Source organism: Bacillus sp. m3-13 (genome assembly GCF_000175075.1).
Classification (GTDB): Bacteria; Bacillota; Bacilli; order Bacillales; family Bacillaceae_I; genus Sutcliffiella_A; species Sutcliffiella_A horikoshii_C.
Map to the genome: position 1 here is coordinate 1 of NZ_ACPC01000044.1, position 53,678 is coordinate 53,678.

General features: G+C 41.0%; 49 protein-coding genes, 17 tRNA genes, 1 rRNA gene and 1 pseudogene. 57 read left to right on the forward strand and 11 right to left on the reverse strand.

Features of this window, described 5'->3' with window-relative positions; translation table 11 throughout:
- Window positions 1-183 precede the first annotated feature (183 nt).
- The 18 genes from rrf (at window position 184) to M313_RS0117720 (ending at window position 1,961) form a co-directional block, all read left to right on the forward strand.
- A 5S ribosomal RNA gene (gene rrf, locus M313_RS0117635) occupies window positions 184-300 on the forward strand.
- A 9-nt stretch (window positions 301-309) separates the two neighbouring features.
- Window positions 310-384: transfer RNA gene (locus M313_RS0117640), tRNA-Asn, on the forward strand.
- A 6-nt stretch (window positions 385-390) separates the two neighbouring features.
- Window positions 391-482 (forward strand) — tRNA-Ser (locus tag M313_RS0117645).
- Between the two features lie 8 nt (window positions 483-490).
- Window positions 491-565, forward strand: a tRNA-Glu gene (locus M313_RS0117650).
- Window positions 566-603: 38 nt separating this feature from the next.
- Window positions 604-679, forward strand: a tRNA-Val gene (locus tag M313_RS0117655).
- A gap of 21 nt (window positions 680-700) precedes the next feature.
- Window positions 701-777, forward strand: a tRNA-Met gene (locus tag M313_RS0117660).
- Window positions 778-780: 3 nt separating this feature from the next.
- Window positions 781-856, forward strand: a tRNA-Asp gene (locus tag M313_RS0117665).
- A 21-nt stretch (window positions 857-877) separates the two neighbouring features.
- Window positions 878-953: transfer RNA gene (locus tag M313_RS0117670), tRNA-Phe, on the forward strand.
- 37 nt (window positions 954-990) lie between these two features.
- A tRNA-Thr gene (locus M313_RS0117675) sits at window positions 991-1,066 on the forward strand.
- 7 nt (window positions 1,067-1,073) lie between these two features.
- Window positions 1,074-1,157, forward strand: a tRNA-Tyr gene (locus M313_RS0117680).
- A gap of 35 nt (window positions 1,158-1,192) precedes the next feature.
- Window positions 1,193-1,266 (forward strand) — tRNA-Trp (locus M313_RS0117685).
- Between the two features lie 17 nt (window positions 1,267-1,283).
- Window positions 1,284-1,359 (forward strand) — tRNA-His (locus tag M313_RS0117690).
- A 56-nt stretch (window positions 1,360-1,415) separates the two neighbouring features.
- Window positions 1,416-1,490, forward strand: a tRNA-Gln gene (locus M313_RS0117695).
- A 4-nt stretch (window positions 1,491-1,494) separates the two neighbouring features.
- A tRNA-Gly gene (locus M313_RS0117700) sits at window positions 1,495-1,569 on the forward strand.
- 9 nt (window positions 1,570-1,578) lie between these two features.
- Window positions 1,579-1,652: transfer RNA gene (locus M313_RS0117705), tRNA-Cys, on the forward strand.
- Window positions 1,653-1,688: 36 nt separating this feature from the next.
- Window positions 1,689-1,777 (forward strand) — tRNA-Leu (locus tag M313_RS0117710).
- A gap of 23 nt (window positions 1,778-1,800) precedes the next feature.
- Window positions 1,801-1,884: transfer RNA gene (locus tag M313_RS0117715), tRNA-Leu, on the forward strand.
- A 3-nt stretch (window positions 1,885-1,887) separates the two neighbouring features.
- Window positions 1,888-1,961: transfer RNA gene (locus M313_RS0117720), tRNA-Gly, on the forward strand.
- A gap of 131 nt (window positions 1,962-2,092) precedes the next feature.
- Here the strand turns inward: M313_RS0117720 and queG are convergent.
- On the reverse strand, window positions 2,093-3,232 hold the full coding sequence (gene queG, locus M313_RS0117725) for a tRNA epoxyqueuosine(34) reductase QueG (RefSeq protein WP_010198350.1): 1,140 nt from the start codon (window positions 3,230-3,232) through the stop codon (window positions 2,093-2,095).
- Window positions 3,233-3,392: 160 nt separating this feature from the next.
- On the opposite strand from queG, the gene M313_RS0117730 reads away from it, so the two are divergent.
- From M313_RS0117730 to M313_RS0117770, 8 genes are all read left to right on the forward strand, one after another.
- The gene (locus M313_RS0117730; RefSeq protein WP_010198352.1) at window positions 3,393-4,058 is read left to right on the forward strand and encodes a B3/B4 domain-containing protein; all 666 of its coding nucleotides are present in this window, start codon (window positions 3,393-3,395) and stop codon (window positions 4,056-4,058) included.
- A 56-nt stretch (window positions 4,059-4,114) separates the two neighbouring features.
- Window positions 4,115-5,065: a nuclease-related domain-containing protein gene (locus tag M313_RS0117735; RefSeq protein ID WP_010198354.1), complete on the forward strand. Its 951-nt coding sequence runs from the start codon at window positions 4,115-4,117 to the stop codon at window positions 5,063-5,065.
- 651 nt (window positions 5,066-5,716) lie between these two features.
- Window positions 5,717-6,604: an amidase domain-containing protein gene (locus M313_RS0117740; RefSeq protein ID WP_010198356.1), complete on the forward strand. Its 888-nt coding sequence runs from the start codon at window positions 5,717-5,719 to the stop codon at window positions 6,602-6,604.
- A gap of 66 nt (window positions 6,605-6,670) precedes the next feature.
- A complete protein-coding gene (trmL, locus tag M313_RS0117745; protein ID WP_087942058.1) occupies window positions 6,671-7,171 on the forward strand; it encodes a tRNA (uridine(34)/cytosine(34)/5-carboxymethylaminomethyluridine(34)-2'-O)-methyltransferase TrmL in 501 nt (166 codons plus the stop codon).
- Window positions 7,172-7,711: 540 nt separating this feature from the next.
- The gene (locus M313_RS0117755; RefSeq protein ID WP_010198364.1) at window positions 7,712-9,607 is read left to right on the forward strand and encodes a PrkA family serine protein kinase; all 1,896 of its coding nucleotides are present in this window, start codon (window positions 7,712-7,714) and stop codon (window positions 9,605-9,607) included.
- 93 nt (window positions 9,608-9,700) lie between these two features.
- A complete protein-coding gene (locus M313_RS25930) occupies window positions 9,701-9,856 on the forward strand; it encodes a hypothetical protein (protein ID WP_010198366.1) in 156 nt (51 codons plus the stop codon).
- Window positions 9,857-10,160: 304 nt separating this feature from the next.
- Window positions 10,161-11,330, forward strand: a complete 1,170-nt coding sequence (gene yhbH / locus M313_RS0117765) for a sporulation protein YhbH (RefSeq protein ID WP_010198368.1) — start codon at window positions 10,161-10,163, stop codon at window positions 11,328-11,330.
- Window positions 11,331-11,446: 116 nt separating this feature from the next.
- Entirely contained in the window at window positions 11,447-12,706 is a 1,260-nt protein-coding gene (locus tag M313_RS0117770; RefSeq protein WP_010198370.1) for an ATP-binding protein, read from the forward strand.
- A 232-nt stretch (window positions 12,707-12,938) separates the two neighbouring features.
- Here M313_RS0117770 and M313_RS0117775 read toward each other — a convergent pair whose 3' ends face one another.
- Window positions 12,939-14,534, reverse strand: a complete 1,596-nt coding sequence (locus M313_RS0117775) for a glutathione ABC transporter substrate-binding protein (protein ID WP_010198375.1) — start codon at window positions 14,532-14,534, stop codon at window positions 12,939-12,941.
- A gap of 373 nt (window positions 14,535-14,907) precedes the next feature.
- Between M313_RS0117775 and M313_RS0117780 the strand changes: the two genes are divergently transcribed.
- The 4 genes from M313_RS0117780 to M313_RS0117795 are packed head-to-tail and all read left to right on the forward strand — an operon-like array spanning window position 14,908 to window position 18,800.
- Window positions 14,908-15,807, forward strand: a complete 900-nt coding sequence (locus M313_RS0117780) for an ABC transporter permease (protein WP_010198378.1) — start codon at window positions 14,908-14,910, stop codon at window positions 15,805-15,807.
- 21 nt (window positions 15,808-15,828) lie between these two features.
- Window positions 15,829-16,755, forward strand: coding sequence for an ABC transporter permease (locus M313_RS0117785; RefSeq protein ID WP_010198384.1), 927 nt, complete (start codon window positions 15,829-15,831; stop codon window positions 16,753-16,755).
- A gap of 16 nt (window positions 16,756-16,771) precedes the next feature.
- Window positions 16,772-17,794 carry an ABC transporter ATP-binding protein gene (locus M313_RS0117790; RefSeq protein WP_010198387.1) on the forward strand — a complete coding sequence of 341 codons (1,023 nt, stop codon included), beginning with the start codon at window positions 16,772-16,774 and terminating at the stop codon, window positions 17,792-17,794.
- Entirely contained in the window at window positions 17,787-18,800 is a 1,014-nt protein-coding gene (locus M313_RS0117795; RefSeq protein ID WP_010198388.1) for an ABC transporter ATP-binding protein, read from the forward strand. The genes M313_RS0117790 and M313_RS0117795 overlap by 8 nt, the downstream gene beginning before the upstream one ends.
- A 58-nt stretch (window positions 18,801-18,858) precedes the next feature.
- Here the strand turns inward: M313_RS0117795 and M313_RS0117800 are convergent, their stop codons facing one another.
- Window positions 18,859-19,035: a hypothetical protein gene (locus M313_RS0117800; RefSeq protein WP_157182504.1), complete on the reverse strand. Its 177-nt coding sequence runs from the start codon at window positions 19,033-19,035 to the stop codon at window positions 18,859-18,861.
- A gap of 137 nt (window positions 19,036-19,172) precedes the next feature.
- Between M313_RS0117800 and M313_RS0117805 the strand changes: the two genes are divergently transcribed.
- The 8 genes from M313_RS0117805 (at window position 19,173) to M313_RS0117840 (ending at window position 31,080) form a co-directional block, all read left to right on the forward strand.
- Window positions 19,173-20,807, forward strand: a complete 1,635-nt coding sequence (locus M313_RS0117805; protein WP_010198391.1) for a glutathione ABC transporter substrate-binding protein — start codon at window positions 19,173-19,175, stop codon at window positions 20,805-20,807.
- 65 nt (window positions 20,808-20,872) lie between these two features.
- Entirely contained in the window at window positions 20,873-21,796 is a 924-nt protein-coding gene (gene nikB, locus M313_RS0117810) for a nickel ABC transporter permease (RefSeq protein ID WP_010198392.1), read from the forward strand.
- A gap of 21 nt (window positions 21,797-21,817) precedes the next feature.
- A complete protein-coding gene (locus tag M313_RS0117815; RefSeq protein WP_010198394.1) occupies window positions 21,818-23,377 on the forward strand; it encodes an ABC transporter permease subunit in 1,560 nt (519 codons plus the stop codon).
- A gap of 15 nt (window positions 23,378-23,392) precedes the next feature.
- Window positions 23,393-24,376, forward strand: a complete 984-nt coding sequence (locus M313_RS0117820; RefSeq protein ID WP_010198395.1) for an ABC transporter ATP-binding protein — start codon at window positions 23,393-23,395, stop codon at window positions 24,374-24,376.
- Window positions 24,373-25,392, forward strand: a complete 1,020-nt coding sequence (locus M313_RS0117825; RefSeq protein ID WP_010198396.1) for an ABC transporter ATP-binding protein — start codon at window positions 24,373-24,375, stop codon at window positions 25,390-25,392. Before M313_RS0117820 ends, M313_RS0117825 begins: the two co-directional genes overlap by 4 nt.
- Complete coding sequence (locus tag M313_RS0117830) at window positions 25,365-27,746, forward strand: cyanophycinase (RefSeq protein ID WP_010198397.1); 2,382 nt, start codon at window positions 25,365-25,367, stop codon at window positions 27,744-27,746. Before M313_RS0117825 ends, M313_RS0117830 begins: the two co-directional genes overlap by 28 nt.
- A 27-nt stretch (window positions 27,747-27,773) precedes the next feature.
- Window positions 27,774-28,943, forward strand: a complete 1,170-nt coding sequence (gene iadA / locus M313_RS0117835; protein ID WP_010198398.1) for a beta-aspartyl-peptidase — start codon at window positions 27,774-27,776, stop codon at window positions 28,941-28,943.
- A 73-nt stretch (window positions 28,944-29,016) separates the two neighbouring features.
- On the forward strand, window positions 29,017-31,080 hold the full coding sequence (locus M313_RS0117840; protein WP_029326576.1) for a sigma-54 interaction domain-containing protein: 2,064 nt from the start codon (window positions 29,017-29,019) through the stop codon (window positions 31,078-31,080).
- A gap of 212 nt (window positions 31,081-31,292) precedes the next feature.
- On the opposite strand, the gene M313_RS0117845 is transcribed toward M313_RS0117840, so the two are convergent.
- Window positions 31,293-31,475, reverse strand: a complete 183-nt coding sequence (locus M313_RS0117845) for a hypothetical protein (protein WP_010198405.1) — start codon at window positions 31,473-31,475, stop codon at window positions 31,293-31,295.
- 356 nt (window positions 31,476-31,831) lie between these two features.
- On the opposite strand from M313_RS0117845, the gene M313_RS0117850 reads away from it, so the two are divergent.
- The 3 genes from M313_RS0117850 to M313_RS0117860 all read left to right on the forward strand — a co-directional run bounded on the left by M313_RS0117850 (window position 31,832) and on the right by M313_RS0117860 (window position 35,976).
- Window positions 31,832-33,253 carry an alanine/glycine:cation symporter family protein gene (locus tag M313_RS0117850; protein WP_010198408.1) on the forward strand — a complete coding sequence of 474 codons (1,422 nt, stop codon included), beginning with the start codon at window positions 31,832-31,834 and terminating at the stop codon, window positions 33,251-33,253.
- 766 nt (window positions 33,254-34,019) lie between these two features.
- Window positions 34,020-34,871 (forward strand): VOC family protein, encoded by an 852-nt coding sequence (locus M313_RS0117855; RefSeq protein WP_010198410.1) that lies wholly within the window; start codon window positions 34,020-34,022, stop codon window positions 34,869-34,871.
- A 103-nt stretch (window positions 34,872-34,974) separates the two neighbouring features.
- Window positions 34,975-35,976 (forward strand): DUF3231 family protein, encoded by a 1,002-nt coding sequence (locus M313_RS0117860; RefSeq protein WP_010198412.1) that lies wholly within the window; start codon window positions 34,975-34,977, stop codon window positions 35,974-35,976.
- A gap of 12 nt (window positions 35,977-35,988) precedes the next feature.
- Here the strand turns inward: M313_RS0117860 and M313_RS0117865 are convergent, their stop codons facing one another.
- Window positions 35,989-36,882 carry a GNAT family N-acetyltransferase gene (locus M313_RS0117865; protein ID WP_010198414.1) on the reverse strand — a complete coding sequence of 298 codons (894 nt, stop codon included), beginning with the start codon at window positions 36,880-36,882 and terminating at the stop codon, window positions 35,989-35,991.
- Between the two features lie 78 nt (window positions 36,883-36,960).
- A complete protein-coding gene (locus tag M313_RS0117870) occupies window positions 36,961-37,140 on the reverse strand; it encodes a hypothetical protein (protein WP_010198417.1) in 180 nt (59 codons plus the stop codon).
- Window positions 37,141-37,285: 145 nt separating this feature from the next.
- Between M313_RS0117870 and M313_RS26825 the strand changes: the two genes are divergently transcribed.
- From M313_RS26825 to M313_RS0117885, 5 genes are read left to right on the forward strand one after another with little or no spacing between them, the layout of a single operon-like run.
- Window positions 37,286-37,627: a DUF1538 family protein gene (locus M313_RS26825; protein WP_029326579.1), complete on the forward strand. Its 342-nt coding sequence runs from the start codon at window positions 37,286-37,288 to the stop codon at window positions 37,625-37,627.
- Window positions 37,566-37,727, forward strand: a complete 162-nt coding sequence (locus tag M313_RS26830; protein ID WP_326929615.1) for a DUF1538 family protein — start codon at window positions 37,566-37,568, stop codon at window positions 37,725-37,727. The genes M313_RS26825 and M313_RS26830 overlap by 62 nt, the downstream gene beginning before the upstream one ends.
- The gene (locus tag M313_RS26835; RefSeq protein WP_326929616.1) at window positions 37,660-37,821 is read left to right on the forward strand and encodes a DUF1538 family protein; all 162 of its coding nucleotides are present in this window, start codon (window positions 37,660-37,662) and stop codon (window positions 37,819-37,821) included. Before M313_RS26830 ends, M313_RS26835 begins: the two co-directional genes overlap by 68 nt.
- A complete protein-coding gene (locus M313_RS26840) occupies window positions 37,811-37,996 on the forward strand; it encodes a DUF1538 family protein (protein ID WP_326929617.1) in 186 nt (61 codons plus the stop codon). Before M313_RS26835 ends, M313_RS26840 begins: the two co-directional genes overlap by 11 nt.
- A complete protein-coding gene (locus M313_RS0117885) occupies window positions 37,993-38,721 on the forward strand; it encodes a DUF1538 domain-containing protein (RefSeq protein ID WP_010198419.1) in 729 nt (242 codons plus the stop codon). Before M313_RS26840 ends, M313_RS0117885 begins: the two co-directional genes overlap by 4 nt.
- Window positions 38,722-38,785: 64 nt before the next feature.
- Here M313_RS0117885 and M313_RS0117890 read toward each other — a convergent pair whose 3' ends face one another.
- Window positions 38,786-39,754, reverse strand: a complete 969-nt coding sequence (locus M313_RS0117890; protein ID WP_010198421.1) for a ring-cleaving dioxygenase — start codon at window positions 39,752-39,754, stop codon at window positions 38,786-38,788.
- Between the two features lie 202 nt (window positions 39,755-39,956).
- Between M313_RS0117890 and M313_RS0117895 the strand changes: the two genes are divergently transcribed.
- The 3 genes from M313_RS0117895 (at window position 39,957) to proC (ending at window position 43,285) form a co-directional block, all read left to right on the forward strand.
- Complete coding sequence (locus M313_RS0117895; protein ID WP_010198423.1) at window positions 39,957-41,222, forward strand: hemolysin family protein; 1,266 nt, start codon at window positions 39,957-39,959, stop codon at window positions 41,220-41,222.
- A 161-nt stretch (window positions 41,223-41,383) separates the two neighbouring features.
- The gene (locus M313_RS0117900; RefSeq protein WP_010198426.1) at window positions 41,384-42,385 is read left to right on the forward strand and encodes a sodium:calcium antiporter; all 1,002 of its coding nucleotides are present in this window, start codon (window positions 41,384-41,386) and stop codon (window positions 42,383-42,385) included.
- 84 nt (window positions 42,386-42,469) lie between these two features.
- Window positions 42,470-43,285: a pyrroline-5-carboxylate reductase gene (gene proC, locus M313_RS0117905; RefSeq protein ID WP_010198429.1), complete on the forward strand. Its 816-nt coding sequence runs from the start codon at window positions 42,470-42,472 to the stop codon at window positions 43,283-43,285.
- A gap of 292 nt (window positions 43,286-43,577) precedes the next feature.
- On the opposite strand, the gene msrA is transcribed toward proC, so the two are convergent.
- Window positions 43,578-44,705 (reverse strand): peptide-methionine (S)-S-oxide reductase MsrA, encoded by a 1,128-nt coding sequence (gene msrA, locus M313_RS0117910; RefSeq protein ID WP_010198432.1) that lies wholly within the window; start codon window positions 44,703-44,705, stop codon window positions 43,578-43,580.
- A gap of 168 nt (window positions 44,706-44,873) precedes the next feature.
- Here msrA and M313_RS0117915 point away from each other — a divergent pair, with 168 nt between their 5' ends.
- The 3 genes from M313_RS0117915 to crcB all read left to right on the forward strand — a co-directional run bounded on the left by M313_RS0117915 (window position 44,874) and on the right by crcB (window position 46,822).
- Window positions 44,874-45,938, forward strand: a complete 1,065-nt coding sequence (locus M313_RS0117915) for an SDR family oxidoreductase (RefSeq protein WP_010198433.1) — start codon at window positions 44,874-44,876, stop codon at window positions 45,936-45,938.
- A 97-nt stretch (window positions 45,939-46,035) separates the two neighbouring features.
- Window positions 46,036-46,434 (forward strand): fluoride efflux transporter FluC, encoded by a 399-nt coding sequence (locus M313_RS0117920; RefSeq protein ID WP_010198434.1) that lies wholly within the window; start codon window positions 46,036-46,038, stop codon window positions 46,432-46,434.
- A gap of 10 nt (window positions 46,435-46,444) precedes the next feature.
- Window positions 46,445-46,822, forward strand: a complete 378-nt coding sequence (crcB, locus tag M313_RS0117925) for a fluoride efflux transporter CrcB (protein WP_010198435.1) — start codon at window positions 46,445-46,447, stop codon at window positions 46,820-46,822.
- Window positions 46,823-46,860: 38 nt separating this feature from the next.
- Here the strand turns inward: crcB and M313_RS0117930 are convergent, their stop codons facing one another.
- Window positions 46,861-48,138, reverse strand: coding sequence for a histidine kinase dimerization/phospho-acceptor domain-containing protein (locus M313_RS0117930; RefSeq protein ID WP_010198436.1), 1,278 nt, complete (start codon window positions 48,136-48,138; stop codon window positions 46,861-46,863).
- A gap of 114 nt (window positions 48,139-48,252) precedes the next feature.
- On the opposite strand from M313_RS0117930, the gene yoyC reads away from it, so the two are divergent.
- On the forward strand, window positions 48,253-48,531 hold the full coding sequence (gene yoyC, locus M313_RS0117935; protein WP_010198437.1) for a protein YoyC: 279 nt from the start codon (window positions 48,253-48,255) through the stop codon (window positions 48,529-48,531).
- 26 nt (window positions 48,532-48,557) lie between these two features.
- On the opposite strand, the gene M313_RS0117940 is transcribed toward yoyC, so the two are convergent.
- Window positions 48,558-49,076 carry a MerR family transcriptional regulator gene (locus tag M313_RS0117940; RefSeq protein WP_010198438.1) on the reverse strand — a complete coding sequence of 173 codons (519 nt, stop codon included), beginning with the start codon at window positions 49,074-49,076 and terminating at the stop codon, window positions 48,558-48,560.
- Window positions 49,077-49,372: 296 nt separating this feature from the next.
- On the opposite strand from M313_RS0117940, the gene M313_RS0117950 reads away from it, so the two are divergent.
- The 3 genes from M313_RS0117950 to wrbA all read left to right on the forward strand — a co-directional run bounded on the left by M313_RS0117950 (window position 49,373) and on the right by wrbA (window position 51,614).
- Window positions 49,373-50,671, forward strand: a complete 1,299-nt coding sequence (locus tag M313_RS0117950) for a helix-turn-helix domain-containing protein (RefSeq protein ID WP_010198440.1) — start codon at window positions 49,373-49,375, stop codon at window positions 50,669-50,671.
- A 16-nt stretch (window positions 50,672-50,687) separates the two neighbouring features.
- Window positions 50,688-50,834, forward strand: coding sequence for a putative periplasmic lipoprotein (locus tag M313_RS25935; protein ID WP_010198442.1), 147 nt, complete (start codon window positions 50,688-50,690; stop codon window positions 50,832-50,834).
- A 165-nt stretch (window positions 50,835-50,999) separates the two neighbouring features.
- Window positions 51,000-51,614, forward strand: a complete 615-nt coding sequence (gene wrbA, locus M313_RS0117960; RefSeq protein ID WP_010198443.1) for an NAD(P)H:quinone oxidoreductase — start codon at window positions 51,000-51,002, stop codon at window positions 51,612-51,614.
- Window positions 51,615-52,059: 445 nt separating this feature from the next.
- Here wrbA and M313_RS0117965 read toward each other — a convergent pair whose 3' ends face one another.
- Window positions 52,060-52,401: a hypothetical protein gene (locus tag M313_RS0117965; RefSeq protein ID WP_010198446.1), complete on the reverse strand. Its 342-nt coding sequence runs from the start codon at window positions 52,399-52,401 to the stop codon at window positions 52,060-52,062.
- 129 nt (window positions 52,402-52,530) lie between these two features.
- Between M313_RS0117965 and pgoN the strand changes: the two are divergent.
- Window positions 52,531-53,359: pseudogene (pgoN, locus tag M313_RS23995) on the forward strand (glyoxal/methylglyoxal reductase).
- Window positions 53,360-53,678: the final 319 nt, after the last annotated feature.

Genomic DNA, 53,678 nt, shown 5'->3' on the forward strand with positions numbered 1-53,678 from the left:
GGTGGAAGCGTGGCGACACGTGCAGCTGACGAATACTAATCGATCGAGGACTTAACCCAATAAGTATCGAAATAAGTGAACGATATGAATATCTTGATATGAACACATTATCTAGTTTTGAAGGAATAAAAAAGATGAAAAAACATCTTGATTTTCTTCAAAGATATATTATAATAATATTTGTCTGGTAATGATGGCGAAGAGGTCACACCCGTTCCCATACCGAACACGGAAGTTAAGCTCTTCAGCGCCGATGGTAGTTGGGGGATCTCCCCCTGTGAGAGTAGGACGTTGCCAGGCTGGTATTAATCCACCATAGCTCAGCGGTAGAGCATTCGGCTGTTAACCGAAGGGTCGTAGGTTCGAATCCTACTGGTGGAGCCATAATATGGAGAGCTGTCCGAGTGGCCGAAGGAGCACGATTGGAAATCGTGTAGACGGTCAACGCCGTCTCAAGGGTTCAAATCCCTTGCTCTCCGCCATTATCTTTGGCCCGTTGGTCAAGCGGTTAAGACACCGCCCTTTCACGGCGGTAACACGGGTTCGAATCCCGTACGGGTCACCAAAGTTTCTTTCGAGACATTTACAATGTGTCCATACATAGGAGGATTAGCTCAGCTGGGAGAGCATCTGCCTTACAAGCAGAGGGTCGGCGGTTCGATCCCGTCATCCTCCACCATTATTTTAACAATAACATTATCGCGGGGTGGAGCAGTTCGGTAGCTCGTCGGGCTCATAACCCGAAGGTCGCAGGTTCAAATCCTGTCCCCGCAACCAAATGGTCCCGTGGTGTAGCGGTTAACATGCCTGCCTGTCACGCAGGAGATCGCCGGTTCGATCCCGGTCGGGACCGCCATTTTCTTTGAAAATAGAATTAGGCTCGGTAGCTCAGTTGGTAGAGCAATGGACTGAAAATCCATGTGTCGGCGGTTCGATTCCGTCCCGAGCCACCATGATTTTTTCACCAATGTGAAAGAATCACCATATAATGCCGGTGTAGCTCAGTTGGTAGAGCAACTGACTTGTAATCAGTAGGTCGTGGGTTCGACTCCTATCGCCGGCACCAGGAATATGGAGGGGTAGCGAAGTGGCTAAACGCGGCGGACTGTAAATCCGCTCCTTCGGGTTCGGCAGTTCGAATCTGCCCCCCTCCACCATTTCTTTTGAAATAAACAGTAACAAAATGTATCTTAGGGGCATAGTTTAACGGTAGAACAGAGGTCTCCAAAACCTCCGGTGTGGGTTCGATTCCTACTGCCCCTGCCAATTTTATAAAAATTATGGCGGCTGTGGCGAAGTGGTTAACGCACCTGATTGTGGTTCAGGCATTCGTGGGTTCGATTCCCATCAGTCGCCCCATATTTTATTTCATCGACTTATATAAAAGATTGAGTCGTTTTTATTTCCGGTTTTAATGGGCTATAGCCAAGCGGTAAGGCATCGCACTTTGACTGCGACATGCGTTGGTTCGAATCCAGCTAGCCCAGCCATTTTGCGGAAGTAGTTCAGTGGTAGAACACCACCTTGCCAAGGTGGGGGTCGCGGGTTCGAATCCCGTCTTCCGCTCCAAATATTTCAGGTGGCATAGCCAAGTGGTAAGGCCAAGGTCTGCAAAACCTTTATCACCGGTTCAAATCCGGTTGCCACCTCCAATTTTATTATAATAGTTATTCTTATATACGAGACAAGCCGGGGTGGCGGAACTGGCAGACGCACAGGACTTAAAATCCTGCGGTAGGTGACTACCGTACCGGTTCGATTCCGGTCCTCGGCACCATTTGAATAATTATGATTGAGTATGCCGGTGTGGCGGAATTGGCAGACGCGCACGACTCAAAATCGTGTTCCTCTGGAGTGCCGGTTCGACCCCGGCCACCGGTACCAATCGCGGGTGTAGTTTAGTGGTAAAACCTCAGCCTTCCAAGCTGATGATGAGAGTTCGATTCTCTTCACCCGCTCCATACATAACTTATCAAGACTCTAACCTTTGGTTGGGTCTTTTTTGTACTGTTGAAAGTATTTTGATTTTGCATCCATTAATAAACGCCACAGAGCTCGGATATGCTCTGTGGCTTTAAACGTGTTGTTGATCTTATTCTGTTAGCATTTTAATTCCGTTTTCCAGTTCTTTTAACACTTCAGGATCTTTTTCTGTTGCCTTATAATTTTGCAGGGATACTAAAGCTTGCTTATCTCCTATTCTTCCTACTGCCCAGGCTGCTGTTCCTCTAATTACTGGGCGAGGATCATTTTCTAACAGGCTTAGGAGATCAGGAATGGCGGAAGTATCTTTATAATGAGCCAAAGCGATAATGGCATTTCGTTGTATCGGCTTTTTCCCACGCCAGGAGCCGGAGATCTTACCAAAGTTCTCTTTGAATTCTCTGTTGGAGATGGTCAGGAGAGGTTTTAGCTTCGGTTTTACGATTTCTGGATCAGGCTCCATTTCAGGATGTAGATGAAAGTCTTTACCTTTATTTTCAGGACACACTGTCTGGCAGGTATCACAACCATAGAGCCTGTTTCCTAATTTTGTTCGGTATTCTTCTGCAAGGAAACCTTTTGTTTGTGTTAGGAAGGCAATGCATTTATTGGAATCGAGTTGTCCACCTTGAACGAGTGCCCCTGTCGGACAGACTTCCACACATTTATTACAGGTTCCACAGTTATCTTCTAGAGGCGTATCTGGTTCAAAGGGTAATGTAGTAATCATTTCACCCAAATACACATAGGAACCAAATTCAGGCGTTATAATGGCACAGTTCTTTCCGCTCCAACCGATACCAGCACGTTCAGCAACTGCTCTGTCACTTAGTTCCCCGGTATCTACCATGGATTTCATTAGAGCGTCTGGACGTTTTTCTTTTATGAACGCTTCTAACAATCTGAGTTTCTCTCGTAAAATATCATGATAGTCCACTCCCCATGAAGCGCGGCAAAATATCCCTCGTCGCTCTTCACGAGTGCTTCTTGGGGCGTCTTTCATTTTGGAGGGATATGCAAGAGCAATGGCAATAATGCTTTTCGCTTTTGGCACTATGAGCTCAGGGTTAGTACGTTTTTTAATATCTGGTTCCTCAAACCCTGATTGATAGTTAAGCTCCTGTTGAGTGATTAGCCTTTCTTTAAGACCAGTAAACACTCCAGCGCTTGCAAATCCAATCTTATCAATTCCTATTTGTTTACTATAGGCGATTAATTCTTCTTTTAGTTTGATGTTTTCCTCATTCAATGTGAACACCTCCTTTATTGTTTTTCAGCCAACCTATATTTTAACATATTTTTAGGAAGTATTATTTTGTTTGATATATCTAATTATATCCAAAATGCAAGCTGGAGCTAAAAGGTATATGATACAATTACCATATTAATGAAATGAAAGGGTGTTTGTTGTGAAAGTGACAGTTAGGGATGACGTTAAAAGTAAGCTACCGTCTTCAAAATACGGCATTATTCATTATAAAGATATTATAGTGGGAGCATCACCTCAAATGTTAAAAGGAAGAATACGTCTTTTCCAAGAATCGCTTCACTTAGATTTAGAAGATAAGGATATGAAAGTTATTCCTGGGGTCGCTGAGTGGCGTTCTGTATTCAAGGAAACAGGGACAGATCCATCTAGATATCGCCCAGCCATTGAGGCGTTGTACCGTAGGGTGAAAAAAGGACAATTCCTAGAGCCATTTAATTCCGCTGTGGATTTGAACAACTTTTTTTCGATGAAATATGAAATACCATTTGGAATTTATGATGCTGACAAGGTTATCGGCGATGTATCGATTGCAGTGGGAGATGAAACAGTAAGCTATGAGGGTTTGAATGGACGGGAAATTAAGCTATCTAAGATGCTTCACACTCGTGATGGTGAAGGTCCTTTTGGAAGTCCCTTTGTTGATAGTCGTAGGACAGCCGTATCAGAGGAAAGCACTTCTGCGTTGCATGTTGTGTATTTTAAGCCATCTATGCTTAGGGGGGAATGTGAAAAAATGCTTGCGTCGATTAGCGAAATGTTTCTACAGGTTCATGGAGGGACGAGTGAGTATTGGGTTTTGGATTAAAAGTAGGTAATTAGGTTTGCCTGCTTTTAAATTTTTTTGTGATGGGAGAGTTGTGGATGAGTTTTATGTTGAAGGAGCGTATGGAGTCAGAGGAGCTTATGTTATTAAGGATGCTGAAGGCCCGCGGCGGATTATTGGATGATAGTCGATTTTGGAATTTGGAAAAAGGTTACCAAGGAGAGGTGCTGTTCGATAAATGGTTTTCTAGTTTGGATGGGGAGTGGATTGTGGTGAATGATCTCTTGCTAGAGCATGCAGGCAGTTTGTTTCAAATTGACTCCCTTGTAATTGGCGGGGATAGGGTGTATTTGTTTGAAGTGAAGAATTTTGAAGGGGATTTCTTACTTGAAAAAGACAGGTGGTATTCCGGCAGTAAAGAAATTAAAGATCCCTTATCACAAATGCAACGATGCGAATCCGCGTTAAGACAACTCCTCAGAAGCCTCGGATATCAACTCCCCATAGAATCTACCCTCATATTTATTAACCCCGAGTTTACCCTTTTTAATTGCTCACCTAAATTACCTATTGTGTTCTGGTCCCAGTTAAATCGGTTTTCTAAGAAAATATTGAAGCAATCTGCTAGTTCAGGAAAGTTACATGCACGGCACTCTCGTTTGGCTGAGAAGTTGTGCGAATTGCATATCGAGAAGTCCCCCTATGAACGGATGCCCGAGTATAGGTATGAGGAGTTGCGGAAGGGGATTGTTTGTGTTGGGTGTAGGGGGATGGGGGTTCGCCATCATTATAGAATGATTGAGTGTGAAAGTTGTGGAAGTAAGGAAGCTTTGGATACGGCTTTGTTAAGGTCTATAAATGAGTGTCGTAGTTTGTTTCCACAAATAAAAATCTCTACAAAGATCATTCATGATTGGATTGGGGAAACTGTTTCTAAGAAAGTAATTCAAAGGGTTTTGCAAATTAACTTTTCATTAATTGGATATGGAAAATCGGCTAATTATGTAAAGGATACGCAAAGATTAATAAGAACTGATATAAAAGCTTGATAATTTAAAATTTGGTGACTCCAGGGGTTAGCCAAAAGGTGGAAACATTGTCTTCGTATGAGCCGAATGACTCCCTCTGCAAGAGGAAAGTATAGAACATTGTCCTCGTATGAAATGAATGACTCCCTCAGCCAGTGAAAAGTGGGAAACATTGTCCTCGTACGAGCTGAATAACTCCCTCAGCCAGTGAAAAGTGGGAAACATTGTCCTCGTACGAGCTGAATGACTCCCTCACCCATTGAAAAAAGGGAAACATTGTCCTAGTACGAGACAAATGCTTCGGAGCAAACCCCTAGTTACCCAAAAACCTTCTAACACAGATCCAACCCCAACCCCTAGTTACCCAAAAACCTTCTAACAAAGATTCAACCCCAACCCCTAGTTACCCAAAAACCTTCTAACAAAGATCCAACCCCAACCCCTAGTTACCCAAAAACCTTCTAACAAAGATCCAACCCCAACCCCTAGTTACCCAAAACCTTCTAACAAAGATCTAACCCCAACCCCTAGCTACCCAAAACCTTCTAACAAAACCCAACCCCAAATCCCAAACCACTTCCCAAAAAACAAAACAAAATCTCTCACACATTTCCCAAGCTCCTCACATAAACATATCTACAAGGAACATTACCCAGAGGAAGGGGCAAGCCCATGAGAGATAAGCTGAAAGAACATATTCAGAACCGCCTTGATACTTATGTTTTCAAAAGCAAACAAACTAGTAGAGCAATTATGAACGATATCACCATAAAACGAAAACAAGATGCACATAAACGCAGGGGAGCGGAAATAGTTAAGTGCAGTGCGACGGCGAGGATTCATTCGATTCATGAGGATGAACAGCAGCGGGAGGCCACTGTTTTTTATGAGATTCACGTTCGGTATTTAATAAAGCAAAGAGAGAAGTTGTATCTAGAGGAAGAAGCAGATCAGCGTTATTCTGAATGGATGGATGGTGAACTTATACAAGATTTTTCCATTCAGGATGAGGGGGATCGGACTTCACCTCGGTTTCTTCCTCCACAAGAGGAGGAAGAACAGGAGCCATTGCGTTTTAAATATAGTCGGGTGGAAGCAGTCAGGTATGCGGAGCAATATTGGAACAGGCATAATCCTCAGTTTAAAAAGTTTGAGGTAAATTGTACAAATTATATTTCTCAGTGTTTATATGCTGGTGGGGCGCCGATGGTTGGGTATCCGAAGAAATCTGGTGGTTGGTGGATGCGTAATAATGATTGGAGTTATACGTGGGCAGTGGCGCATGCCCTCAGGTGGTATTTGCCAAGCGCGAAGCAAGGTCTGAAAGCGAAAGAAGTAAGCAATGTGTCGCAACTGATGCCTGGTGATGTGATTTGTTATGATTTTGAGGGAGATGGTCGCTTTGACCATAATACGATTGTTGTTGCAAAGGATGAGAATGGGGAGCCATTAGTGAACGCGAACACGTATAACTCGCGGATGAGGTATTGGAAATATGAAGATTCCACCGCGTATACCCCGAATATTAAATATAAATTTTTCCACGTCTTAGACCGTTAGTAGATACTTGATTCCAATGCGATAAAAAGGTATTGTTGTATAGGATGAAAGTGAAAGAAATACGAGGTGACGATTGTGGGATTACATGTGGTATTATATCAGCCAGAGATTCCAGCTAATACAGGAAATATTGCTAGAACTTGTGCAGCTACGAACACAACATTGCATTTGATCAGACCGCTTGGCTTTTCGACGGACGATAAGATGTTGAAGCGTGCAGGGCTTGATTATTGGGAATTTGTGAATGTGGTTTATTATGATTCGTTGGATGAGTTGTTTGAGAAAAATAAAGAAGCGGAATTCTTCTATATTACGAAGTTTGGAATGAAGCCGCATACTTCATTTGATTACAGCAAATTGGATAAGGACTATTTCTTTGTGTTTGGAAGAGAGACGACCGGTTTACCAAAAGATTTGATTCAGAGTAACTTGGATCAGTGTTTGCGTTTGCCAATGACGAAGAATGTAAGGTCGTTGAATTTGTCCAATACGGCAGCAATATTAATATATGAAGCATTACGTCAACAAGATTATCCGAATCTTTCTATAGAGTTTCCGGAAGTATAAAGAGAAGCCCTCTACCTTTCAAGCAAAAGTTGAAAGATGGAGGGCTTCTTTATTTATGCGATTTACTTTTTGCGTGTGCCTGGGCGCTCGTTATAGCCAGCAGTGAAGATAGCTGTAAGGAATGCAATACATACGCCTAAGATTAAGAATCCAGATGTACCCATGTTTGGTTCCTCCTTATGTAGGTTTAGTTCATGTAAGCATACTATCTATATTATAGCCCAATGGACGAGTTATGTGAATGAAATCTGTGGATAATTTTTGACAGTGTTATTTTTAACTCCCTGTTGCCTTCCGTTCCAGGTGTTCGCTTTCCGAGGGGCGGTGCTTGAGCCTCCTCGGCTACGCCTGTGGGGTCTCAACCTACCGCTACCTCTCTCCGGAGTCTCACACCTTGCACTTCAGGCAACAGGGGGAAATCTAACATTCATTTATATACGTACAAACTTTTAAAAAAAGCATGTTTCACTCCCACAGCGCATAGATTATATTAATCACGCAATCACGACTCTTGAAGCTGTAATAAAAGGGGAGGTCCTTATGGATATTTTACGTAAAATTGAAAAGTATCGGGAAGAAGAACAGAGGCTGAAGTGGGAAGGAACCTTCGGGCAGTACTTGGAGATTTTGAAAGAAGAACCATGGGTAGCTCAATCCGCACATTCACGGGTTTACAATATGATTAAAGATGCTGGGGTAGAAGAGGTCAATGGGCAGCGGAAGTATAATTTCTTTAGCAATGCCCTTTTTGGTTTAGAAGAAGCGTTGGAGCGGTTGGTAGAGGAGTATTTCCATCCTGCTGCGAAAAGATTGGATGTTAGAAAGAGGATCTTATTATTAATGGGACCGGTCAGTGGAGGGAAATCCACGCTCGTCACCATCCTTAAACGCGGACTTGAGCAGTACACACACACTGATAGAGGAGCGGTTTATGCCATTAAGGGTTGCCCGATGCATGAGGATCCGCTACATTTAATTCCGCACCATTTGCGAGAGGATTTTTACAATGAGTATGGTGTGAGGATTGAAGGGAATTTGTCTCCGTTAAATATGATGAGGCTTGAAAAAGAATATGGGGGCAGGATTGAAGATGTGCTGGTGGAGCGTATTTTCCTATCAGAAAATCAGCGTGTCGGGATTGGAACATTCAGTCCATCTGATCCGAAATCACAGGATATTGCTGACTTGACCGGAAGCATCGACTTCTCGACGATTGCAGAGTTCGGTTCTGAGTCTGATCCACGTGCATATCGTTTTGACGGGGAGCTGAACAAGGCGAACCGCGGGATGATGGAGTTCCAGGAGATGCTGAAATGTGATGAGAAGTTCTTGTGGCATCTATTATCCTTGACGCAGGAAGGGAACTTTAAAGCAGGACGATTCGCGTTGATCAGTGCGGATGAGCTCATTGTCGCGCATACGAATGAAACGGAGTATCGCTCTTTCATCTCTAATAAAAAGAATGAAGCCTTGCATTCGCGTATTATCGTGATGCCGGTTCCATATAACTTAAGACTTTCTGAGGAAGAGAGAATTTATGAAAAGATGATCAATGAGAGTGATGTGGCAAATGTCCATATTGCGCCGCATACGCTTAGGGTTGCTGCGATGTTTACGATTCTCACCAGATTGAAAGAGGCCAAACGTGGCGATATTGATCTTGTGAAGAAAATGCGCTTGTATGATGGGGAATCTGTGGAAGGCTTTAACTCTGTGGATGTTCAAGAACTCAAGAAAGAGTATGCGGATGAAGGGATGAGCGGAATTGATCCACGTTATGTGATCAACCGTATTTCGTCCACCATTATTCGCAAAGAAATTCCGTCCATTAATGCGCTTGATGTACTGCGTTCTTTAAAAGAAGGGCTGGATCAGCATGCTTCTATATCTAATGAAGATAGAGAGAGATTCTTAAACTTTATTTCTGTAGCGAGAAAAGAATATGATAATATTGCCAAGAAAGAAGTTCAGAAAGCATTTGTGTATTCGTATGAAGAGTCTGCGAAGACATTGATGGATAACTATCTGGATAATGTCGAGGCATATTGTAATAAGGCGAAACTCAGAGATCCTCTTACTGGGGAAGAGATGAGTGCGGATGAGAAATTGATGCGTTCCATTGAGGAGCAGATTGGTATTTCTGAAAACGCGAAGAAGGCATTCCGCGAAGAGATCCTTATCAGAATTTCTGCTTATGCGCGGAAAGGGAAGCGATTTGACTACAACTCCCATGAGCGCTTAAGGGAAGCAATCCAGAAGAAGCTGTTTGCAGATCTGAAGGATGTAGTGAAGATCACGACTTCTTCCAAAACTCCGGATGAAACTCAGCTGAAGAAAATAAATGAAGTGGTGGCCCGCTTGATTGATGAACATGGCTATAACTCCACTTCAGCCAATGATCTATTAAGGTATGTAGGTAGTTTATTAAATAGGTAACAGGTTGGCAGCGGTGATCATTCCCGCTGCTTTTTTCCATTATAGGTTTGTAAATTCAAAATAAGGGGAAATTATTAGTAAGAGGTGATTACAATGAGTAAAGAAAAAACCTATGAAAATACAATGGCACCAAATGAAAAAGAAATGGAAAAGCTGGCAAAGGAAATGGAGCAGCTGAAGGAAAATAAAACCGACAGAGAGCGCAGTCCTAAGCAGCATAATAACAACTCGGAAAATGAAAAAGAATAATCATACCTTCCAGTAATTTTGGGAGGTTTTTTTGTTGTATATATAGATATTCATCGTATAGTACGACCATCTATCAGCATAAGATTATTATTACTAACAATCGATTACACGCTTGTCTCATTTATAGAAATGCGAGCCTAATTATCCAAATAATCTGTCAATTATTTGAGATATGTGCATAGGATAGAGTAACCAACCCTAATTGTCACAAAGGTTGGATTCATTAAATTTCACCAAGATATTTTATGAAAATAGTGATGAAAAGGTTCCAAGAAACGTAAGAATTAAATAGGGAGGGATATCGATGACAATGTCAGATGATACGAATTTTATAGTGTCCAAAGAGGATTGGTCCCTCCATCGAAAAGGCCACGACGACCAAAAACGCCATCAGGAAAAGGTCCAGGAGGCTATCAAAAATAACTTACCAGATCTTATTACTGAAGAAAACATTGTAATGTCCAATGGCAGAGAGGTCGTTAAGATCCCAATTAGGTCTCTAGATGAGTACAGAATTCGTTATAATTATGACAAAAACAAGCATGTTGGCCAAGGAGATGGAGACAGTCAGGTAGGGGATGTTGTTGCCAGGGACGGGTCAGGTCAGCAGAAGGGTCCAGGTAAGGGGCAAGGAGCGGGTGATCAGGCTGGAGAGGACTATTATGAGGCTGAAGTGTCCTTAATGGATCTTGAAGCGGCACTTTTCAACCAGCTTGAGCTGCCGAACTTGCAGCAAAAAGAGCGAGATGAGAATATCATTGAGCACTATGAATTTAATGATATCAGACGCACAGGTCTTATGGGGAATATAGATAAAAAACGTACGATGATGTCCGCCTATAAGCGGAACGCGATGACAGGTACGGCAAGCTTCCATCCAATCTATCAAGAAGATCTTAAGTTTAAAACTTGGAATGAAGTGGTGAAGCCGGATTCCAAAGCAGTTGTTTTGATGATGATGGATACGAGCGGATCAATGGGCATGTGGGAAAAATATATGGCACGAAGCTTTTTCTTCTGGATGACAAGATTCCTTCGAACGAAATATGAGACGGTGGATATTGAATTTATTGCCCATCATACAGAGGCGAAGGTGGTCAGTGAAGAGGATTTCTTTTCTAAAGGGGAAAGTGGTGGGACGATTTGTTCATCTGCTTACCGTAAGGCACTGGAGCTAATCGACACAAAGTACAATCCTACTCGTTTCAATATTTATCCTTTCCACTTTTCCGATGGCGATAACTTGACTTCTGACAATCAGCGTTGTGTAAAATTGGTAGCGGAACTGATGAAAGTTTCCAATATGTTTGGGTACGGGGAAGTCAACCAGTATAACAGGCATTCCACACTAATGTCGGCTTATAAGAATGTTAGTGACGAGAAGTTCAGGCATTACATTTTGAAGCAAAAACCAGATGTCTTCCATGCGATGAGGGAGTTTTTCAAAAAGGAGCAAAATAAAAAGTTTGCTTAACTAAAACCAGCCGAGGGGCTGGTTTTTCTTTTGGGACAAAAGGAGGAATAGATGGGGTAAAAAGCGAAGTATTAACTATGAGAAAATAGTGATTTCTTGTTGGTAGGGGCGTTGGTATGTTTGAAAATGTTGGGCATGTTTTATATCATGTTTTAATTATTTTGTTTCCAATTTTATTTTATTATCAGTTTTTAAATAAAGGCGCATTGGTCTTAACAAAAAAAGTTAATTATAGATTTTTGTTTATTATGTTGGTCATGGTCATTTGTACGATGTCTTTTCCAATCGAAGTAACAGAGGGTTCTAATTATGATCAAAAGCTGATACCTGTCATTTTGTCATTTTTGTATGGTGGATTAGTAACAGGGGCTATCGTCGTGGTGTCCATGCTTTATTATTTATACATGATCGGTGACAGCAATATAATTGCTATGGTGATAAATTACTTTATACTAGCAACACTCCTGATATTATTTAGGAATAGATATTCAAGTTTAAGCTTAAAAAAGAAAATCTCTATCATTTCCTTCTTACTTTTGCTGATTACATCGACCAGGGCTATCCGATTATTATACCTGAATGAGGAAAAGGAGATTTTCTTAAATGTGCTTGTTTCCATCATAACCTGGATTTCTTTAGTAACGGCTATTATGATTATTGAAAATTTGAATATGCAGATGCAATTGCAGCATGAATTGCAACGTTCAGAGAAGCTTAAAGTGGTAAGTGAGCTTGCAGCATCGGTGGCACATGAAGTCAGGAATCCAATGACATCTACCCGTGGCTTTCTTCAGTTGATGAGTCAAGATGATAATTTAAATGGTTCCCAAAAAAGATATATTGATATCTCGATTGAGGAGTTAGACCGGGCACAATCCATTATTCAGGACTATCTATCACTCGCCAAGCCTAATAAGCAGGGGATGGATAAGATTAATGTATCTAAGGAGTTAGAACATGTTATCCAGCTCATGTCCACATATACGGCGCTTAATAATACGAACATTCGTCAGGAAATAGAGGGTGAATTGTATATTAAGGCAAATAAGGATGAGATGAAGCAGGTACTGATTAACTTGATCAAAAATGGTATTGAAGCCATTGATAAGGATGGTACGGTGACTGTTAAGGCTTTTAGCTTCAAAGGAATGGTTTTAATAGAAATCAGGGATAATGGTGTGGGGATGACGCCGCAACAGGTGGAAAGATTGGGAACACCTTTTTATTCTACTAAGGATAAGGGGACCGGCATTGGTTTGACGATCTCTTTTCAAATTATTGAATTGTTGCAAGGGAAAATTGAAGTCACAAGTGAGGTAGGAAAAGGAAGCATTTTTACTATTAAGTTACCAATGGAAACTAGTGAAAACAGCTAGTTTCTTTTTTTTATTGCTGAGCATACACCGCTGTTGATTTCCGCAAATGGCTCCACTTTCCTAGGGGCTGACGAGAGCCTCCTCGGCTCCGCCTGCGGGGTCTCCACCTAGCGCTACCTCCCTCAGGAGTCTTCGCCTTTTGCTCCAATCAACAGCTATAAAACTTACAAATTTCAAGATACCACTTTAACATGAAAAACCCCCGACTATCGCTAGTCGGGGGTCATTTTAATTAGTTAAGCTTCACACCGTGGAAGTAAGGAGTACCACTGAAGTCTACGAATAGACCGTTAGCACCGTTTGTTCCATAAATGAAGTCAGGATGTTGCAAGTAAACCATTGGAGCTTCGTCTACAAGGATCTCAGAGATCTCTTTGTAAGCTTCGTCACGCTTCGCTTGATCAGTCTCAGAACGAGCTAGGTCAAGTAACTCATCCACGCGGTCGTTTGCGTAGAATGAACGGTTACCAGGAGCACCGAAAGCAGAAGAGTGGAATAAAGCGTATAAACCGTAGTCAGCGTCAGCTGTTACAGTAGTCCAACCTAAGATGAAAAGTTCGTGCTCACCAGCACCAGTTTTCTCTAGGAAAGCACCCCATTCGATTGTTTCGATATTTACTTTGATTCCGATTTTGCTTAATTGATCTTGAGCAAGTAATGCGATATCCGCACGCTCTTTAGATCCTTCGTTTACAAATAATGTAGTTTCAAATCCATCTTCGAAACCAGCTTCAGCAAGTAGTGCTTTAGCAGCTTCTACATCATAACCAAGTGGCTCAAGATCTTGGTAGTTACCAACAACTGTAGGAGCAAGAGGTCCTACAGCAGGTACACCTTGACCGTCAAGGATACCGTCAACGATATCGTTTTTGTTGATAGCCATGGAGATAGCTTGACGTACTTCTTTAATATTGAAAGGTTCTTTTTCCATGTTGAATCCTAAGTAGTCCATACGAGTACCGCGAACACGAGTTAACTCGATTCCAGCACTTTCCATACCTTCTACACGAGCAACATCAGAAGCACCAACTTGGATAACGTGAGCTTCACCAGCTTCAAGTTGTGCTACACGAGTAGACTGCTCAGCATTTACTACGAATTTAACGGAATCAAGAGCAGGAGCTCCGTTCCAGTAGTTTTCGTTTTTGTTTAAAACGATTTCAGCACCGCGGTTCCAAGATCCAAATACGAATGGACCAGTACCTACTGGGTTTTCGTCTACTTTTTTACCACCGTTGTTTTCTTCTTCAATAGCAGAAGGAGCAATGATAGAACCAGCGTTATGTGCTAAGTGGGCTGGTAGTGGAGCGAAAGGCTTTTCTGTTTTGAATTGTACCGTGTGGTCGTCTACAACGATTACTTCTGTGATCATGTTAAGTACTACTGCACGTGGAGATGCAAATTCAGGATCGATGATACGCTCGATCGTCATTTTAACAGCATCTGCAGTGAAATCAGTTCCATCATGGAATTTAACGTCATCGCGAAGTTTGAATTCCCAAGTAGTTTCATCTACAGCTTCCCAAGATTCAGCTAAAGAAGGAATGACAGTTCCGTCTGCTTCATATGCAGTTAAACGGTCGAATAATTGAGTTGTTACGTTAGTTGTTGCAGTATCGTTCATTCCGTGTGGGTCAAGTGTAGGAGCATCAGATGGAACAACGTATACTAATTCTCCGCCTTCTTGTCCTGCAACTTCTTCACCATCGCCTGATCCGGCATTAGTGTTTCCGTTTGTTGGTGTGCTGCTGTTACCGCCACTACATGCTGAAAGAACTAGCATAAGTGAAAGCAGAAGCAAGAAAAACACATTCTTTTTTGCTTTCATGTAAAATTACCCCCCTGAAGATTTGTTTTTTGTTACAAGATTGTAATCAATGGATAAGCCACGATTGTTTATTATCATAATTCAAAAACTGAAAATTCACAAGAGTTGTTTTACAAGAAATTTTAACAAATTTATTATTTTTGTAATAATTTCAGTAAAAAAATGAGTTAATATTACGTTTTTGTTAATTTTTTCATGCATATAATGAAAGGTAAATCTAGTTAAAAAATCTATTAATCGAAAAATTAAGTATGCTAAGACTCTTTAAAACTATTGTAATATTACGAATTAATAGCTATTATAGAATCTAGTTATGTTGAATATTTAGAAATATTAAGTTTGTTACAAAGAGATGAAGGGATGAGAAGAGCGTATGGATCAACCACAACCACAAACGACAGCAGGAGTTCCAGTTAGTATAGAAAATACGAAGTCGGTTCGTTGGAAAACATTCTATAAGAAACTGGCAAAAAATAAAGCTGCCATGGCTGGCGCCTTTATTATTATATTTGTTATTTTGATGGGGATATTTGCCCCATTACTTGCTACCCATGATCCGAATACAACCAATGTTATGAATAAGTTGCAAGGACCTTCTGCCGAAAATTACTTAGGTACGGATGATGTTGGACGTGACATTTTCAGTCGTCTGCTATACGGTGCAAGAGTTTCATTGGGAATCGGGTTTGTATCTACTCTATTAGGTGCAATTGTCGGGGTAACCCTTGGAATTGTATCTGGATACTACGGTAGATGGATTGATTCCCTGATTATGAGAATTTGTGATGTTTTATTGGCTTTCCCGGGAATCCTTCTTGCTTTGGCTATCGTAAGTGTTCTTGGCGCAAGCACACAGAACGTTATTATTGCTGTTGCCTTTTATGCAGTCCCGTCTTTTGCAAGGATTGTCCGCGGTTCCACTCTAAGTGTTCGGAAATTGGAATACATTGATGCAATCAAAGCAATGGGAGCAAAAGATTTCAGAATTATTTTTAAACACATTTTACCGAATATTATGTCACCAATTATTGTACAAGCAACGCTATATATTGCTTCTGCCATTATTACAGCGAGTGCCCTGTCCTTCTTAGGCATGGGAACAAGACCACCTACAGCAGAATGGGGTGCGATGTTGAGTCAAGGGCGTTCTTATATTGCGCAGGCTCCTCATATTACACTATTCCCTGGACTTGTTATCTTGTTGGTGGTTATCGGATTCAACTTGATGGGTGACGGACTTCGAGATGCGTTAGATCCGAAAGCGAAAAAATAATGGAGAAGAAGGTGAACTAACATGTTTATATATATCATTCGAAGACTTTTCCAAACGATACCGGTTATGTTTGGTGTAACGTTGGCAGTATTTATGATGATGCACTTGATTCCTGGGGATGCAGCTCAAATTATGGCCGGTGAACAGGCTAACCCGGAACAAATTGAAGCAATGCGTGAGAAATTGGGATTAAATGATCCGTTGTATGTTCAGTATTTCAGTTATATAGGGAATGCAATTCAAGGAGATTTAGGAACTTCCATCCGTACGAATCGTGATGTTACTTCAGAAATTTTCACAAGCAGGTTTTGGATAACAGTGGAACTGGCGATATGGGGAACTATTCTTTCCGTTATTCTTGGATTGATTGCAGGTATTGTATCCGCAACTAGAAAATACACATTTGCAGATACTTCCTTAATGATTGTAGCGCTGTTTGGTATTTCCATGCCTAACTTCTGGCTAGGAATCATGCTCATTTATTTCTTCTCTGTTAATTTAGGGGTCCTTCCTGTAGCAGGGTGGGGAAATGATTGGAAGCAGATGGTTTTACCTGTTATAACACTTGGAACTGGTGGAGCAGCCATTATTGCTCGTATGACTCGTTCAAGTATGTTGGACGTTATAGATCAGGATTATATCCGTACAGCTTATGCTAAAGGTGTTAGTGATAAGTTGGTTATTTATAAACATGCACTGCGCAATGCGTTAATACCGGTTGTAACGGTTGTAGGTTTACAATTCGGTGGTTTGCTTGGCGGAGCGGTTATTACCGAGACAGTTTTTGCGATAAATGGACTTGGACGTTTGATTATCAGTTCCATTACAATGCGTGACTTCCCAATGGTTCAAGGAACAATTCTTGTTTGTACGATTTTGTTCGTATTTGTAAACTTCCTGGTGGATATCACATACCGTTTAATTAACAAACGTATAGACCTTAACTAAAAGGACGGTGAAGAAAATGAAAACTTCAAAGAACGATAAAATATTAGAAGTAAAAGGGTTACGCACTTCCTTCTTTACAGATGAAGGAGAAGTAAAAGCTGTTGACGGGGTAGACTTTTCCATTGAAAAAGGGAAGACCCTTGGTATTGTAGGGGAGTCCGGATCCGGTAAAAGTATCACATCTCTATCCATTTTACGTCTGCTTCAGGAACCTGTTGGTAGAGTGGTAGGGGGAGAAGTTATTTTCAAAGGGGAAAACCTTTTAGATAAGACGAAAAAACAGATGATGCAAATTCGTGGAAACAACGTATCGATGATATTCCAAGAACCGATGACATCATTGAATCCTACATTGACCTGTGGAGAGCAGATTGCAGAATCTGTTCGTATTCACCAAAAGCTTGGTCGCAAAGCTGCTTGGGTGAAAGCGGTGGATATGCTTCGTTTAGTTGGTATACCATCTCCTGAAAAGCGTGCGAAACAATATCCATTTGAACTTTCAGGCGGTATGCGTCAACGTGTCATGATCGCGATTGCGCTTGCCTGTAACCCGGAATTGTTGATTGCCGATGAGCCGACAACAGCATTGGATGTAACCATTCAAGCGCAGATTCTGGATCTAATGAAAAAATTACAAGAGGAACTTGGGACGTCGTTAATGCTGATTACCCATGACCTTGGTGTAGTCGCAGAGATGTGTGACAAGGTTGCTGTAATGTACTGTGGAAAAGTGGTAGAATATGCAGATGTTCAAACCATTTTCTCCAGCCCGAAACATCCGTACACGGTCGGTCTATTAAACTCTGTACCTAAACATGATCAGGATGTGGAAGGGGACCTCTCTGTAATTGATGGGTCAGTGCCAAGTCCTTTCAACCTGCCACAAGGCTGCCGTTTTGCACCTCGTTGTCCACATGCAAAGGACATTTGCCGCAGCAGTTTGCCAGACTTGAAGGAAACAGAAGACGGCGATCAAGTTCGCTGCTGGATCTATACAGATAAGTGGGAAGATGAGGAGGTTGCTGCTAGCCATGAGTAATCAAACATTATTAGAAGTAAAAAACCTTAAACAATACTTTCCTATTAAAGGCGGAATCTTTGGAAGAACGGTTAACCACGTCAAAGCAGTAGACGACATCAGTTTTTCTGTGAAAGAAGGGGAAACGGTCAGTATCGTTGGAGAATCCGGTTGCGGTAAATCCACGACAGGCCGTGCGATCCTTCGTCTTGATAATCCATATTCCGGAGAAGTAAGCTTCCAAGGGGAGGATTTACTTGGTCTGAGCAAGTCCCAGATGAGAAAGAAGCGTAAAGATCTGCAAATCATTTTCCAAGATCCATATGCATCTTTAAACCCTCGTCAAACAGTGAGCCAGATTTTAGAGGAAGCATTGGAAATTCAAAACGTTGTTCCTCGAAAAGACCGCCGCAAAAAAATTGTCGATTTGCTTGAAACGGTTGGAATCGGTGCCCATCAGGTTGACCGCCATCCACATGAGTTCAGTGGAGGTCAACGTCAACGTATCGGTATTGCCCGCGCGTTATCTGTTGATCCAAAACTGATTGTATGTGATGAAGCGGTATCTGCATTGGACGTTTCGATTCAAGCACAGGTATTGAATTTGCTTAAAAGATTACAGCGTGAATTTAATCTTACGTATCTATTTATCTCTCATGACCTAGGGGTTGTACGTCATATATCTGATAGAATCATTGTTATGTATTTAGGTAAAATTGTGGAGATTGCTGATAAAGACGCGCTTTTTGCTAATCCTCAGCATCCATACACAAAAGCATTATTATCTGCGATTCCTAGTACGGACCTTGGCAAGAAGAAAGAACGTATCATTTTAAAAGGTGATGTTCCTTCTCCAATCGACCCGCCTGCAGGATGCCGCTTCCATACGCGTTGTCCTTATGCATTTGATCGTTGCCGCACGGAAGAACCAAAGCTACATGGTATTCCAGGCGTTAACCAACAATCTGCCTGCCACTTGGTGGAAGACGGGGCTGTTGATTTCTCGCAGTTGAAGACGAATTATTAATAGTTTTTTGGAAAGGCCACTCTCAGCGGTTGTTGGGGGTGGTTTTTTGTGTTGTTTATTATTGAATGACGCCCGGTGAAGGTGAAAAAGCAGGGTAGCGGTCGTCATACACGCGATATAAAATCCATTTACATACTATCCAGATTTCCAGTTCAAGCTCAATTCCACCATTAACCACCAAAAACCACAACCACAACCCGAAAACACCCAATAAAAAACCAATAAAAGCAACCATAAAAACCCCCCATTCCAAAATTCACAACTCCTCCACCCCTAAACAAAAGTTTTTAGAATATTTCATTTTTGGCACACTTCTTGCATCTACCTCTTTTGAGAGTAAAAACATAATTCAAAAAGGGGAGAATCAACCGTATGCAAAGGCAATTACGAAAAAAGAGTAAAGCAAAATGGATGATGCAGTTTTTATTAATTATCTGTCTGCTATTTCTTGCAGCGTGTAGTTCGAACACAACCAGTAATAACAACGCCAATACTCAGCCAGACCAAAACTCAAATGAAAATAATACAGAAGTAGCAGCAGAAGCCAGTGGCGAGTTAACAGTCGGCATAGAAGCGGAGCCAACATCCCTGGACCCATTCAACTCCACAGACGGTAACTCCGCAACCGTTCAAAGCACCATGTTTGAAGGATTCCTTCGTTTTGATGAAAAGATGAACCTTATACCTGTACTAGCAACTGAGTACAACTTTAACGAAGACGCAACAGAGATTACTTTTACCCTCCAACAGGGAGTGAAGTTTCATGATGGAACAGATTTCAATGCCGAAGTGGCAAAAGAGAATCTAGACTTTGTTCGCGATGCTGAAAATGGTTTGGCACGTGCATCATTCTTCTCATTTATCAGTGAAGTAACAGTAAATGATGAATACAGCCTTACAATAAAATCGGAAGAGCCTAACTCTGCCATGGCATCCTATATGGCGCATTCTTCGGCATCTTTCAAATCAACAGAAGAACTGAAAAAGAAAAAGGATGACCCTGACTATAATCTTGATCGTAACCCTGTCGGTACAGGACCGTTCAAGTTTCAAGAGTGGAAGGACAGCGAGCAGATCGTTGTCACAAAAAATGAAAACTATTGGAATGCACAAGAAGAGCCTAAAGTAGACAGCATCACCTTCTTGCCGATTGTTGAAGCAAGCACCCGTGTTAATAAGCTGAAAACAGGAGAGGTGGATGTGATTTTCCCGATTCCTACGCTTAATGCCAAAGAGTTAGAACAGGAAGAGAACGTTGATTTATATGTAGGATCATCTACAAACGTTTTCTATATCGGCATGAATTTTAAAGAAGAAAAATACAACGATCTAAAAGTTCGTCAAGCAATGAACCATGCTGTCGATAAGGATGGGCTTATCGCGCAAATTGCTGATGGATACGCACAAGTGGCCGATTCCGCTATTGCTCCTGCCGTTTATGGATATGCAGGACAAAGTGTGTATGAGCATGACAAGGAACTCGCAAAAGAATTACTAAAAGAAGCAGGAATGGAAGAAGGATTCAAAGCAACTTTGTGGACAAGAAACACAACGGAATTCGTTTCTGTTGCAGAGTATGTCGCAATTCAATTGAAAGAGATTGGCATTGACGTGGAAGTACAGGCATTTGAAAGCGGTACGTTGTTTGAAATGTTGGATGCTGGCGAGGAAACGGATCTTTGGATCGGACGCTGGTCACCAGGAACAGGTGAGGCAGATTATGGACTACGACCAAACTTTGCTTCTGATCGTGTGCCTCCTAACTTCAATAACTCCGGCTTTTATATCAATGAGGAGTTAGACGGTCTGTTTGACGATGCGCTTCGTACTCCAGATCAGGATCAAGCTTTATCTATCTACGCTGATATACAAATGAAAATCTATGAGGATGCTCCTTGGGTGTTCTTGCATATTCCGGATACCATCATTGCAAAAGGAAAAGATGTCAATGGAATCTATGTTCTGCCTTCAGGGGGAGTACATCTTAATTTAGTAGAAAAACAATAATAGAAAATGGACTCATAGGAACTGAGAAACCTATGAGTCTACTCTTTATATGAGAGGTGAACCGTATGATTCAGTTTGCAGTCAGAAGAATTATTGGCATGATTCCAATTCTACTTATCATTACAATTATTGCTTTCCTATTTGTTCACTTAACTCCTGGGGACCCTATACGCATCATGTACGGAGCGGAATTGGATCAGGAAACATATCAAACATTGAGAGCGAAGGAAGGGTTTGATCAACCGCTTATAGTCCAGTATGGAACTTATATGTACAACATGTTGATACAAGGGGACTTCGGTTCCTCTTACAGGACAAAAACGGAAGTGTCATCTGAGATCATGAGGCGTTTTGGTTTTACATTTACTTTGACGATGCTTGCGATGTTCTGGGCAATCCTTATTGGAATTTTTGTGGGGATTATTTCTGCTACCAAAAGAAATACGGTTTGGGACAGACTTGGAATGGTATCTGCGATTACTGCTCTAAGTGTGCCTGAATTTTGGTTCGGCTTGATGGTTATGCAGATATTCGCGGTGCAACTGGGTTGGTTTCCAACAAGTGGAAGCGGAACATTCGCTCACATTTTCCTCCCGTCCATCACCTTAGGATTTGGGGTAGCGGCTACCATCGTAAGATTTACAAGGTCAAGTGTACTTGAGGTAATGCGTGAGGACTATGTCAGGACTGCCAGAGCAAAAGGTCAGAAAGAATCGGTTGTAGTGTGGAGTCATGTGCTAAGAAACGCACTCATCCCAGTTGTGACCATGACTGGTCTTCAGTTTGGATTCCTCATTGGGGGAGCTGTAGTAGTGGAACAAGTATTTGCTTGGCCTGGACTGGGATCATACCTTGTTGACTCCATTCTAGCGAGGGATTATCCGGTCATTCAAGCACTGATTTTACTGTTCTCTTTTCAGTTTCTGGTAGTCAATCTATTAGTAGATATTAGTTACGGATTTTTGAACCCTCAAATTAGATACGATTAATAGTAAAGGAGACACAAATCTATGAGCAAAAAAATGCACACCTCGTATTCTCCTTTCAAGGTGTTTCTTCATAAATTCATCAAACAGCGATTTGCTTTTGTCGCATTTATCATTGTAGCTTTCATCGTGCTTGTTGGCGTTTTCGGTTCTTGGATTGCCCCTTTTGATCCGTATCGCCCCGTTACTTTGCAATACGAAGAAAAAGGCATTGATTCCGAAGATCTAACAAGCAAACGTATACAATTAACCGGAATGCTGAGTGATGGAAGCACAATTACCGGCGCAGAATTTATGAATGTGAAAGTGGAAAGTGAAGATAGAAGAATTGCTTCCATCAGAAGAATGAAAGACGGCGTGACAATTACAGCAAATACTTCTGGGACTACCAACGCATTTATTGAGAGTGAGGGAGTTAGGTCACTCGTTGGGGTAAACGTATCAAGCGATACAGAAGCGAAAGAGCCGAGCATTGTTCGGATAGAAGCAGATCAGCCAAATGAAATTATGCAAATTGGTGATAGGTATACAGTTGAACTTAAGGCGATTATGTCCGACGGGACCTCTATCAATGACCTAGATGAATTAGATGCCTTCCTGCTCGATGGACAAGAAGATAAGGAAGGAGAAATTAAAGGCACCGGCTTTGTGTCAGCAGGGAGTTCTGAGGAAAGTGATGCGGGAGTGGAATTTCTCTCACTGGATGAGGAACTGGCAACAGTTTCCCAAGAAGGACTTGTCACGTTAAAAGGAAAAGGGGACGCGCTGATTCAAGTTGTAGCGGGTTCAGTTTCTACAGTTGTCCATCTACCGGTAGCTGTCCAAGAAATGACACCTAAGCTGGTTTCTATCGTACCGGAAACAACAGAAGTGAGTTTAGTAGACATCTATAAGCATCAACCGCCTTCTTCCACTCATTTCTTTGGGACAGATCACCAGAACAGGGATATCTTCAGCAGAGTGGTCATGGGGACAAGGGAGACTCTTATCATCGGTTTCGTTTCGGTTGCTATTGGGGCTTTCATTGGAACAGCGTTTGGATTGATAGCTGGTTATTATGGTGGAAGAATTGATAGTATGATCACGCGCTTTACTGATATTTTACTAGCATTCCCCGGGATATTACTCGCAATAGCGGTTATTGCATTCCTTGGTGCAGGACTGACAAATATCATTTTTGCTGTGGCGGTGTTTACCATCCCTATCTTTATCCGAATTGTTCGCGGAAGTACGCTTGCGTTAAAAGAAATGACCTATGTTGAAGCAGCGCAATCAATCGGTGTGAAGGATAGCGTCATCATCATGAGGCATATTTTCCCTGGAACATTGTCAGTGGTTATCGTTTATTTGACGATGCGGATCGGGGTGGCAATCTTAATTGGAGCAGCCCTAAGTTTCCTTGGATTAGGCGGGGACATAACCGCTCCTGAGTGGGGGTCTATGTTAAGTGCAGCTAAGGACAACAGTGGTAATGTGTTTCATCCCACGTTCTTTCCAGGACTGGCGATTGTCATTACCGTTTTGAGTTTTAATATATTAGGAGATGGATTGCGAGATGCGCTTGATCCGAAGTTAAAAGAGTAGGAGGTGGCAACATAGATGGAAAAAGTGCTTGAAATTAAAGATCTAGAGGTTAGCTTCAAGAGTGATGGAAAGCAGTTGAAGGTGGTAAACGGGATATCTTTTGACGTACACAAGGGAGAAACGCTTGGTATAGTAGGGGAATCTGGCTGTGGGAAAAGTGTCACATCCCTATCTATCATGAGGCTCTTGCCTTCACCTCCAGGGAAAATAACAGGTGGTTCCATCCATTATCAAGGAGAAAACCTGTTGGAAAAGAAGGAAAGGGATATGCGGAAAATTAGAGGAAATGAGATTTCCATGATCTTTCAAGAGCCGATGACTTCCCTTAACCCTGTTTTTACCATTGGAAAGCAATTGGACGAAGTGTTGCTTTTACATAATGACATAACAAAAAAAGCGGCACGAGAGCGTTCGATAGACATGTTGAAACTTGTTGGGATTCCACGTGCAGAGCAAATTTACGAAGCGTATCCTTTTGAGCTCTCAGGTGGGATGCGTCAGCGTGTGATGATCGCCATGGGTCTTGCTTGTCAACCTAAGTTATTAATTGCAGACGAGCCTACAACGGCGTTGGACGTAACTATTCAGGCGCAAATTTTACATTTGATGAAGGATTTGAAAAAGAAAACCGACACGGCTATCATGCTGATCACCCATGACCTTGGAGTGATTGCGGAAATGTGTGACAGAGTCATTGTCATGTATGCAGGAGAAATCGTGGAGGAGACCGATGTAGATACATTGTTCAATAACCCTAAGCATCCTTATACGATTGGGCTGTTAGAGTCGATTCCAAAGCTTGGGGAAAAACGGGACCGACTGCGTTCCATCCCGGGACAGGTTCCGTTGGCTGGTACAATTACACAAGGTTGCCGTTTTGCTGATCGCTGCAGTAAGGCGATCCCGTTGTGCAGGGAAGAGGACCCCGAATTACTTGAAGTAAAGAAAGGTCATTCCTGCAGGTGCTGGCTTCATGCAGATAGGAGTGTGACTGTATGAGTAAACCGCTATTAGAAGTGAAAGACCTTAAGATATATTTTCCAATAAAAAAAGGCATAAGACAAAAAGTTGCTTCTCATGTCAAAGCAGTAGACGGTGTTTCTTTTACAATTAATGAAGGGGAGACGCTTGGATTGGTGGGAGAGTCCGGTTGCGGGAAATCGACAACTGGCAGAGGAGTTGCCCAGCTCTTAAAGACGACAGACGGGGAAGTTCTTTTCCAAGACGAGAACTTGCAGGAGTTGTCTGTAAAGGAGATGCGAAGCAGAAGAAAAGACATGCAGCTCGTTTTTCAAGATCCATATGCATCTCTTAACCCGCGACTGACAGTGGAGCAAATTTTGGCTGAGCCCTTAAAAGCACATGGTGTGGAAAGAAGCAGAAGACGTAAGCTGATGGAAGATATTATGGAGGTGTGTGGTTTGAATAAAAACTACCTTCATCGCTATGCCCATGAATTTTCAGGAGGGCAAAGGCAACGGATAGGAATTGCCCGGGCCCTTATTTTAAAACCAAAATTAATTATCGCCGATGAACCGGTGGCAGCTCTTGATGTATCCATCCAAGCGCAAATCTTGAATCTATTAAAAGATTTGCAGGAGGGATTTGGGCTGACCTATCTATTTATCTCTCACGATTTAAGTGTTGTTCAACATTTATGCAACCGTGTGGCAGTGATGTATTTAGGAAGGATTGTAGAGATTGGAGAAGCGGATAAAATTTTCGAAAAAAGGCTTCATCCTTATACAGAATCATTGATTGATGCCATTCCGATTTCGAACCCGAGGGAGCGGAAGGAAAGAATCATTCTTCAAGGAGACGTGCCTTCTCCGGTAGATCCGCCCAAAGGCTGTGCGTTTGTAGGAAGATGTCCAAAAGTGATGGCGCATTGTCATACGGACCGCCCTGGGTTACTGGAACACTCGGATGGTCACCATGTCGCCTGTCACTTATATTCTTTGGAAAATAATACAATGGAGGTATCATCATGTTCAGAAAGCAGTGGAAACGTGTAACGAAGATGCTGGCTGTTTTGCTATGTGGTGCTTTAATATTTCCTGCAACTAGCGGTTATGCAAAGCCTTCTCTTGTCCATCATACGGACTTAAAGGAATTGCTCGTCCTTAATGGGCAGCTCGAAGGTGAGTTTAGTGCAGAGGTAAAAGATTATATTGTGAAAACAGACGAAGACAAACTGATGTTGTCGATTACTCCTTTAGCTGTTAATGCCAAGGTGGCAGTAAATGGGGAAAGAGTGAACCATCGCAAAGTAGTGGAAGTAGAGGTGCCATCAAGTAAGGAAAGGGTACAAATTGATATTGCAACTCCTAAGGGGATAAAGGATACGTACACTCTATTTATTGAAAAAGGTCCAGATTATGATTTGAAAGATGTTACGCTGTTTCAAAACGGGGATGGATCCGTCATAGAAGATTACCAGCTGGGCTTTCAAAAGGCGGAAGTGATGGATGGTGTTAAGGCATATTTGATGTTCTATTCTAAAAAAGATTTTTACGAAGTTTGGGACTATATGAAGGGATTGACAGCGGAACAAATAGAACAGCATCTGACCTCTCAGGAAGAGGGAGAGAATAAAGACAAACTCTATAGAATTACCAATTTGAGCTACGCGGATGGAGTGGGGAATACCTTTAGATCAGGGCAGGTAGATGTGATCACTGGAAAGCCTTTAAATGTAGGCGATTATCATGCATATGCAGCAACACTTGGAGAGGATGGAGTCTTGGGAATGACAGAGGCAGACCGAACCATCAGCATTAATCCTTATCCTAATAATCTAGAGCTGTTTGGTAGCGGGAAAAATATTGAGAATTACTCAGTGAGTTTTGAACAAGCAGATGACGAAAAAGTCACTCACTATTTCTTATCCTACTCTTCAAAAGGACTGACGAAACTAGTGGAGCCTCTTATTAATGGTGGGGATTTAGAATTCCTTAAAGAATTGCAACGCGAAAATAGAGGGAAGTTACTATCAATAAATGAAATTGGAAATAAACCGGTGTCTTTTGCTCCTGATCAAAAAACGATTGAGGGCGATACACTAGGTAATGAGTTATATTATGCTTATGTGACAGCAGTGAGTGAAGAAAAGGTTCTTGGATCTAGTAAATCTATTAAAATGATCAATACCAACACGATGCCAGTGCCTTTGGAAACTATCGGGGACGGTGTTGGAACCTTGCTTCCTGCTGGAGGTACGACAGGGGATACGGATGAATATTTCAACGCAATTCGAAAAGCGGCAGGTGTCGAGCGCCCGAGAATCGCTATTTTTAATAGTTCCAGAGATTCGGTAGACGTTGCATATGACCATTATCATCTTGATGATGGACCATATTTAGCCCTTGAAACGGAATTTAGGAACAGAGGCTTTGAACCGGTGTATATACCGCTTGCAATAGACACTTTCGACTTTGTCGCCTATAACGAGTATTTCGTTAATCTTGTGAAAAGCAGTCATGCAGTCATGCTTCAAGGAGGAGACCAGATGAAGCATGCAAGGTCGTTGCTTGAAGATGATGGAACACCGACTCCTCTCCTGGAAGCGATCCAATACGTCCACGATAATGGTGGGGTGGTAGCCGGGACAAGTGCAGGTGCACATGTGATGAGTAACCCGATGTTTGGTGTTGGGAGAAGTTTTGAAGCCCTAGTCATCAATGATACTGAAGTGAAAACCGTCGCTGATGTACCGCTGACAGGCTTTCTTGATCCAACCCTTAAAGACAACAATTTTCAGATACCAGGGCTTGGCCTTGTTGAAAACATCCTGACCGATACGCACTTTGATATGCGTGGTAGACTTGGCCGGTTACTTGTCGCTATGCGAGATACAGGTCATGAAATTGGAGTAGGCTTGGATGAGGGGACTGCCCTTGAAATAAAAGGGGACATAGGAGAAGTGGTAGGTGAGAATGGGGTATGGATTCTCGATGCAAGTGGTGCGTCCTTCAATGGAAAAGGTACAACACCAGGATTTGAAGTAGAAGATGTCTTCGTGCATTACTTGACTGAAGGGGATACCTTCAACATGGTCACGAAAGAAGTCGTCCCTGCTGGAAATAAACAAGAAGTGGATCGAAGTGAAAATCCACTATACCAAAGCCCTAATCTATTCGGAGGAGAGTATGAATCTACCAAATCCCTGCTTTCTTTTGCCAATAGTTCGGAAGCGGAACAGGAGACCATGGTAAAAGGTGATGCATCTGACCCGGTTTTTGCGTTACAATGGGCAAAGGATGATGTTTCAAAATACTACCAAAGTGATGAAGATTATATTCCTGATTCCTTAGCATCTTATAAAAAAGGAACGGTCACAAATATTAGATTATCACTTTGGGTGGAATAGGATGAAAAACTGAAGGAGACTTCTTACATGATTAAGTTATTAAAAAACGGGACCGTTTACAGTCCTGATTATCTAGGAAAAAAAGATATACTGATCGTCGATAAAAGGATTGCGGCAATAGAGGATAACATTCAATTTGTAGAATCAGCACATATTGAAGTGCTTGATGTAACAGGTCAACTTATCATACCGGGCTTCATTGATAATCATGTCCACATCATGGGCGGCGGAGGAGAAGGAAGTTATCGAACCCGCACCCCTGAACTTGTACTGTCGGATGCGATTAAAGGCGGAATCACAACCCTTGTTGGAGTTATTGGCACAGATGGTACCACCCGGACAATGACAAGCCTTATAGCAAAAGCTAAAGCGTTAAAAGAGGAAGGTATCAGTTGTTATGTTCACACAGGTTCCTATCAGGTTCCTGTTAAAACGCTAACTGGAATGATTGAAGATGACCTTATTTTAATAGAAGAGATTATCGGAGTCGGGGAGATAGCGATTGCCGACCACCGCTCTTCTCAACCCAATTATGAAGAAATTGCAAAAATAGCTGCTGCTGCACGTGTCGGCGGAATGCTTTCTGGTAAAGCGGGAATTGTTAATATGCATCTTGGAGATAGTGAGAGTAAGCTCTCGATTCTCGATGAAGTCATCGAAAAAACAGATATTCCTATCCGCCAGTTCTTGCCTACACATATCAATCGGAACCGGGAGTTGTTTGAAGCGGGAATGGAACATGCAAAAAAAGGTGGCTATGTGGACTTTACCACTTCAAGTATTGCCAAGTTTCTTGAACAGGGTGAAACGAAATGCAGTGTCGGCTTGAAAGAAATGCTCGATAAAGGCGTGCCGATCGGTAATATTACATTCTCTTCAGACGGCCAGGCAAGCTTGCCGGAGTTTGATGAAAATGGGGAATTCATTGGTTTGCAATTGGGTAGGGTCACTTCCTTATATAAAGAAGTGAAAGATGCCATCATAGAAGAAGGAATACTGCCCGCAGATGCTTTGAAGGTTATTACAGAGAACCCTGCTAAAGTATTGCGCTTAGCTTCCAAAGGGACGCTTGAAGTAGGGAAGGACGCCGATCTGGTTATTTTGAATGACGCTTCCTATGAAATTGAGTCTGTCATCGCACTTGGTCAAAAAATGATGTGGAATAAAAAACTGCTTGTAAAAGGAACATTCGAGTAAGCTATAATAGTAGAAAAACACTGTTGCTGAAAAAGGACAGTGTTTTTCTATAGACGGAGGTGTGAGGTTGGGAATGAAAGCAAAGGAACTGACGCTATTGGCCGGGTCTGAAGAAACGAGAAGAACACTTGATACCCAATTGAACGAAATTATCGGCGATTTTATCCGGATTCGCAGCTATTCCGTTGATGCCCACAAAGTAACAAAGGTTCACAATCAACTGATTATTTTATCCTCCCATCTAATAGAGGAGGAAGCCAAAGATTACATCGGTGACAATTGTACGGTATTAGTAGCGAGACGCATCGTTAATTTTCTTAATATTGACAAAATATACAGTGTCGCAAGAGGTGAGAAAGTCCTTTATGTGAATGATTTTCCGGAAACGGTCCAAGAAGCGATCTCTTCCTTTGAAATCCTGGGAATCAATCATCTTCAATTAATCCCTTATTTTCCAGGAAAAAAGGAAGAAGAACATATAAAGATAGCTATCACGCCAGGCGAACTGGACCTTGTCCCTCCTTATGTAGAAGAAGTTATCAATATAGGTCCAAGGCTCATCGATATTACTACGATTATTACGATATTGAATAGACTAGGCCTTCTAGAAGAAAAGCAAGATCAAGTGTCAAGCAAATACATAAGTACCATTACAAGATTGAGTAAAAGATTGGGAGACGCAAACCAGGAAGCCAATAAAATCAGTGATCACCTGAAAAAGGTCGTAAATGGAGTGAATGACGGTATCTTGGCCATTAATCAGCTTGGAAGGATTACAGTCTTCAATGAAATAATGGAGCGTTTCCTACGAATACCAATGAAGAAAGCGGTCGACCGACATGTTCGTGATGTGATATCTGACCGCACCCTATATGATTTCATTATGAACAAACGAGAAGAAGAAGCAGACGGTTATTTTACCATCAACTCTATGAACTTTATGATTCATCGTTTTATGATAGATCCTCAAGGCACCATTGTCGTCACATTTAAGGATGCAAGTGAAACAATCGAAATGGAAAAACAATTGAGAAGAGAGTTGGTGAAAAAGGGATTCTACGGGAAGTATCTTTTCGAGGATATAGTAGGTAGTCACCCAGAATTACTACGTACAAAGGAAATAGCAAGCAAGCTTGCCAAAACAGAACTGACCATTCTTATTCAAGGAGAAAGCGGTACAGGGAAAGAGTTGTTTGCCAGCTCCATCCACAATGCCTCTTCTCGCAGCAACGGTCCATTTCTGGCTGTCAATTTCAGTGCTCTTCCAGAAGATCTTGTGGAAAGTGAACTATTCGGATATGAAGAAGGTGCATTCTCTGGGGCAAAAAAAGGCGGAAGAAAAGGTCTTTTTGAACAGGCGAATGGCGGGACCATTTTTTTAGATGAAATAGGAGATATCAGCTTGAAGGTCCAAGCAAGATTGCTTCGTGTACTTCAGGAAAAAGAATTGCTTCGCATAGGTGGCAACAAAATCATTCCTGTAGATGTTCGAGTGGTAGCGGCCACAAACAAGGACTTGCTTTCGTTAATGGAAGAAGGGAAATTCAGAGAAGACCTATACCATCGATTAAAAGTCTTGTTCTTGCAGCTTCCTGCTCTTCGCAAACGAAAGGAAGACATTGCTCACCTTATTCATCATTTCATTCAACAAAGCGATCAACCAACAATTAAATTGGAGGTTGAAGTATTAGAGAGACTCAAACATTACGACTGGTATGGAAATATCCGTGAACTAAAAAACACCCTCGATTATATGCTCGCAGTATGCGAGGAAAATACGATCAAGGTAGAAGATATACCGAATGAAGGGTTTTTCCAGCAAGCAAGAAAGGGCATGAAAGAAGTAGCCGTTACGCTGGAGTCAGCTGAACTTCCGTACATTCAACAAGATTTGAATGAAGAATTGAGCAACCTAGTAGAAATCATCTATCAACTACAACGGACTGGGGAAACGGTCAGCCGGGTGAAAATTTCAAAAGCAACTAGAAGTGGCGGGAGATTCTTAACGGAGCAACAAGTGCGGTCAAGGCTAGAAACTTTAGAAAAGATGGGGTTGATTGAGAAAAAGCGGGGCAGGCAAGGGACAAAGTTGACTGTATTCGGTGAAAAAACCTTCCATATAAAAAAGAGGCAGTAAGTGGAATCATTCATCCACTTACTGGCTTTTTAATATAAAAAAGAAAGCACATTATACGGTTGATTTCCGTTCCAGGCGCTTCGCTTGCCTGCGGGCGGTCCGTGAGCCTCCTCAGGCTTCGCCTTCCGGGGTCTCACTTGTCCCTTCCTCCCGCGGGCGTCTGCGCGCCTTCCACTCCAATCAACTGAAGGTATATAATACTTTAAATCTTTTTAGACGCCCATCTTTCTTCTGGTGTTGCTTGGTTTTTTTGTTTGCTGGCTTTTCATTTTTTGTGTTCCTTGTGCTCCGTTGAAGTTTCCTTTGCCGCCTGCTGCCTGCTTCTTTTTATTTTCTAATTGCTTTTTCATCGCTTCTTGCAGACTGATCTTCTTTGGTTCGTTGCTTTCTGTCATATAACTTCCTCCTAATGGTCCATATTAGTAAATTTAGTATAAACCATTTCTGCAAAGAAAGGTAATAAGAATTTATTGGGTTTCTATAGAAAGAATTGTTTTTTGAAAATAGAGAAAGTATGTAATTCAATAATTATTGTTGAAACTATCTTAGTATAGTGATAAAGTTATAAAAGTATTATATAACACTTGTGAATTTTATTAACTGGTCTGTAATAATAACAGATTCAGTGATAAAAGTATTTAATAGGAAAACTTTAAAGCTTTTCTATTAAATACTTTTATAGGAAACAAATATTGGAAGCGTTACCAAAAATGCAAGTGTGTACGAATCTTAAAGAAAAGGTGTGAACAGCATGATAGACACAATTATTGAATGGAGTAATAATATTCTTTGGTCATATGTTCTAATTGCATTATTAGTTGGCCTAGGAATCTATTTTTCTTTGAAATCAAAATTTGTTCAGTTTACACATTTGGGAGAGATGTTTCGGTTATTAAAAGAAAGCCCAACATCAAATGAAGCTAAAAATAGAGTGTCTTCTTTTGGAGCATTCTGTATCAGTGCGGCAACTAGAATTGGTACAGGTAACCTTGCCGGTGTAGCGATTGCCATCTCGCTTGGAGGACCTGGTGCCGTATTTTGGATGTGGGTGGTTGCCCTATTTGGTGCGTCATTAAGCTTTATTGAGAGTACGCTCGCACAGGTTTATAAAGTAAAGGATAAGAGTGGCTTTAAGGGCGGTCCAGCGTACTATATGCAAAAGGCAATGGGAGCCCGTTGGATGGGTATTCTATTCGCTGTCTTAATTACATTTTGCTTTGGATTGGCATTTACATCTGTCCAGGCGAACACTATTACCGTTGCATTTAACGAAGCATTTGGAGTGAATCGTTTAGTGCTCGGGTTAGTTCTCACAGCAATCGTAGCAATGGTTATCTTTGGAGGAGTAAAAAGAATTGCCAAGGTATCGCAAGTTGTTGTACCAGTTATGGCTGTTTCTTATTTATTGCTTGCGCTATATGTTATTGCAATTAACATTGGAGAAGTACCAGGATTGATCGGCGTCATCGTTTCAAGTGCCTTCGGTCTGAACGAAGCCGTAGCCGGCGGTATTGGTGCTGCCATTATGAATGGTGTAAAACGCGGTCTGTTCTCCAATGAAGCAGGTATGGGTAGTGCTCCGGTTGCAGCGGCAACTGCGGATGTAAGTCATCCAGCCAAACAAGGGTTCATTCAGACGCTTGGAGTATTTGTGGATACTATCTTGATTTGTAGTGCAACAGCCTTCATCATCTTGCTTGCAGGGATTCCTGGTGGGGAAGAGATGGAAGGTATTCAGTTGACTCAAGTGGCGCTAGCAGAACATGTTGGACCTTGGGCAAGTATTTTTATCGCTATCGCAATTTTGTTATTCTGCTTTAGTTCGATCATTGGAAACTATTATTATGGAGAATCCAATATTGAGTTTATCAAAGAAAGCAAAACAGCCATCATGATTTTCCGCTTTGCGGTACTTGGAATGACCGTTTTTGGTTCTGTTGCGAGCCTGAGCATGGTGTGGAATATTGCGGATTTATTCATGGCATTGATGGCGATCACCAACCTTGTAGCATTGGCGTTTATCGGGAAGATTGCTCTTGCTGTTTTGAAGGATTACATGAAGCAGCGTAAGGAAGGAAAAGATCCAGTATTCTATGCGAGTAACATTAAGGGATTAGAAAATACGGAATGCTGGGAAGATGAGCCGGCAAGTGTTGAGGAAAAAGGTGCTTAAGAGAAAATTGGTGGAAGTAGCTGCAGGATCTAGGTGATCCTGTAGCTTTTTTGTGGAAAATTACAAACCAATTCTTCCTCCTCGTGATGAAGACCTGAGTGACCAGGAAAAAGGAGAAGAGATGTCCTCATCGCCGTGATGAAGACCTGAGTGACCAGGAAAATGGAGAAGAGATGTCCTCATCGCCGTGATGAAGACCTGCGTGACGAGGAAAAAGGAGAAGAGAAGTCTTCATCGCTGTTATGAAGACCTGAGTGACGAGGAAAAAGAAGTAGAGATGTCCTCATCACCGTGATGAAGACCTGCGTGATGAGGAAAAAGGAGAAGAGAAGTCTTCATCGCTGTGATGAATACCTCTGTGTCATGGAGATAAAACAAGAGAAGCCTTCATTCGTATTCGTATTCAAAAAGACTTTGCAGGTAAGCTGGAAGAAAGAATTCATCAGCCATTCAAATTAGGAGAATATGAGCTTACAACGCCTGGAGAGCTGCTGAGCTTTGCTATTTGGCATGAGGGACTGCATCAAGGTGCAATAAATACAATTAAGCGGGCAGTCGGAACAGAGGATCTTTGGACCAAAGTGCCAGAGGAAAACCAACTCGTATAGTAGATTATTAAGTAAGGTGTGGCTGGTATGGTCTCACCTTACTCTAATTTCTGCTCAATAAAGATAAGTCGTTATATCAATCTAGAAACAAATGTGATAAAATATCTTTAATTCAAGATATTTAACTTCAAAGTAAAGAGCTAAGGAGGCACTTATATATGAAACACTTCCATCAAAGTCCTACCACATATGTGCAGGATGTCATGATAAATGTAGAAAATCTTCACCACTCCATAGAGTTTTATACAAACACAATTGGTTTTAAACTATTAGAACAAACAGAATCTCAAGCGGTATTCTCGGCAAATGGGCATACGCCGTTGTTGACTATCGTACAACCAAATGATATTAAGCCAAAGCAGCAACGCACCACCGGCTTATATCATTTTGCGCTTCTCTTGCCAACACGGGCAGATCTTGGTAGCATCATACACCATTTCATAGCAAAAGGTGTCCGCCTCCAAGGGGCTTCAGATCACCTTGTAAGTGAGGCATTGTATTTGGCGGATCCAGATGGAAACGGGATTGAAATTTATAGGGACCGTCCGGCAGAGGAATGGAATTGGAACGGATCAGAAGTGGAGATGGCATCGATAGCACTTGATGTGGAAGACTTGTTAAAAGAGGGGCAAGATACCTTATGGGATGGTCTTCCTAAAGAAACAGTCATGGGCCATATACACCTTCATGTTTCTGAACTAAAAGATACCGAGCAGTTTTACACAAAAGGGCTCGGGTTTGAAGTTGTCACGCGTTACGGAGCCCAAGCTTTGTTTATTTCAACGGAACGATACCATCATCATATCGGGTTGAATATATGGAATGGAGTTGGAGCACCTGCACCAGAAGAGAATTCAGTAGGTCTTGTATGGTTCTCATTGGTGTTTTCAAGTGAAGAAAAGAAGCTCGCTGCAGTTGAAAGGCTAACATCTTTAGGTTATAAAGTAGAAATAATAGATGGCCAATATTTTGCAATGGATCCATCAGGAAATAGAATTAAATTGAATTAACCGTCATACGGACTTCTAAAAAGGGGTCTGTTTTTTTATGTCGTATAAATATTGGAAGCACAACACATCTTAAAGACAACTACGTTTACAATGGGAGTATTCTATGAAGGAACATAACATACAACTGACAACGCCGGAGATTGCGGCATTATGGACAACATACATACAGAACAGCGCAACGATTTGCTTTTATAAGCATTTTCTTCAGCAGGTGGAAGACACAGAGATTGAGCGAATTGTAAAGGAGTCATTGTACTTAGAAGAAAGATACAATGGAGAAATGGAGAAAATTTTTATTAAGGAAGGCTTCCCGGTGCCAGATGGATTTTCCGATAAAGATGTCAATCTCTCCGCTCCTCCATTGTATACAGATCTTTTTGCGCTGAGTTTTGCCTATAGGGTGGGGCAGATGACAGTGCCCTATTATGCTTCAGTTTTGACAAAGGTAGCAAGAGGTGATGTGGTTGCTTTTTTTAGTGAATGTTTAAAAACTTCAACCAAACATTACAGAAATGCACTAGATTTGATGCTTGCGAAGGGGATTTATGACAGACCACCCAAAGTCCCCTATCCGAAAAATGTACAATACATCAAAGAGCAGCAAACAATCCTTGGTGCTTGGTTTGGTGACAAAAGGCCCCTGAATGTGATGGAACTCGGGGAAATATTTTATGTGATTGAACGTAACTATATTGGGATGGTCATGTTATTGGGATTAATTCAAGTCATGAGGGACCAGGAGATAAAGGAATATTTAAAAGAAGGGAAGAAACTTGCGGAAAAACAAGTGGATATTTTCAATAAGGTGCTGAAAGATGAGGACCACTTAGGAAATATCCCTGTCAGTCTTGAGGTAACAGATTCAACCGTTTCCCCCTTTTCTGATAAGCTAATCTTATTTTTGATTACAACCACAAGTTCTGCCGGATTATACTTGCTTGCATATGCCATGTCCACTGCGATGCGGAAAGACCTTGCGATGCACTATTCCACGATTATGTTGGATGTAGCCAAATATGGGGAGGATGGATTGGAGATGCTGATTAGAAGAGGATGGATGGAACAACCTCCGCAATCAGTGGACCGAGAGAAGCTGCAAGAATAAAGAGGCTGAAGGTCATACTGGGACCTTCAGCTCCTTCTGGAAAAAATAAAGCTCATCAGAAAGCTTGAAACCTGCCTTTTGGTAAAGACGTATTGCATGATTATTGGTTGAATTCACACACAGTTGAAGTTCATCAATTTCTTTAAATGAAAAAATCCAAGAAACCGCACCTTTCAAAAGTTCCGTACCGATGCTTTGTCCGCGAAAACTTTTATCCACTGCAAAAAACTCAATGCTTGCTTCCGAAAATTCAGGTTCCACTTCTACATAAATGTACCCTGCTAATTTGTCATCTTTCATATAACAAAACACTTTCTGGTGTTCATTAATCCGATTAATGATTTTTTCTCCAGTATAATATGTATCTGGAAAGGCCAGGTTGTGCAGGCGTATCATCTCTCCGTTGCGTTGCTCTGTAAGAAAGGACAGCTTAGAAACTTGAGAGGCCGAATAGTCGTTCCTTCTCATAATTAAAATAGCCTGTTCGCTTTGTTTTGAGAAGTTGAAGTTTGCTGCGGTTGTAATTGCTGTTTCATTCTCCTTGTTTGGGAACATGTAAAGTCTTTCCACCTCTGGAGGGATAAGTTGCAACATATCCTTGAATAAATATATTGCTTGATCTTGATGATCCTCCTCTACAAACGGCCCCCATACTTCTGCAGATTTCTGCTCAAAATCAGCATCAAACCCAATTAACCCGATCAAAGTTTCTTCTTTAAAGGCTAAAACGAAGGCTCTTTCGAAGGGTACATCTGTAAGCTCTTTTTGCAGGTAAGCTGAGATTTCCTGTTGTTGTTTGCCGCAATATCCGATATGACTACTGGACTGATTATTGAGTTTTGCGATAAATGTTGCCACTTCTTCTATTAATTGACTCAAAGGACAAGAGATTACAGATTCTTCCATTTCACCACTCCCAATTAAAAAACCCCAGAGTGTGCACGCCTCTGGGATTTTTTAGATTATAAAAAATTATAACATAATTTAGCGATTTATGAGGTTTCGTACCCCTCTATAGATTAAGGCAAGTGAGAATACTAGAACAGTCACGACGCCAAGAATAGTAGTGATCGGCTCAAGAGCAGCAAACGTTCCAGTCATTGGTACTCTAAGAAGCGCAAAACCTGCTAGCATGGCAGCGAAAAAAAGAATAATTCTTTCCATATAACACCCTCCTTTCCCTTTGATAACACTATATGTGTATAGGCTTAAACTTGTCAGCGCTTTCAAAAAAATTTCTTTTCATTGAACATTGTTCAGTTATGTAATAGGAATAATAGGGTAAATAGATAAAAAGAGATATAGATGAGTGGGAGTGAGGAAATGGAGGATATTAAAGATTCAGTCAAAGAATCTTTTTCTGGCAATTTTACCAGTATCAGCGGTAATCATTTTACTTCAGATTTTTTTAATAGGACTTCCTCTTGAGAAGTTCCTTTTATTCTTAATAGGACTATTAATGGTGACATTTGGATTGATGTTCTTTCTCATGGGTGTCAACATAGGACTTTTACCTGTTGGGGACATGATTGGAAAGGCCCTTCCAAAAACCAAAGAAGAAGTGGTTAATCATCGTTGTCGGGCTATTGTTGGGTATCGCCGTCACTGTGGCAGAACCGGATGTAAGGGTGTTGGCAACGCAAGTGGATGAAGTATCGGAGGGGAAAAATCACCTCGACTGTTTTGATACTTTCCGTTGCGCTTGGAGTTGGGATATTTGTGGCGCTTGCGATGGTAAGAACCATCTATAAGATTAAACTGCCTTACCTTATAATGCCTGCATATTTGCTTTGTTTTTCTTCTAGGATTTTTTACTCCAGAGACATTCGTTCCGATTTCATTTGATGCTGGAGGTGTGACCACAGGTCCGCTTACCGTCCCGTTTATCCTGGCTTTGGGAGTCGGTGTCGCGTCTGTGATGAGAAAGGATGAATCATCGAGTGAAGGGTTTGGATTGGTTGCACTGGCTTCCATTGGACCTATACTTGCAGTTCTGCTTTTGGGGGTGATTTATCAATGATTCACGACATTTTTAAGGGATTTGGAGGACTGCTTCTTGAGGTAACCTTCGCGTTAGTGCCGTTATTAGTTTTTTTCCTCGTTTTTCAATTTATTTTCTTGAAACTGAACTGGGATAAACTAAAGAAAATATTGCTTGGATTCGGGTTTTCCTACATAGGTCTTGTGTTATTCCTCCAAGGGGTGCATATAGGATTTATGCCAGTAGGAGAGAAAATGGGAGAGAGTCTTGGCGAGATGACCCATTCGTGGATATTAATACCTATTGGCTTTGTTCTTGGTTTTGTCGCTACGATAGCAGAACCTGCTGTTAGAGTACTGAATAAAGAGGTATCCGATGTCACGGAAGGCTATATCTCCAAGAAAGCAATGCTTCTGACGCTGTCTGTAGGAGTAGGGGTAGCTATCGCTTTGGCCATGCTCCGTATTCAGTTCAATTTTTCCATCTGGTATTACCTCATTCCAGGCTACCTTATCGCATTTATCCTTCTGTTTTTTACCAAAAAAATCTTCGTCAGTATTGCCTTTGATTCTGGCGGAGTTGCAACTGGACCCATGACGGTTACTTTTATTCTTTCTATGGCGGTAGGAGTTGCATCTGTTACAGAGGGAAGTGATCCCCTGACTGATGGTTTTGGAATGATTGCTCTTGTAGCACTTGCCCCCATTATTTCTGTTCTTGTGTTAGGAATTATTTATAAAAAAGAAGTGGAAGAGAAGGGATAGAAATTGAGTGGCATAAATAAAACGGAGCTGAAATCAACTAGTCGATTTCAGCTCCGTTTTCTACTTAGTTTATTTCAAGAGGTCGTAAACTTGCTTCAATTTCTGCTCTTTTTGGCTCTAAAAACGGAGGCAGAGCAAGTTTTTCTCCCATCGTTTCTAACGGCTCGTCTGCACTGAATCCAGGAGTGTCTGTGGATAGTTCAAATAGAATACCATTAGGCTCTCTGAAGTATAGTGCCTTAAAATAATATCTTTCTACTTCTCCTGAGTTCGGGAGGCGGGTTTCCCTCACTCGTTGTACCCACTTTTGAAACTCCTCTTGATTTGGAACCCGGAACGCTACATGATGTACGCCGCCTCGACCTATTTTTTCAGCTGGAAGATCTGGCCTTGTTTCAATATGCACTTCAGCTCCTGTTCCGCCTTCCCCAGTGGTGTATATTTCGATGTCAGGGAAATCCCCTTTTAGGGAAGGATATGACCCTTTAAGTTGAAATCCAAGCACATTGGTTAAGATGCTTGTGGTCGGCAGGGCAGATTTAACCGTTAACGTTACAGGGCCAAGACCAATAATGCTATGCACTTTTGGAATGTCTTTCTTTTCCCAGGGAACCCCGGCTGGAACACCTTTTTCTCCGTTATCAGCCACTAACAATAACTTTGTTCCTTCGTAATCTTCAAATGCCAAAGTGTCTCTGTCTGCGCGCCTTTTTATTTCTTCCTGTTTTATGTTAAATGTCTGGAATCGCTGTTGCCAAAAACGTAAGGATTCGGTGGTTGCCACACGTAAAGAAGTAGATGAAATGCTTGAAACTCCTTCATGGGTTCTGCCTAAGCCAGGAATATCGAAAAAGGTGATCTCGGTTCCTGGATTTCCCTCTGCGTCACCATAAAATAGATGATAGGAGGAGGTGTTATCTTGATTTACGGTCTTTTTTACAAGTCGCATGCCAAGAACCTCTGTGAAAAATTGAAAATTTCTTTCTGCTTTAGCTGTTAATAAAGAAACGTGGTGTAAACCCAATAATTCCATAGGTATCACTCCTACTAATTATTTAACTCAAATTAAGATATCTCGAATTAAAGATAATTATATCATGACTTTTTCACTTCCGCAATAGCAAAGAATAATTTGAAAAATACAAAATTTTTCTGTGTTTTTCTGCTTTTTTATTGCTAAATTCTCCATTTCAAAATATATTTATAATATATATATGTAGGAGAGTGATGAGAACTTGGATAGTATACCCTATGACTCGATAATTTTATTAGGGGCATTGTTAATATTATCAGGATATTTTTCGGCATCTGAAACGGCTATTACGAGCGTGAACAAAGTTCGGCTTCGTAATCAGGCAGACAACAATGCAAGAGCAAAACGCTCATTAAACATGGCAGAAAACTTTGATCAAAGTGTTTCTACAATCCTAATAGGTAATAATATTGTCAACATAGCAATGGCAGCGATAGCTACAAACATTGCTACGCAACTATACGGCCCTGATGGCAGTACGCTAGCAATCACGACAGCGATTATTACGATAGTAGTCCTTGTTTTTGGGGAGATTTTGCCGAAATCTTTAGCTAAACAATATGCAGAAAAATATTTACTTTTAATATCTGCTTCTTTAATGACAGTCATGAAACTCTTTTATCCGATTACATGGTTGTTCGTCCAACTGAAAGTAGGGATCAAAAAACTCCTTGGAGCAGATAAGGAGGAACCTACTGTTACAGAAGAAGATGTAATTGCGATGGTCGAAATCGGAGAGGAAGAAGGGACTTTTCTCACACAAGAACGAGAACTGCTGCATAATGCCATAGCGTTTGATGATATCGTCGTGAAAGATATCCTTACTCCAAGGCCAGATGTAGTAGCTATCTCAGAGGATACGTCTATTGAAGAAATTAAAGACATTTTTATAAAAGAACAATATTCACGCTTACCTTTATATGAAGGATCCATCGACAACATTACTGGAGTTATTTCACATAGAGATTTCTTTGCGCAATATGTTCAGAATCCTAACTTTTCATTAAAAGAAATTGCACGCAGTCCGTTTTTTGTCATCGGATCTGCCAAAATATCTAATCTCCTTAAAGAGCTGCAGACTTCACAAAATCATTTGGCCATTGTGCTTGATGAGTATGGAGGAACGGCAGGTATTATCTCGATTGAAGATATTATTGAAGAGATTGTCGGGGAAATCTGGGATGAGCATGATGAAAACGAAAACTTGGTGGAAGTACTCGATGAATTGAAGTTTCGTATGGATGGGCGTCTCCCTGTAGAAGAATTTACGGAGCTGCTACAACTTGAAGTATCTGAATCCACCGCTAACACGTTAGGTGGTTGGATTTCAGATATGCTCGGCTATCTTCCTAAAAAGGGAGAAAGAGTGGAGTGTGAAAGCTTCGTCATTCACATAGAAGAAGTGAAAAAGCATCGAATCCAAAAAGTAGTTGTGGAAAAAAACGTTGATTTCGTCTTTTCTGCATAACCTAATGAAGGTCCTGGCATATTGCCAGGGCTTTTTATGTTTTTACATCCTATCAATAAGGGAATACCCAATGGAAACAATACCAATATCTGTCGCTTTAAAACCCACACTTTTGAGGGAAATTAAGTCATGCTCTAAATTAAGGAAAGAGGAATGTAAACTTGGTCTATATATTATTTATCATCAGTGTAATTGTAACGGTTGGGGTTGCAGTTAAGCTTTCTAAATATGCGGATATCATCAGCAAAAAATCCATTAAAGGTGGCGCATTTTTGGGAGCTGCACTACTTGGAGGAGCAACGTCCCTACCAGAAATCACGACAAGTTATACCGCAGCCATTATCAACAACCCGGATCTTATTCTAGGTAACATTCTCGGAAGCAACCTTTTCAATATGCTGACCTTGGCATTTATCAACATTTATTTTATTAAGAAAAGAATTTTTCAGCATAAGACGAAGGAGCATGTTTTTACGGCGCTCGTCGGACTGATCTTGTCCATTTATCTTTTGGTCGGTCTTCATATAAAATCAGGGTTTCAAGTGTTCGGGATTGGTTTGGATTCAATTTTGCTCTTAGCTGGATATGTACTTGGGATGATTTTCCTCTCTAAACTAGAGGTTCCGGAAGTACCAGATGCTCCACTAAATACGACAAAGGCAAAAAAAGAAATCGATTACTCGGCTATTTCGATGAAACAGACTGTGTCCTTTTTTGTACTTAGCTGTTTTCTAATAATGGTGTCTGGAACCATCCTAACAGTGACAGGAGACAGAATAGGAGAACTCACTGGCTTAGGATCAAGTTTTGTCGGGATGTTTTTGATTGCCATCACTACTTCACTGCCAGAAGTGGTAAGCTGTATCGTTGCAGTTCGTCTTGGAAATCCAGGACTAGCGATCGGTAGTGTATTGGGAAGTAACCTTTTCAACTTATTTGTACTTGGCAGTTCAGATATATTTTACAGAGGAGGGCTATTGCTCTCATCGGTGGAATTGTTCCACTATGTATCCACCATCACTCTCATTATCATGAACCTGATTGTTTTATATACCATGCTTCATCGAACAAAAGTTAAGCAAGCACCAAGCTATCTCATCATATCGTTAGCGATAATTGCGCTATATGTGGCGAACAGCATCTATTTGTTTGTTAGTCCATAACCTAGAGCTATCCATGAATATGGGTAGCTTTCTGTGTATGGTTTTTATATAATTCAAAGCAGAACGTATAGGAAGTGATACATAATGTTAAAAAAGAAAATTGGTTTTATCGGTAGCGGAAAGATGGCTGAGGCTATAATTGGTGGACTTGTAAAGTCAGAGCTAGTACCAGTAAACCAGATATTCGCCAGTGCAAAAACAAAAGAAACCGTAGACAAAATTGCAGATAAGTACGCGATTGAAACAACTATCCAAAACAGGGAAGTAGCAGCAAAAGCAGACATGCTCATCTTAGCTGTGAAACCGGATCTTCACAAAGCAGTAATAGAAGAACTTAAGGATGTAGTCAACAGTGAGGCCGTCATTATAACCATTGCTGCGGGCATAACGCTTGATTTCCTTGAGACAACTTTCGGTAAAAATATAAAAGCAGTTAGGGTGATGCCGAATACACCTTCATTAGTCGGGGAAGGTATGAGCGCAGTTTGTGCTAACGATGAAGTAAATGAACAAGAACTGCAAGAGGTCATCCGTCTCTTTGAAAGCTTCGGAAAAGCGGAGGTGCTGCCTGAAAAACTGATGGATGCTGTGCCGGCTATTAGTGGATCCTCGCCGGCCTATGTGTATATGTTCATTGAAGCTTTAGCTGATGGAGCGGTGCAACAAGGAATTTCTCGTAATCAGGCATATACCATGGTTGCCCAGGCTGTTCTAGGGGCAGCGAAGATGGTGCTGGAAACAGGTAAGCATCCGGGGGAACTGAAGGATAATGTGTGTACACCGGGTGGTGCTACGATTGAAGCTGTCACGACTTTGGAAAAGCAAGGCTTCCGGTCTGCAGTGGTATCTGCAATGGAAGCATGTACGGAAAAGTCTAAAAGACTGAAAAATGCCAAATAAGAAAAATGGTCCCAAACCTTAGGAGTTACATTGAATAAACGTTAATGGTTAACAATTTACTCGGTTAGGAATCTTGTATTAATCCTTATGTGAACACAGTAACCTTGTTGATTGGAGTGGAAGGCGCGCAGACGCCCGCAGGAGGAAGGGACAGGTAAGACCCCGCAACGAAGTGAGGAGGCTTACGGACCGCCCGCAGGCAAGCGAAGCGCCTGGAACGGAAATCAACAGGATTCTATACTTTTTCTCTTAAAACAAACCCACTCACCCAAAGGTAGAGTGGGCTTATTACTTATTCAAACAACTCCAAAAACTCACCATATCCCTCTGCTTCGAGTTGTTCTTTTGGGACAAATCGGAGGGCGGCGGAGTTCATGCAATATCTTAAGCCGGTTGGATCAGGGCCGTCATCGAAAACATGCCCCAAGTGAGCGTTGCCTAATTTGCTGCGAATTTCAGTTCGTACAGAGAAAAAACTCTGGTCTTCAAGCTCCACTATATTTTCTGGAACCAAAGGCTTTGTGAAGCTCGGCCATCCCGTTCCAGAATCATATTTATCGGTAGAGCTGAACAATGCTTCTCCAGAAATTAAATCCACATAAATGCCTTCTCCTTCAAAGTCCCAATACTCATTATTAAACGGTTCTTCTGTTCCATCTTCCTGCGTGACATAATATTGTTCAGCAGTTAAAACCGAACGCAATTCATCTTTGGATAAATGGAGAAGGGTTGTGCCATCATCTTCTACTTGTGGAGTTATATTGCGATCATCACCCCAAGCCTCATCGAGAAAATCGTCACGTCCTGAGTTATCTCGGTAAAAATCATAGCGAACCGGGTTTTTAATGTAATAGTCCTGATGATAGTCTTCTGCAATATAGAAGGTTTCTGCTGGCGTAATCTCCGTCACAATTGGTTGATCAAAACGCCCAGAAGCATTAAGATCTTCTTTTGATTGTTCGGCGAGTTGCTTTTGCTCTTCATTATGATAGAAGATTCCAGATTGATAAGGTGTTCCTCTATCGACAAATTGTCCCTTGTCATCAGTCGGATCGACTTGTCTCCAGAAAACGTCCAATAAGGTTTCATAATTTATGACATCGGGATTATAAGAAACAATGACAGCCTCCACATGACCTGTCTCACCAGTCGTTACCTCGTTGTAGGCTGGGTTTTCCACGTTTCCGCCGGTGTAGCCTGAAACAACCTCGTACACACCAGGGAGCTTTTCAAATGGCGGTTCCATACACCAGAAGCAGCCGCCAGCAAAAGAGGCATAGGCAATATTTTCACTTTCCTCAAGCTCATAAGGCATACTGCCGGCTGATTTTTGTGTTACAGTTGCATACATTTTGGGTATAAAGAAGTAGGCGGCAAGGCAAGCGATTACAAGAAGTAAACCCCAGAATTTTTTACTCATCACAGACTCCTTTAATATGTCGTTATTTCAATTATAACGTAAGCCTTTCACAGACCTCTACAAATGATATGCTTCTTCAAATTTTTCCATGTTTTGATTTCGTGTACAATCTGTATTACTATTGTAATAGATTTGATTGAAAATCATCTTCAACAATGGAGGACTTCAATGAATATATTCTTAACTGGTGCTACTGGATTTTTAGGGGGAAGGCTGATTCGCAACCTCTTGGAAGGAGAGCATACAGTCTATATATTAGCTAGAAACATCAAAAAAGCGAATGCTTTAAAAGAAGACTTGCCACTTTCCCTGCAAGATAGGGTTACCATTCTAAATGGGGATATTGTTAAACCAAAATTCGGTTTTTCTACCGAGCAATTAGTTGCGCTTACTAATAAAATTGATATTTTCTATCATCTTGCAGCTTTAGTCAAATTTGATCATCATTTACGGGATACACTCATGGAAATGAATTACCAAGGAACGAAACACGCCTTAGAAGTTGCTGCCTCAATGGGAGTGGGGAAATTTATCCATGTGAGCACCGCTTATACAGTGGGAGTATCCAATTCAGGTAAGGAAGAACTTTATAATCTTGAACAGGACTTCAACAATCCATACGAGGAAAGCAAGGCTCTTGCAGAACATGAAGTAATGAAATATAAGGGTGAAATGGACGTTTCCATTTTTAGACCTGCCATCATTGTTGGAGATTCTAAGACAGGTGAAGCGGACTCCAACTTTACCCTTTATGGATTTATGAGAGGCCTCGAGGTTTTTAAACGTAAACTGGAACGCAAGAGCTATGAAGAAAAAGTTCACCTAGTCGGTTCCAAAGACGGTACATCCAATCTGGTACCTGTTGATTATGTAGCCGATATTTTAACGATTGCAGCTCAACAAGCGGAAAAGAACACAATCTACAATGTTACAAATCCTGCACCGCCGACCAACAGGGAAATACTTGAGACGATAAAAGCGCATTTGGACTTCCGTTCACTTGGCATTTATGAGAAAGGTACAAGCTTTTACTTAACACCAGTGGAGCTGCAGTTAAATAGTTTAATAGACGTTTTTGGTCCATATCTTGATCGGAGTATCTCATTTGTGGATCGCAATACACAAAAACTTTTAAAAGATAGTCCTATCTCTCATTTGAATATGACGAAGGAGATATTGGAAATTATAATCCGCGCCTATTTTGAACCAGAAAAGGAAAAGGTAGAAATATAATTAAGTTGCAAGGAAGGAGTGGTGGCCGATGTATAGGCTTTCACTCTTTTTTTGTTTATAATAAGTGCAACAACTCAATCAAGCAGGTGACAGTATAGTGGTGAAAAATATTTTAGCGGTTTTTATTGGTGGAGCAGTCGGAACGTTGCTGAGGTATGCAATAACTGTAAGTACTGTAGAGATTGCTTTTCCGTTAGGAACACTTTTTGTAAATCTTGTGGGAAGCTTTGTCTTAGGGACTTTTACAGGGTGGATGATGCGTAGAGAAGGTAAGGAATATATAAAGGTTGGGTTTGGGACTGGCTTGTGTGGTGGTTTTACGACGATGTCTACGTTGGCTGCTGATGCATTTATGTTAGAGGCGCAGTCTACCATTTTTATAACTACTATCTATTTATTCTCGTCCATTGTTGGTGGACTTTTATTCGCTTTCCTCGGGCTTTTATTAGGACATTCATTATCTAAAAAACATTTAGCTTCTGGCTTAAACAGTTAGGGAGGTTAATATGAGTCAAGCTGCCTTGATTTTAATACTCGCAGTTGGGGGCGGGAGCGGAGCCTTGTGCAGATATTTGCTTGGATTGGCTGTTATGAAAAAGTTTCCAGCCCCGCGCATCCCAATAGCAATGATTATAGTAAATATCATAGGTTCTTTTGGGCTAGGATTACTATATGGAAACTTTAATACAGAAACTCTTTATAACGACGCACTGTTAGTTTTTCTTGGATTAGGTTTCTTTGGTGCATTTACGACGTTTTCCACTTTTAGTGTGGAAGCTGTACAGTTAATAATGGATAACAAATATCTACACGCCTTAATCTATCTAAGTTTAAGCATTATTGGTTCCATTATTGGATTTCTCCTAGGTTATTTTATAAGTTAAATAGGAAAACTCGTTTATGTATCACGAGTTTTCCTTTTTTAGTTTGTACGGATAACATTTCTGGTGACGAGGTTATTTTTTTTTACTTGTGCAGGTAATGTGAGAACAAGGGACTTTTTAAACCACTGATTTTTATAATGAAGATCCCCACCATGAGCCAGTAAAATCGTATAAGCAGAATAGAGAGGGGTATGTTCCTCGTTTGTACGTATTTCTTGCAGGTGAAGTAATGTTTTTATAGGATCTTTCTCCGCTTTTCCATCTTTCATCACTAGTTCGAATATTACTTCTGTTCGCTGCAGGTAATGATTAAGCTGGAGACTTTTCATTGATCCGTCATTTGATTGGATACAAAATTTAATTATGGTTGAGATAGCTTCTGCAAGAAGATTCAAGTTTCCATTTATCCTTAAGTTACGCTCGCTGTTGATTTGAAAATCCAGGTGATGATTATTCGCATACATTTGGATATCTGCAGTGACCAAGTCAAGTAATTCCTTCGAGGATAGTGCCTTTGAAGAAAATGCTTCTGTCTTAGCGAGTTTAATATAAGAATCAATGATCTTTTCAGCGCGGTTTAGCTCCGTCAAAATAATGGGAACATATTCCTTATTTGCCCTGTTGTGTTCTGCTCCGAGCAATTGTGTAAATCCTTTTACCATGGTTAACGGTTGTTGAAACTCTCTTGCAACTTCATCAGCAATGGTATTGATATGGTAGAGTTTTTTCATTTTTTTGTATTGATTTTGTAATTCTTCTAATCCACAAAAATACTCAACTAAGCAGAATAAAAGCAGAGTAGTCCCAACAAACACGATACTTGTGCTAATTGTACTCACTATCTCCATGCCTGAAATTACAAAAGTAATGGAATGTAATACTGCTCCGATTGCGGCAATTGTTGATATTAATAAGTATTTAATAGTGTTTGGATACACCCTCCACTTCGTCTGCACCAATAAAGGCAAGACAGATAGAAAAGGGATAAGAAAATAAGCATGTAAATAGTTAATGGAAGACGGGGAAATCAAGGGATAGATAAATAAAGCAATGACCGTCAAACCTCCAGCCAAATATCCACCATACAATATGGACATGATAACCGGTATGCCACTTAAGTAAAAAGGGGTGTCATTAGCTATTAGGATAGGAAATGTCGAACACATAAGTGCTGAAATGGTACAATAAAAAAAGGCTGCAAGTTGACGGACAAACTCCGAAGGCTTACTAGTTTGTTTATGTACCAAAGTGTAGTATAGAAGAAGAGGGACGACCAAAAAGAACAGTTGTAATAAGATATCTTTCAAAAAGTTCATTACGAGACCCCTTACCTGGATGCATTATGTACTATTATTCCTTTACAAAGTACCATAAATTGAAAGAAAATTCTATAAAATTAAAAAAAAATGTAGAAACATGGAGGAAAGGCAATGCAAGAAGAAAGCAGATTAGTAGAGTCATATAAGCTTTTGTGGAACAACCGCTCTATGGAGTTTCTAGATGGAGGGGATCAAAAGGAATTATTAGAACAGGCAATAAGAAGAGAGTTAAAGGACGAACTGACACACCCAAGGACGAGAAAGCAACCGATGGATAAATATTATTTAGCTGTTAAACGAATAGTAGAGTCTAAATTAAACGCAACGGAGCAAATATTACTCATAAAGGAGTTTACTCTTGTTTTGGAAGAAATAAAAAAAGAAAGCTGACCATCCAAGTATCATGGCAGCTTCATCTATAATCCAAATATGGAACGAAAAACATTGCGGCGCTTTTGTTGTGGAGGTTGGTCAAAGATAAGTGGGGGCTCTATTTTTTTAATTGGGGTTTGCATTTGATCTAACATCTTTTCTAGTCTGTCTACTTTCTTTGTAAGCTCTTCTATTTCTTTTCTTTGTTGCAGTAATTGGTAGGATACCACCTCATCCGCTTTTTGTTGGACCATTCGTTCTGTTCTGCTCACTCTCTCAGTCAAGGTCTGCAGCCGATGCTCCAATGCTTTACCATCTTCATTCCGTGCACTCATGTTTTCAACTTGTACTTCTTTGATGTCTGTGCCAAAGGCAACGTCCATGGCTCCTGCTACCTCCCCGCTTGCTTTAAGTGTTTCTAGACGGGCCAGGGCCTCTTCATCGTAAACATAATGGCCATAATCATTTTTGCGACAAGGGATTTCGTATTTTTGGACCCACTTACGTAGGGTTCTAGGTGCCATACCTAGTTCTTTTGCCACTTCATGTGTTTTTAACTCCATTCAAACTCACTCCCTTTATTAATGTATTTCCACATCGATAAGCATCTTCCTCCAAGGTAGACAAAAGTAGTGGTTGTTCGGCAAAAATAGTTAAAATATCGCACCAACTTATCTTTTGTCTGCAAATAAAGGAAAAATTTCCTATTGAAATATGCCTAGATAACTATAAAAAGAGGTTACGAAAACCATAATTTCCTTTTATAATAGGAAGATAGGGTTCAGACGCTTTGAGCAAGTCATTTATTTATAGTAATCTGAATATTTAAAATAGAAAACAAAGCGAAGGAATGATCCATATGATAAATCTCGAACAACCAATTGTTAAGACAACAAAAATGGATATCGGAAGTAAGATTAAATTTTTTCGCATACAAAAAGGATTAAAACAGGATGATCTTGCAAGAGGAATTATCTCAGTATCCTACCTCTCAAAAATTGAAAATAACCTAACTTCGCCAAGTGAGGAAGTCTTAAGGCTTTTATGTGAGCGTCTTGAAGTCAGCCTGATTGAACAGCAGGATGATACGATTTTTCAAGAACTTATGTCTTGGTACAAGTTAATGACTACAAGTGAAAGTCAAGAAATTAAGCGCAGATATGAGAGCCTCTCTAAAAAAATTCAATCCACTAATACGAAGACTTATATGTATTTTGTACTGTTTGAATTACGTTACCACCTTTACCTTAAAAACATAGATCAATCAAGAGACCTCCTTGAAAAGTTACAACAATTCATGGATATTTTTGATATACACATGCATTATTATTTTCAAAAATTCTATTCTATTTACGAGTATAGACGAAACAACTTTGTTCAGGCACTTGAACACTTGAAGGTAGCAGAACAGCTATTGCAAAGGAATTCCAATCTTGAGAAATCGGAAGAGGCCGACCTCTACTATCTCTTTGGTCTTACATATAGTCAGACAATGAAGGAACCACTGAGCATCACATATACCACCAAAGCACTCCAAGAATTCCAAGCCATCTATGATTTCAAAAGAAGCGCAGAGTGCCAAGTATTATTAGGCATCTGTTATCGTAGAATTGGAGAATATGACCGCTCGGAAAAAAGTTATTTACTCGCCCAGAAACTTTCAGAGTCTCTTAATAATATGTATCTTCAGTCCCTGATCTATCATAATCTTGGGAAACTTTATTCTATCAAGGGCCATCATGAAGAAGCCATTAAGGAATATGAAAAAAGTTACTTTCTAAAACAACAAGATAGACCATTAAGCAAGCTAACTTCTATATATTGTATATTGCTAGAGTATGATAAACTCCAAGATTTCACTGAATGCAGAAAATGGCTGAAACTTGGTCAGGAACTATTAACCAACCCAGAGGATGTCATGGAATACCATTATTATTTTTCGATTCACGAAAGCATTCTTGAAGGTAATTATGAGAAATTCGACCAGATATTTCAGGAGCAAGCGTTACCATATTTTCAGGAGAAGGATTTAAAAGAACCGCTTATCATCTATGCTGAACGCCTGGCTCAATATTTTGAAGCCAGTTATAAATATAAAAAAGCAAGTTATTACTATTCTCTTGGATACAAGGAACTAAAGAAACAAACTTTTCTTTAAGGAGGAGATGGGCCATATGAAAAAACAATTGGTTCTATTGGTGATGGCGGTTTTCTTAGTATGTTGTGGCGCTGTGGAGTTTCAGGAGGCAGGGGTGGATTCAAAGCAGGAAATTTTATTAGCTTCAAAGGATCAACATCCGGACCCTATTCCGGAAGGATGATTTTACTTGATGGACCTTACTCAATAGAGTGGGGTCTTTTTTATAGAAACATATTGAAAAGTTTTAATTCGAGATATATGGGTACAAGATAAGTTAGAAGGTAATAGTATCATCGAACTGCAAACATGAAGAAACCTTTAAAACTTGTAAAAGGAGTGTTTGACAATGGCTACAAATGTAAAATTGGCGATTATCTATTACAGTTCAACAGGTACAAACTATAAGTTGGCAAAAACAGCAGAAGAGGAAGCAAAGGCAAGTGGAGCTGAAGTGAAGTTGGTAAAGGTTCCAGAGCTTGCCCCACAAGAAGCAATTAATTCTAATCCAGCTTGGAAGCAACATCTAGAGGAAACAAAAGACGTCCCAGAAGCAAGTTTAGATGACCTGACATGGGCGGATGCTTATATATTCAGTGTTCCGACAAGATATGGAACTGCTCCTGCACAGATGAAGCAATTCCTCGATACAACAGGTGGACTCTGGGCAGAAGGGAAACTTGCAAACAAGGTTGCAAGTGCCATGACATCTGCAAGCAATCCTCACGGAGGCCAAGAACAAACTATCTTGAATCTTTACACTACCTTATACCATTGGGGAGTGATTATCGCGGCACCTGGCTATACGGACAACTCCGTTTTTGAAGCAGGCGGAAATCCTTATGGAACAAGTGTGACAGCTGATCAAGACGGTAATTGGAAAGAGGACGTAGGTGCAGCGGTCAAACATCAGACAAAACGAACCCTTCAAATCGCGAGTGCCATCAAAAACGGCATGCAATAGAACAAAACAACAAATACCCGTCACTTTTGTGGTGGGTATTTTCTTTAAGAATAAGAAAGTATATAATTCGGTTGATTTCCGCTCCAGGCGCTTCGCTTGCCTGCGGGCGGTCCGTGAGCCTCCTCCGGCTTGCAGCCTGTGGGGTCTCACCTGTCCCTTCCTCCCGCGGGCGTCTGCGCGCCTTCCACTTCAATCAACAAGGTTACTTCATTCAACTTAAGGTTAAAAAAGATATCTAACGAGAAACTGACAAACCAATAACAATTCTTTTAACCAATTTCTAGCTGTGGATTGGAGCAAATGGCGTAGACTCCAGCGGGGGAGTAACGGTAGGTTGAGACCCCGCAACGAAGTGAGGAGGCTCAAGCACCGTCCCGCGGAAAGCGAAGCCATTTGCGGAAGGGAACAGCGGCAGTTAACCCGAAAAAAAAATGTTTTTTAAACACTAATCCTTTTGGATGGTTTGTTTATTTCTTTTGTATTTTCTGATGAAATAGGCCCGTTGGACGAACAAGTAAGCAAGAAATACGGTGGAACAAAAGATCGCTACCATCATATTAAAAAGCATTCCCCCGATATAAAGGAGTCCATCGACCTTAATGGTAAAAAAGTACCAAATTGTCGTAGTGACAAACCATATGAGGATGATAAAAGAAAGACTGATTGCGGTATGGAAAAAAAATGCCCCTTTACGCATCACCATTTGAGAGACATACACATAACTCACAAGTGTCGTGGAAACAATGGCCAGTAAATTCAAGAGCATAATATAGTCATACATCTCCATCACCAAACTCCTTTTTACTATATATATAACGGGACAGATTCATCGGTGAGTACCTAGGCAAAATATTTGCATAATCAAGGTAATGGGACATAATAAAAGTATGCTTAAAAAATAGGAAGGTGGAAAAAAATGAAAAGTTTAGCGTCTACAACAACCCTACATAATGGCTTAGAAATGCCTTGGTTTGGTCTTGGTGTATTTAAAGTGGAAGAAGGACAGGAAGTAGAATCCTCTGTAAAGATGGCCATCCATGCAGGTTATAAAAGCATTGATACAGCAGCCATTTACAAAAATGAAGAAGGTGTAGGAAAAGGGATTAGAGAGTCAGATGTACCTCGTGAAGAGCTTTTCATCACAACTAAAGTTTGGAATGCAGATCAAGGATATGAATCTACATTAAAAGCTTTTGATGAGAGCATGGAAAAGCTAGGTTTAGAATATCTGGACTTATATCTTGTACACTGGCCTGTTAAAGGAAAATATGTAGATACGTGGAAAGCATTAGAAAAGTTGTATAAGGACGGAAGAGTCCGTGCCATTGGGGGTGAGCAACTTCCAAATTCATCATCTTCAGGATATTCTGGATGTGGCGGAGGTAAAACCAATGGTTAATCAAGTAGAGTACCATCCAAAGCTTTCCCAGGTGGAGCTATTGAATTTCTGTAAAGAAAATGGCATCCAAATGGAAGCGTGGTCTCCATTGATGCAAGGACAGCTGTTGGATAATGATGTCTTAAAGGAGATTGCAGATGCCCATAATAAGTCTGTTGCACAGGTCATTCTTCGATGGGATCTTCAGAATGGTGTCGTGACCATTCCCAAATCAGTGAAAGAGCACCGTATTAAAGAAAATGCGGATATTTTCGACTTTGAGTTGTCAGCAGAGGAAATGCAGAAGATTCATGCATTGAATGAAGACAAACGTGTAGGTCCGGATCCGGACAATTTTGATTTTTAATAACTACTCTAAAACAATAAAAAGGTGCAGGGCTTCGTCGCCCTGCACCTTTTTTAATGAGAAAGTATGAAAATCTGTGATTTCCGTTCCAGGCGCTTCGCTTGGCCTGTGGGCGGTCCGTGAGCCTCCTCAGCTTGCAACCTGTGGGGTCTCACCTGTCCCTTCCTCCCGCGGGCGTCTGCGCGCCTTCCACTCCAATCAACAAGGTTACTTCATTCATCTTAGTCAAAAAAGCTATCTAACCAACATTACTGATGTACTAATGACGATTCTTTAACATAATTTCTAGCTGTGTATTGGAGCAAATGGCGGAGACTCC

Bases quoted from the DNA above. Each gene is read 5' to 3' on its own strand.
- M313_RS0117735 (WP_010198354.1), top strand. From the start codon at position 4,115: ATGAGTTTTATGTTGAAGGAGCGTATGGAGTCAGAGGAGCTTATGTTA.
- M313_RS0117740 (WP_010198356.1), top strand. From the start codon at position 5,717: ATGAGAGATAAGCTGAAAGAACATATTCAGAACCGCCTTGATACTTAT.
- M313_RS0117755 (WP_010198364.1), top strand. From the start codon at position 7,712: ATGGATATTTTACGTAAAATTGAAAAGTATCGGGAAGAAGAACAGAGG.
- M313_RS25930 (WP_010198366.1), top strand. From the start codon at position 9,701: ATGAGTAAAGAAAAAACCTATGAAAATACAATGGCACCAAATGAAAAA.
- yhbH (WP_010198368.1), top strand. From the start codon at position 10,161: ATGACAATGTCAGATGATACGAATTTTATAGTGTCCAAAGAGGATTGG.
- M313_RS0117770 (WP_010198370.1), top strand. From the start codon at position 11,447: ATGTTTGAAAATGTTGGGCATGTTTTATATCATGTTTTAATTATTTTG.
- M313_RS0117775 (WP_010198375.1), bottom strand. From the start codon at position 14,534: ATGAAAGCAAAAAAGAATGTGTTTTTCTTGCTTCTGCTTTCACTTATG.
- M313_RS0117780 (WP_010198378.1), top strand. From the start codon at position 14,908: ATGGATCAACCACAACCACAAACGACAGCAGGAGTTCCAGTTAGTATA.
- M313_RS0117785 (WP_010198384.1), top strand. From the start codon at position 15,829: ATGTTTATATATATCATTCGAAGACTTTTCCAAACGATACCGGTTATG.
- M313_RS0117790 (WP_010198387.1), top strand. From the start codon at position 16,772: ATGAAAACTTCAAAGAACGATAAAATATTAGAAGTAAAAGGGTTACGC.
- M313_RS0117795 (WP_010198388.1), top strand. From the start codon at position 17,787: ATGAGTAATCAAACATTATTAGAAGTAAAAAACCTTAAACAATACTTT.
- M313_RS0117800 (WP_157182504.1), bottom strand. From the start codon at position 19,035: ATGGTTGCTTTTATTGGTTTTTTATTGGGTGTTTTCGGGTTGTGGTTG.
- M313_RS0117805 (WP_010198391.1), top strand. From the start codon at position 19,173: ATGCAAAGGCAATTACGAAAAAAGAGTAAAGCAAAATGGATGATGCAG.
- nikB (WP_010198392.1), top strand. From the start codon at position 20,873: ATGATTCAGTTTGCAGTCAGAAGAATTATTGGCATGATTCCAATTCTA.
- M313_RS0117815 (WP_010198394.1), top strand. From the start codon at position 21,818: ATGAGCAAAAAAATGCACACCTCGTATTCTCCTTTCAAGGTGTTTCTT.
- M313_RS0117820 (WP_010198395.1), top strand. From the start codon at position 23,393: ATGGAAAAAGTGCTTGAAATTAAAGATCTAGAGGTTAGCTTCAAGAGT.
- M313_RS0117825 (WP_010198396.1), top strand. From the start codon at position 24,373: ATGAGTAAACCGCTATTAGAAGTGAAAGACCTTAAGATATATTTTCCA.
- M313_RS0117830 (WP_010198397.1), top strand. From the start codon at position 25,365: ATGTTCAGAAAGCAGTGGAAACGTGTAACGAAGATGCTGGCTGTTTTG.
- iadA (WP_010198398.1), top strand. From the start codon at position 27,774: ATGATTAAGTTATTAAAAAACGGGACCGTTTACAGTCCTGATTATCTA.
- M313_RS0117840 (WP_029326576.1), top strand. From the start codon at position 29,017: ATGAAAGCAAAGGAACTGACGCTATTGGCCGGGTCTGAAGAAACGAGA.
- M313_RS0117845 (WP_010198405.1), bottom strand. From the start codon at position 31,475: ATGACAGAAAGCAACGAACCAAAGAAGATCAGTCTGCAAGAAGCGATG.
- M313_RS0117850 (WP_010198408.1), top strand. From the start codon at position 31,832: ATGATAGACACAATTATTGAATGGAGTAATAATATTCTTTGGTCATAT.
- M313_RS0117855 (WP_010198410.1), top strand. From the start codon at position 34,020: ATGAAACACTTCCATCAAAGTCCTACCACATATGTGCAGGATGTCATG.
- M313_RS0117860 (WP_010198412.1), top strand. From the start codon at position 34,975: ATGAAGGAACATAACATACAACTGACAACGCCGGAGATTGCGGCATTA.
- M313_RS0117865 (WP_010198414.1), bottom strand. From the start codon at position 36,882: ATGGAAGAATCTGTAATCTCTTGTCCTTTGAGTCAATTAATAGAAGAA.
- M313_RS0117870 (WP_010198417.1), bottom strand. From the start codon at position 37,140: ATGGAAAGAATTATTCTTTTTTTCGCTGCCATGCTAGCAGGTTTTGCG.
- M313_RS0117885 (WP_010198419.1), top strand. From the start codon at position 37,993: ATGATTCACGACATTTTTAAGGGATTTGGAGGACTGCTTCTTGAGGTA.
- M313_RS0117890 (WP_010198421.1), bottom strand. From the start codon at position 39,754: ATGGAATTATTGGGTTTACACCACGTTTCTTTATTAACAGCTAAAGCA.
- proC (WP_010198429.1), top strand. From the start codon at position 42,470: ATGTTAAAAAAGAAAATTGGTTTTATCGGTAGCGGAAAGATGGCTGAG.
- msrA (WP_010198432.1), bottom strand. From the start codon at position 44,705: ATGAGTAAAAAATTCTGGGGTTTACTTCTTGTAATCGCTTGCCTTGCC.
- M313_RS0117915 (WP_010198433.1), top strand. From the start codon at position 44,874: ATGAATATATTCTTAACTGGTGCTACTGGATTTTTAGGGGGAAGGCTG.
- crcB (WP_010198435.1), top strand. From the start codon at position 46,445: ATGAGTCAAGCTGCCTTGATTTTAATACTCGCAGTTGGGGGCGGGAGC.
- M313_RS0117930 (WP_010198436.1), bottom strand. From the start codon at position 48,138: ATGAACTTTTTGAAAGATATCTTATTACAACTGTTCTTTTTGGTCGTC.
- yoyC (WP_010198437.1), top strand. From the start codon at position 48,253: ATGCAAGAAGAAAGCAGATTAGTAGAGTCATATAAGCTTTTGTGGAAC.
- M313_RS0117940 (WP_010198438.1), bottom strand. From the start codon at position 49,076: ATGGAGTTAAAAACACATGAAGTGGCAAAAGAACTAGGTATGGCACCT.
- M313_RS0117950 (WP_010198440.1), top strand. From the start codon at position 49,373: ATGATAAATCTCGAACAACCAATTGTTAAGACAACAAAAATGGATATC.
- M313_RS25935 (WP_010198442.1), top strand. From the start codon at position 50,688: ATGAAAAAACAATTGGTTCTATTGGTGATGGCGGTTTTCTTAGTATGT.
- wrbA (WP_010198443.1), top strand. From the start codon at position 51,000: ATGGCTACAAATGTAAAATTGGCGATTATCTATTACAGTTCAACAGGT.
- M313_RS0117965 (WP_010198446.1), bottom strand. From the start codon at position 52,401: ATGGAGATGTATGACTATATTATGCTCTTGAATTTACTGGCCATTGTT.